Below are 43,599 nucleotides of genomic sequence, written 5' to 3' on the forward strand. Positions count from 1 at the left end.
CCCACCCCTTCCGTGGCCTTGTCGAAGGCAGCAAGGACGATGGCAACAACTGGAACTTTGACGTGCCGCTGCTGCGCGGCGACCATGTCACCGATGACGCGGGCACAGGGTTTGTCCATACCGCCCCCAGCCATGGCGATGACGACTATCAGATCGGGCTGAAACATGGCCTGCCCATGACCTATAACGTTCTGGAAGATGGCAGCTACCGCCCCACTTTACCGCTGTTCGGGGGCGAAGTCATCATCAAGCCCGATGGCAAGGAAGGCGGCGCGAATGTGGCCGTGATCAAGCAGCTTGCCTATGCGGGCGCGCTGTTCGCCAAGGGCAAGCTGCGCCATTCCTACCCGCATAGCTGGCGGTCGAAAGCGCCGCTGATCTATCGCAACACCGCGCAATGGTTCGCGGCCATCGACAAGCCGCTTGATGACGGGATGAACAGCCATGGCGACACCATCCGCGCCCGCGCGCTGGAATCCATCGACCGGCTGGTGCAATGGACGCCGCAAACCGGCCGCAACCGCCTGTATTCCATGATTGAAGCGCGGCCCGACTGGGTGCTGTCGCGTCAACGCGCATGGGGCGTGCCGCTGACCTGTTTTGTCAAAACCGGCGCGAAACCGGATGATGCGGATTTCCTGCTGCGCGATGCCACTGTCAACGCCCGTATCAAGGCCGCGTTTGAAGAACATGGCGCGGATATCTGGTATACCGACGGGTTCAAGGCGCGCATGCTGGACGGGTTGCACGACCCTGACGCCTATACACAAGTGTTCGATGTGCTGGATGTGTGGTTCGATTCCGGATCCACCCATGCGTTTGTTCTGCGCGACCGCGAGGATGGCGCGGCGGACGGGATTGCGGACCTGTATCTGGAAGGGACCGACCAGCACCGCGGCTGGTTCCATTCCTCCATGCTGCAAGCCTGCGCCACCAAGGGGCGCGCGCCCTATCACGGGGTGCTGACGCACGGGTTCACACTGGATGAGAAGGGCATGAAAATGTCCAAATCGCTGGGCAATACCGTGGCCCCGCAAGAAGTGATCGACGAATATGGCGCGGATATCCTGCGCCTGTGGGTCGCGCAAAGCGACTACACCGCCGATCTGCGCATCGGCCGCGAAATCCTGAAGGGCGTGGCCGACAGTTACCGCCGGTTGCGCAACACCATGCGCTTCATGCTGGGCAATCTGGACGGGTTCGATGATGCAGAGCGCGTGAACCCCGCAGATATGCCGGAACTGGAGCAATGGGTTCTGCACCGGTTGGCCGAACTGGATATCGAGGTGCGCAAGGGCTATGCCGCCTATGATTTTCAGGGCGTGTTCCAGAAGCTGTTTACCTTTGCGACCACGGACCTGTCGGCGTTCTACTTCGATATCCGCAAGGATACGCTGTATTGCGACGCGCCTGACAGCCCCCGCCGCCGTGCTGCGCGCAGCGTGCTGGATATCCTGTTCCACCGCCTGACCACATGGCTGGCCCCTGTGCTGGTGTTCACCATGGAAGATGTGTGGTTGTCGCGATTCCCCGCAGATGATGCATCGGTGCATTTGCAGGATTTCCCCGACACGCCCGCAGACTGGCGCAATGAACCGCTGGCGCAGAAATGGGCGGGCATTCGCGCCGCGCGTCGCGCAGTCACGGCGGCACTGGAAATCCAGCGCCGTGACAAGGTGATCGGCGCGTCACTGGAAGCGGCCCCTGTGGTGCATGTGCGCGATGAGGCGGTCATGGCGGCGCTGAAATCGGTGGATTTTGCCGATATCTGCATCACGTCAAATCTGTCACTGACGCCGGACCCCATTCCGGCCGAGGCATTCCGCATGCCCGAGGTTGAAGGGGTCGGTGTGGTGTTCGAGCGCGCGGACGGGCAGAAATGCCAGCGCTGCTGGAAGATCAGCCCTGACGTGGGCAGCCACAAACACCCCGGCACCTGTGCACGGTGTAACACCGCACTGGGCTGAAATGCACATGTGAGACTGCGCCCGCCCCTTGAAGTCAGACACATTCGCATACATGATTGTGTCTGGCATCAAGGAAAGGGATCACATGAAACTGCGTATCGTCACGGGCCTGCTGATGGGAACTATGATGTCCGTCATCATGTCGGGCTTCATCACCTTCGTGAATACCGGCCTTGACGCCGGTTTTGCGGCGCGGTGGTTCTATGCATGGGCGGTGGCATGGGTTATTGCCGTGCCGCTGGCGGTGCTGGTGGGGCCGGTTGCGCGCAAATGGGCCGAAACGCTGGTCAGGGCGTGACTTGACCGCGCGCCGCCCTATCTGCGACCCCGAAGGCAACACGGGACGCAGGCCATGAAACGGGCATTGGTTATCGGGGCATCGGGGGGGATTGGCGGCGCGCTGGTCCATGCGTTGCAGGCGCAGGGCTGGCGCGTCACTGCCCTGTCGCGCAGCCGCGACGGGCTGGACATCACGGATGAGGGGGCGGTGGCCCGCCATCTGGGCGCAGTGTCCGGCAGTTTCCAGCGCATTGTCATCGCAACCGGCGCGCTGGAAATAGACGGCCATCGCCCAGAAAAGGCGCTGAAACAGCTGGACCCTGCTGCCATGGCCGCGCAATTTGCCCTGAACGCAATCGGGCCTGCATTGGTGATGAAACACGCGCTGGCCCTGCTGCCGCGCGACGAACCTGCGGTCATGGCCGCGCTGTCGGCGCGTGTGGGGTCCATCGGGGACAATCGCGCGGGCGGCTGGCACAGTTACCGCGCCGCCAAATCCGCGCTGAACCAGATTATTCGCGGCGCCGCGATCGAATTGGCGCGCACCCATCCGCAGGCGGCCTGCGTGGCGCTGCATCCGGGCACTGTTGCCACGCCGTTCACGGAAAAATACCTTGGCCGTCATCCCGCTGTTGCCCCCGATCACGCCGCACAGCGTTTGCTTGACGTCATGGACAGCCTGACGCCCGCCGATACAGGCCAGTTCTTCGATTATGCACGAAAGCCAGTGCCATGGTGAAACTGGTTCTGGTGCTGGGCGACCAGTTATCCGACACGCTTTCGGCCTTGCAACAGGCCGACAAGACGCGCGATGTGGTGGTCATGGCCGAAGTGGGCACCGAGGCGGGCTATGTCCCCCATCACCCCAAGAAAATCGCCTTCATCTTCGCCGCGATGCGCAAATTCGCGCAGGCGTTGCGCAAGGAGGGTTGGACCGTCACCTATACGCGGCTGGATGACGGGGAAAACGCAGGGTCCACTCCGGCGGAACTGCTGCGCCGCGCGCAGGAGTTTGGTGCGGATCAGGTGCTGGCCACGCAGCCCGGTGAATGGCGGCTGATACAGGCGTTGCAGGACATGCCGCTGCATGTGACCCTGCTGCCCGATACCCGTTTTCTGTGCAGCAATGACGAATTTTCCAAATGGGCGCAGGGGCGCAAAGCGCTGCGCATGGAATATTTCTACCGCGAGATGCGCCGCAAGACGGGGCTGTTGATGGATGGTGACCAGCCGGAGGGGGGCAAGTGGAATTTCGACCATGACAACCGCAAACCTGCCAAGGGCGATGATCTGTTTCGCCAGTCCCCGCCCGCAGCACCGTCCGACCCGATTGTGGAGGAGGTGCTGGATCTGGTGGAAGCGCGCTTTGCGGATAATTTCGGGCAGTTGCGCCCGTTCACATTTCACACCGACAGGGCAGGGGCCTTGCGCGTGCTGGATCATTTCATCACCCATGCCTTGCCGGATTTCGGCACCTATCAGGATGCGATGCTGTCGGATGACCCGTATCTGTATCATGCCGTGATCGGGCTGTATCTGAATGCAGGGCTTTTGCACCCGCTGGAGGTGTGCCAGCGCGCCGAAGCGGCCTATAAGTGCGGCCATGCGCCGCTGAATTCGGTCGAAGGGTTCATTCGCCAGATCATCGGCTGGCGGGAATTTATCCGCGGTATCTATTTTCTTGAAGGGCCGGACTATACGCAGCGCAACGCGCTGGATCACACCCGCGATCTGCCCGCGCTGTATTGGGGCGGGGCCACGCGCATGAACTGCCTGTCCCATGCCGTGGGCCAGACGCGTGATCTGGCCTATGCGCATCATATCCAGCGGCTGATGGTGACGGGCAATTTTGCACTGCTGGCAGGTGTGGACCCCGCGCAGGTGCATGAATGGTATCTGGCCGTCTATGCCGATGCCTATGAATGGGTCGAGGCCCCCAATACCCTTGGCATGTCGCAATTTGCCGACGGGGGCGTGGTCGGGTCAAAACCCTATGTCAGTTCGGGCGCCTATATCGACAGAATGTCGGATTACTGCAGATCCTGCCATTACAAGGTCAAGGACAAGACCGGCGCGCTGGCCTGTCCGTTCAACCTGCTGTACTGGCATTTTCTGGACCGCCACCGCGACCGCTTTGCCAGGAACCCGCGTATGGCACAGATGTACCGCACATGGGACCGCATGGATGACGCGCATTGCCAGCAGGTGCTTGCCGATGCAGGCGCGTTTCTAAGCCGCATGAAGGAGGGGCAGATCATCTGATCTTGGCCCTTGCCGTAGGGCAGCCGCTCGCCTATCCCTAGTCCCATGAATGAACCACGCTATACCGAGTTGCTGAAATCGCTTCCCGCCACTGTCCCCTTTGTCGGGCCAGAGGCGCATATCCGCGCCGCAGGCCGCCCCTTTGCGGCGCGGCTGGGGGCCAATGAAAGCGGCTTTGGCCCGTCCCCGCACGCCGTGGCCGCAATGCAGGCCACCGCCGCCGATGTCTGGATGTATGGCGACAGCGAATGCCATGACCTGCGCCACGCGCTGGCCGCGTATCACGGTGTCGGGGCTGAAAACATTATCATTGGCGAAGGGATCGACGGGTTGTTGGGCCTGTTGGTGCGCATCATGGTGGACAAGGGCGATCCGGTTGTCACCTCGGACGGGGCCTATCCGACCTTCAACTACCATGTGGCGGGGTTCGGGGGCGTGCTGCACAAGGTGCCTTACCGCGATGACCATCAAGACCCCGCTGCCCTGCTGACCCGCGCCGAAGAGGTTGGCGCGAAACTTCTGTATTTCTGCAATCCCGACAACCCGATGGGCAGCTGGCATTCCGCGCGCATTGTCCAGCGCATGATTGACGCTGTGCCCGATGGCACGCTGATGGTGCTTGATGAGGCCTATGTTGACGCAGCCCCCGACGGAACCGCGCCCGCGCTGGACGCCGGTGACATGCGCGTTATCCGTATGCGCACCTTCTCCAAGCTGTATGGGCTGGCCGGTCTGCGGGTGGGCTATGCGATTGGCGCGGCCCCGCTGATCGCCATGTTCGACCGGATTCGCAACCATTTCGGCATGGGGCGCATTGCGCAGGCGGGGGCCCTGGCGGCGTTGCACGATCAGGACTGGCTGGCGCAGGTGCGCACACAGCTTGGCGTGGCGCGCGCGCGTCTGGGCCAGATCGCCGCCGATAACGGGTTGCATGCACTGCCATCGGCCACGAATTTCGTCACCATGGATTGCGGGCGCGACGGTGATTATGCGCGCGCGGTGTTGCGCGAATTGATGGCGCGCGATGTGTTTGTGCGTATGCCCTTCGTCGCACCCATGGACCGTTGCATCCGCGTCAGTGCCGCGCCAGAAGCCGATTTGCAGGTTTTTGCCCGCACCCTGCCGCTGGCGCTGAAGGCGTGCGGCTGAGGGATCATAACGACCAAAGCGCGCTGTCATCCATATCGCCGCGCCAGATAGCCACCAGTCCGGTGCCATAAGGCAAATCGGGCTGGGTTGCGGGCAGGGGCTGGGTGGCGTCGGCGGGGGCGTTGGCAAAATCCTCGGCCAGAAAAATCGTATCGGGTTGCGCGCGCAGGCCCATCGATATTCGAAGCGCGTCCAGCGCATCGCGAATCGTAATCCGGCCATCCCCGTTCACATCGGCCGCCACAAGATCGCCCATGCGCAGCGGGCTATCATTGGCAAATGCCGGTTCCAACCCGATGGCCATGCGCAAGATATCGGTCGCATCTGCCGCCGTGACCGGCCCCGCGTGTGGTGGCGGGGTGTGGTCGACTGCCAGCAGGGCGGGGGCTGCGGGCGGGGGCAGGGTGAAGCTGCCCTGCGCATCGGTTTCCAGTTCATGCAGTTGCGCGCCTGTGTCGGCGTCGCGCACCAGCAGGCGCAGGCCGCCAAGACCGTCCCCGCTGCGGTTTGTGATTGCAAAGGCGGGCGGCGGGTCCGGCGGCTGGCCGCCGCCATCCGACACGCCCGACATATGGTCCAGACTGGCCATCCTGTCGGGGGTCGCAAAACGCCCGCCGGGAAATATGTCCCATAACGTCAGCGGCTGTCCATCATGGGCAGTGATCTGCACCTGCGCATCGCGATAGGACAGCGTTGCCCCGTTAGCGGTTTGCATGAATTGCAACTGCGCAGGGTCGCGCAGCATGGGCCATGCCGACAGGTCCAGCCGGTCGGTGCCGCGCGCGAAATCGGTGATCTGCGCAAGGGTCTGGTGTGGGTGCATCACGAATGTATCGGCACCAGACCCGCCAGTCATGACCGTGACACCCAGGCCTGCCACCAGAATATCATGCCCCGCCCCACCTTGCAGGTGGTCGCCGGACCTTGCGGCAATCAGGATATCGTCCTGCGGCGTTCCCGACACTGTTTCAGCCTGCGCGCCGGACCCTGCCACCACGGCGCCCAACTGGGACAATGGCAGGTTGAAACTGGTGATCCCCGCATCCTTGGAACTGCCTGCAAGGATCAGCAACTGGTCGCCAATAACCACCGATTGCAGCGCCGAAATGCTGTCCAGCCCTGTAAGGGGTGTATCCTCCAGTGATTGCATCCAGACCAGCCTGCCGTCGGGCAGCAGGGTGAACAGGGTGATCCCGAAATCGCTGCCACCGGCCACAACCAGAACCCGATCACCCGCTTGCGCAACAGTGACCGCCTGAACATTGGCGAAACGGGTGTTTCCGGTGTCCATCACATGATCGGTGACCATAAGCCCGCCATCGGGGCCAAGCTGCAAGACTGTCAGGGAATGGGTGCCCGATGCAGATACCACGGCCCAAGTCTGGCCATAGGCGGAAAACACCTCCATGGCGGTGGGGGCATGAATCCACAGCCCGTCCTCTGGCCCGAATTCCACCGCGGGCACCAACCCGCCCCACGATGTGGACGTATAGCTGTAGACCACAGGCTCGTAGCGCCCCAATGCAAGAACACCCCCCTGATGCACCGCATAGCTCAGGGTGCCGGTCTGCCAGCCTGCCGCACCTGTGGCCGGCACGACCTGCCCGTCGCCCAATTCGGCCAGCGCAGTCTGCGCCACGGGATCCGTGAACATGGCCTCCAGCGCGTCAACCTCGGTCCAGCGGCGGTTGCCGAAACTGCCGTCCTCAAAAATACGGTAGCCGATCATATGGGTCGTGCTCAGGACGACACCGGCCTGCAAAAACCCGTCCAGCTGGTTGATGACAACCGCAGGCGCGGCCGTGCGGTTGATTCCTGAATGGAACAGGACCGAATCCTGAAGGCTTAGGCCGTCCGCACCCAGCGCATAGCTGACCAGCCCGCCAAAAGCGCGCGAATTGGTAATGGCAAAGACACCCTGCGATGTCTGCACGATCTCGATGGCATCAATGCCGATATCAAGCGCGGCTTGACCCGTCGCATTGCGCCCTTGCACCCGAAGCCACATGGACCACCCGTTATATTCACCCGCATCCAGTCTGCACGGGATGCGCGCGCCGACAGGGGTTCAAACGGGGCGGAAAAGTGGCTTTTGCGTTTGATTTTCGCCAATTCTTAACAAGGACAGGCGGCAAAGCGGCATTCAGCTTTTGTTCAGCCTGTTGCGATAGGGTCCGTGCATGCGGGTAACTGGCCACAATAGCATGACGGGGGATTGGGTGCGCGTGACCCATGCGCGCCATGGGGCATGGCATTGGCGCAACCCGCAGGGGTTTGCCTTCGCGCATGCCTTTCGTCAGGTTCCGGTGACGCTGGATGAAATCCATCCATGCGCGGCCAATATGCCCCTGATATTTGGCGAGGATGGCATGCCCGTGGCCGTGTTGCGATTGTCAGCGAACGCAATCTCGGCCTTTGTCGCACCGAACGGGGCGTGGCGTGGCAGCTATGTGCCGGAATTGCTGCGGGTGTATCCCTTCGCGCTTGGGGGGCCAGTGCAAGATGGGGAAACGGCCCCCTTGCTGGTGGATGAGGGTAGCGGATTGCTGGCCCCGCACGCAGCGGGGCAGGGCGGGCCGGTCTTTGCGCCCGATGGCAGGCCAAGCGCGGCTGTCGCCCGCCTGCGCGGGGTGCTGGACGCCCGCGTGACCGCAGAAGCGCGGACGCGCCGCGCCGCGTGCGATCTGCAAGACGCAGGCGTGTTGCATGCGTTTGCGGCAGGCACGCCGCTTGCAGGGGGCTGGGGGGTGGATCAGGGCGCATTGGCGCGGCTGGGCCGGACGCAGCTTGCGCGCATGCATCGCAGCGGCGCGCTGGATCTGGCCTATGCGCATCGTATCTCCTTGCATCATACAGGGGTTCTGATGCGCGCCGAAGCGGCAGCCATGCATGCGGCCACAGTGCCCGATTGCGGCGGCACCGGCGTACAGGCGTTCATGGCGGCGGTTTCACAGGATATGGCGCGGCGCGATCGGGCGTGACGGGCGGGCGCGGGCGCGGGCGCGTCAATACCATGTCCCCGTGGCCAGAAGTGCGACATCCACGCCATTTGCGCGCGCGCCTGTGGCGGTCCATGCATCGAACTGGCAGGCGGAACCTGTGGTCGAACCGACAGTCGCAGCATGAAAGCCCGCCCCTTGTGCTGTTGCGCCGACATGGTCCAGCACAGCGAAACTTGCGGGAAAGTCCCAGTTTGTGGGCGCGCTGTCGCTTTGGGTGCTGCGCAAGGCCCAGACGCGCAGAATGCCGTTTTCCAGCCGTTCAAACCGCCCTTGCGCCGTGCTGCCGGTTTCAGCGGCACGCGACAGAACCCACTGCCCGCCCTGATGACGGGCCTGCGTGTCGGTATCCGTGCGGATATACCCCGCAGGCAGGGCCGCGCCTGTCACGGTGACGCAGGGCAGCGTGCTGCCTGAATCCAGCGTCAATGTGGCGGCGGCTGTATTGCTGGCCGCGGCGCGAAACCGCACTTCCAGCCCGTCGGGCAGGGGCGCGGGAAAATCTGCGCCGCTGGTCAGGGTCAGGGCATTGGCACTGCCCCCCGCCGCCACGCGCAGCATTGGCGAGGCCGCAAGCAACCCCGCACTGTCGCCCACTTTCAGCAGCCGCCCCACAGTGCTGTCTTGCGCGGATTGTGTCGCAGCCGCGCCACTGGCCAGACCACTGCCCGCATCAATCCGCAGCGCGTCCAGCCATGTGGCACCATCGGCGCTGGTCTTGATGGTGAAATCATCATGGCCCGCCAACCCCATTTCGGCCCGCCCCGAGAAGGCGGACTGGAACAACAGGCTTGCCGTCTGCGCAACGCCGGCCTTGTTGATCTTCATCTGGTGGTCGCTGCCGTCATGGGTGAACAGGCTTGCATCGCCTGACACCGCCAGCCGGTTGGTGGCATCGGCACTGGTCTGAATGCCCAGCCGGTCGATAATGTCCGGCAATATGTCCGGCACGCGCCAGTCCGCGCCGTCAAAAAACAGCAGCCGGTCTTCGTCCAGCACCATGGCCAGCCAGCCCGTGCGCGGGGTCAGAAAATCCCATGCATCATTGTCGCGCAGGGCAATCCGGCCCGCCTGTCCCACCCAATCGCCCCCCGCAGCGGCAGGCACCAGATAGCAACTGCCATTCTGCGCAATCAGCGGGGGCGCATTCAGCGTGCGGCTGGCAAGCGACAATTGCACGACCACATCCAGCACGCGCAGGGCCTCGTTATGGGTGACATGCTTTTGCGCCTGCGCAGGCTGGATATAGGGCATGGCCAGTCTGGCCGAGGTTTCGGGAAGTGTTGGCATCTGCACAGACCTTTTTGACATGAATGTGGCCTGACCATAGCGCGGACAGCTTAACACCCGCCGAGCACTGCGTGCGGCGCCTTCTTGGATTGCAAATGTTTCACAGGTTCAATAAGCATGTTCACGTTTTGCACAAGAATCGGGCGCTGCGCATGAAAATTGGCCTTTTCTTTCTGGTGATCGGCTATTTGCTCAGCCAGTTCTACCGGTCCTTTCTGGCCGTGCTGGCAGGCATGTTGCAAAGCGATATCGGCGTGAATGCGGATGATCTGGCACTGTCTTCGGGGCTGTGGTTTCTGGCCTTCGCGCTGATGCAGCTGCCGGTCGGCTGGGCGCTGGACAGTTTCGGGCCGCGCCGCAGCACGGCGTTGATTCTGGGGATCGGCGGCACAGGCGGCGCGCTGGTCTTCGGGCTGGCGCAAAACGCGATGCATGTGCATGTTGCGATGGTGCTGCTGGGGGTGGGCTGTGCGCCTGTGCTGATGGCGTCCTATTACATTTTTGCGCGCATGTATCCGCCTGCAATCTTTGCCACACTGGCGGGGGCCGTGATCGGGTTTGGCAGTCTTGGCAATATTCTGGGCGCATTGCCGCTGGCCTGGGCCGCCGAGGCGTTCGGCTGGCGCGAAACCCTGCTGGCACTGGCGGCTGGCACGGCGCTGATCTCGGGCGTGTTGTGGCGGGTTATCCAGGACCCGCCTGCGGCCATGGCGCCCGAAGGCGCGAAGGGCAGTTTGCTGGATTTGCTGAAGATCCCCGCGCTTTGGGTGATCCTGCCACTGCTAGCGGTGAATTATGCGCCTGCGGCGGGATTGCGCGGGTTATGGGCAGGGCCGTATTTCACCGATGTTTACGGCGCAAGCGCCACACAGGTGGGACAGATCACGCTTCTGATGGCCTGCGCGATGATTGTGGGCAATTTCGCCTATGGGCCGCTGGACAGGCTGCTGGGCACGCGCAAATGGGTTATTCTGGCGGGCAATACGCTGGGCGGGCTGTGTCTGCTGGTCTTGTGGCTGGTGCCGGTGCCGGGGTTCTGGACCAGTGCGCTGATGCTGGCGGCAATCGGCCTGTTTGGCGCGTCATTCCCGTTGATGATGGCGCATGGGCGCAGTTTCTTTCCGCCGCATCTGATGGGGCGGGGCGTGACGTTGCTGAACCTGTTTTCCATTGGCGGGGTGGGGGTGCTGCAAATGCTGAGCGGGCGGATGCATTCGGCAGCGTCCCCTGTCCCCCCCGAGGCGGCCTATCAGGCGGTGTTTTTGTTCTTCGCGCTGTTCCTGCTGGCGGGCTGTGCGATTTTTGCCTTCGCCAAGGACCGCACGGATTGAGGTTTCTGCCCATAGGGTGGTTGCCTTGAGCGTGGCTTGGGGGGCGGCTGCCCCCCAAACCCCCTGCCTTAGGGGGGCACGCCCCCCTTAAGAAACCCCGGTGGATATTTGGGCCAGAATGAAAGGCGCAGTGTTGGGGATCAGCCCCAGTCGCGGCAGACATATTTGATTTCGGTAAACGCCTCCATTCCCCAGCGGGCGCCTTCGCGACCCAGACCGGATTGTTTCATGCCGCCGAAGGGAATCGGTGCGCCGGTGACCTTGGTGCGGTTGACCGCGACCATGCCGAATTGCAGCGCGCGCGTCATGCGGTAGATGCGGCGCGGGTCAAGCGTGTGGACATAGGCCACAAGCCCGAATTCGGTGGCATTGGCGCGGGTGATGGCGCAGGATTCCGTGTCAAAAGGGGCCACAGCCGCAACAGGGCCAAAGGTTTCTTCATGCATGATGCTGGCATCTGTGGGGACATCGACCAGAAGGGTGGGTTTGTAGTATAGCGGCCCTTGGGCATCGCGCGCGCCGCCCGCAAGGCAGCGTGCGCCGCGCGCCATCGCATCTGCGACATGGGATTCCTGTTTGGCGACCGCGCGTTCATGCATCAGGGGGCCGAGGTCGCAATCCTCCATGCCCGGGCCAAGTGTCAGTTTGCCGATGGCGGCGGCGAAGCGGGTGCAGAACTCGTCATAAACGGGGCGCTGCACCAGAAAGCGGTTGGCGCCCAGACAATCCTGTCCGGTGGTGGCGAATTTGGCCTTGACCGCTTCGGCCACGGCGCGGTCCAGATCGGCATCGGCGAAGACGATGAAGGGCGCATGTCCGCCCAGTTCCAGCACCAGCCGTTTGATGGTGTCGGCGGATTGACGATAGAGAAGCCGCCCCACTTCGGTGGAGCCGGTGAAGGACAGTGCGCGCACGCGGGTGTCCTGCGTCCATGTGCCCACGATTTCGGGCGCATCGCCCGGCACCACATTCAGCACGCCCGCAGGAATGCCCGCGCGTTCGGCGAGAACGGCCAGTGCCAGTGCGGATAGTGGCGTTTCCGCAGACGGATGCACCACGCAGGTGCAGCCCGCAGCCAGTGCGGCTGCGGCCTTGCGCGTGACCATGGCGCAGGGGAAATTCCACGGTGTGACAAGGGCTGCAACGCCAACCGGTTCGCGCCAGAGTTCGACTTCCGCGTCGGGCAGGTGCGAGGTGACGCCGCGAATGTCGGGGCGCTTGGCTTCTTCGGCGTAAAATTCCACGAAGCCCGCGCCATACTCGATTTCGCCGCGTGCCTCGGACAGGGGTTTTCCCTGCTCGGCGACCATGATCAGGGCCAGATCCTCGCGGTTGTCGTTGATCAGGTCGAACCAGCGGCGCAGGGCGGCGCTGCGCGTCTGGGGCAGGGCGGTGGACCAGTCCACAAAGGCCGCATGCGCGGCATCGACGGCGGCATGCGCATCGGGGGCGCGCATGCGCGCCACATGCGCGCAGGTCAGGCCGGTTGCGGGGTTGGTGACGGCAAATTCTGCTGCCGCGCCGCGCCATCCGGCGATATAGGCGTCGGTACGCAGCAAGGAGGGATCGGCCAGTTGTGACGACAGCGTGGGGGATTGTGGCGCGTCGGGGGTGCGTTTGGGGCGCGTCATGTTTGGTCCTTTGGTCAGATGAGGTGATGGCCCAGCGTAACGCGGCGCTGCCAGACGAATCGTTGCCGCTATCCGGCGCGCGGCAGGGGAATGTTCTGAATTCGGGCTGTTTCTGCGATGATCCGTCTGGTGGTTTGGGTGATCTGCGGGCGGGCGAATGGCCTGAAGCTGCCTTTCGCACTTGGATAAAGCCCGCGCCATCGGTGGGCCGGGGGCTGCCGATCCGACACTCAAGGAATGCACTTTATGCCGGCTGCATACGCCTGACTTAAAAGGCTTGGCCTGCCATCAGGGCAATCGGCAGGCCGCGGGACGGCCCGCCGATGGTGCGGCGGCCTGCGGCCTTGATTCCGCACCTTGGGGCAATACCCAATGGCCGCAACAGGCCAATTCAATCCGCCTTGCGGTGGCTGCCAATCCGCAAAACGCTACAGCAGAATATGCAAGGGCAACGGGGCGTCCTTGACGTTTTTGGTGACGATATAAGTGAAATACCGTTTCACACCTGCGCGCCGTTCCAGCAACCCGTCCATCAGCACCTGATAGGCGGCAATATCGGGGGTGGTCACTTTCAGCAGGTAATCAAACCCCCCGCCGAGTGACCAGCAATCGGTGATTTCATCCAATGTGGATACCGCGCGTTCAAAACGCTGGAAATCTTCGGATTTATGGCTGTCCAGTTCGATGGTCACGAAAATGACGACATGCGGTGCGATTCGGCCTAGCGCGATTTCGGCTCGGTAGCCACGGATAAGCCCCGCCTCTTGCAGGCGCTTCAGGCGTTCCCAGCACGGTGTCGGCGACAAGTTGACACGCCGCGCCAGTTCGGCCTTCGTGATCCGCCCTTCGCGTGAAAGGATGGACAAAATGGCGATATCACGGTCATCAAGGGCAGGGCTGCGCATGGCGCCATCATCGAGAGGGGGGGCGCCTTGTCAAGAGCGCGCAAGCAATGGCCGCAGGGTAGGCCCTGCTTGAGAACCGGCCGCGCGGCTGCCCATATTTTCAGCGTATTTTCGGGATCATCCGGCGCTATCGGTGCCGAAACTGAAAATTTCTGACCGATTTGCGTTGCGAAATTTGGCGCAAAATGTGAAACAACGCGCGCTGAAGCGGTTCGGACAGCGATGCGCCGGCCTGACCGCGATAGCTTTTTTGAATTCGAGTGCCAATCAGGAGTCGACCGAGCAGATGGCAGAGCCTTCCGACCCGAACGCGCCCTGGGTGACCCCGGCGGGCATGATCACAGTGGCATTGACTGCCGCACTTTTCCTGTTTTTCCTTCAGTATTTGCCTGTCGTGCCACGCGATGGCGCGGTGCAATGGGTGTGGGACTGGATCCCCAGCCTGCAAGTGCGCCTGTCCTTCTGGCTGGACGGGCTAAGCCTGATGTTTGCACTGCTGATCACGGGGATCGGCACGCTGGTGATGCTGTATGCCGCCCGTTATCTTGCAGGGCATCCGCAATATAACCGTTTCGCCCTGTATTTGTTCAGCTTCATGCTGTCGATGCTGGGTCTGGTGCTGGCCGACAACCTGATCGCATTGTTTGTGTTCTGGGAGTTGACGACCTTCACCTCCTATCTGTTGATCGGGTTTTCGCATACCGACCCCAAGTCGCGGCGCAATGCGTTGCAGGCGCTGCTGCTGACGGCGGCGGGGGGGCTGGCGCTGCTGGCGGGGTTCATCCTGATCGGGATCACGCAAGGCACGTTCGAGTTGTCGCAGTTGAACGCGGCGGGCAGCATGGCCGAACACCCCATCTACTTGGGTATTCTGGTTCTGGTCCTGCTGGGCGCGTTCACCAAATCGGCGCAGGTGCCGTTTCATTTCTGGTTGCCCAATGCCATGGCCGCGCCCACGCCGGTTTCGGCCTATCTGCATTCGGCCACGATGGTGAAGGCGGGTGTCTACCTGCTGGCGCGGATGCATCCCAGCCTGTCGGGCAGTGATGTCTGGGTCTATACGCTGACCATTTTCGGGGCGGTGACGGCGGTGTTTGCGTCCTTCATGGCGCTGCGCCAGACCGACCTGAAACAGACGCTGGCCTATACCACGCTGATGGCCCTTGGCACGCTGGTCATGTTTTTGGCCGGATCGTCGGGCTATGCGATTACGGCAGCGATGACATTCCTGCTGGTGCATTCGCTGTACAAGGCGGGGCTGTTTCTGGTTATCGGGATTATCGACCATGAAACCGGCACGCGGGACGCCAATGTTCTGGGCGGGCTGGCGCGGGCCATGCCGGTCACTGCCGTTGCGGCCGGGTTGTCGGGGCTGGCTATGGCGGGCATTCCGCCGTTTCTGGGCTTCATCGCCAAGGAAGTCGCCTATGCCGGTGCGCTGACCATGGCGATAAGCTGGTTTGTGGTGGTGATGGGCATGGCCGCATTCGCGTTGATGTTCGCAGTCGCGCTGATTGTGGCATGGAAGCCGTTTTTCGGCCCGCAAGGGGATTTGCCGCGCACCCCACATGAGGGGCCTTGGGCCATGGTTCTGGGGCCTGTTACGCTGGCGGTCATTGGCCTGCTGGCGGGTTTGTTGCCCGGTGTCACGGCGTATTATCTGGTGGAACCTGCGGTGGCTGCGGTTATGGGCGCGCCGGATGTGGGCGGGCGGCTGAAACTGTGGGCGGGGTTCAACCTGCCGCTGTTGCTGAGTGTGCTGACATTCGCGCTGGGGTTTGTGCTGTATAAGGTGCATGCCCGCCTGCGTGCCATGCTGGCCGATATGGAAGCGCGCGCTATTGATATGGACGCAAGCTGGGATGTGCTGCTGGACCGGTTCATGGCTGTTGCCAAGGGCCAGACCCGCCTTATCCAGACAGGTGTGTTGCGGCATTACATGTTCGTGACCTTCGCAGTCTTCGCGCTGACCGTTCTGGCGACCCTGATCCTGCGGCCTGCTGCCGCGCCGGTGCTGGATTTCGCAGGCATCGGTTTCGTGGAATGGGGGATTGCGGCGCTGATTATTGCGGGGACTGTCCTTGTGGTGCTGACATCATCACGGATTGCCGCGCTGGTGGGGCTTGGCGTTGTGGGGATTGGCGTTGCGCTGATCTTTATTGCCTATTCCGCGCCTGATGTGGCGATCACGCAAATTCTGGTGGAATTGCTGGTCGTGGTTCTGCTGGCGGTCGCCTTGTTGAAAATGCCGCATCTGGACCGCACCGGCACGCAAACGCACCGCCCGTTCGATCTGGGGCTTTCGGTGCTGGTGGGCGGGGTGACAACATGGGTTTTGCTGCGTGTCACAAACCTGCCCTTTGACCGGCGCCTGACGGATTTCTTCGAGGCGTCATCCTGGACCGAGGCATTCGGGCGCAACATCGTCAATGTTATTCTGGTGGATTTCCGCACGCTTGACACCTTCGGCGAGATTGCCGTTGTGATCGTTGCGGCGCTGGGGGCGTTTGCGTTGCTGAAAGGGGGCGCGAAGCGGTCCCAAGACGATACGCCTGCCGCCACAAAGGAGGATCGCGGATGAATTCCATCATCTTCAGCGCCGGCGCGCGTATTCTGGTTGCGCTGCTGTTCATCTTCTCGCTGTTCATGTTGTTGCGCGGCCACCACCTGCCCGGCGGCGGGTTTATTGGCGGGCTGTTGGGGGCGGTGGCCTTCATCGTCTATTCGCTGGCCTGCGGCCCCGCCGAGGCAAAAGCCGCCCTGCGCGCAAGCCCCGAAGGGATTGCCGCCGTGGGCCTTGGAATTGCGTTGGTTGCGGGGTTTGTGGCGTTTTTCTTTGGCCAGCCCTTCTTTACTGGCCAGTGGTACTGGGTGGGCGGCGACAGCTACGAGACGTCGATCTTTTCGCTGAATACGGTTCTGGTGTTCGATATTGGTGTGTATCTGGTGGTTCTGGGGTCCATCCTGTCCATCGCCTATGCTTTCGAGGAGGAGACCTGAACCATGGAAGCACTGACCGCCCTTATCGTCGGCGTGCTGGTCGCGGCATCGGTCTATCTGATGCTGGCACGCAATTTCATGAGGTTCCTGTTCGGGCTGATCCTGTTGTCCAATGCCGCCAATCTGGTGATTTTCGCATCAGGGCGCATGACCAAAGGTGCGCCCGCATTGGTGCCTTACGGGTCGGACACACCGGCGGGTGTGGTGGGCAACGCCCTGCCGCAGGCGCTGGTTCTGACCGCTATTGTTATTGGCTTCGGCCTGCTGGCCTTCACGCTTGCGCTGGCCTTTGAAACCTATCGCCGGTTGCGCACGATGGATACGGACAAAATGCGCATTGCCGAACCAAAAGATGCCGACGAGGACAAGAAATGACAAGCTGGCTTCTGGTCATGCCCATCGCCGTTCCCTTTGCAACGGCGGTTCTGGCCTATCTTATGCGCCGCGCCCCCAGCGGGCGGTGGATTTCGCTGACGGGGTCCGTTCTGTCGCTGGTCGCGTCCATCGCGCTGCTGGTTGCGGTGCTGGATGAAGGCGTGATTGCCGCGCAGATGTCCAACTGGGATGCCCCGTTCGGTATTACGCTGGTGGCCGATTATCTGGGCGTTGTGATGGTCGTCATCACGGCGATTACCGGCCTTGCAACCGCCATTTATGCCTTGGGTGAAATTCCCGAACGGCTGGAGCGGCTGGGTTATCACGCGCTGTTCCAGACCCTGATTGCGGGCGTGACAGGCGCGTTTCTGACGGGCGACCTGTTCAACCTGTATGTCTGGTTCGAGGTGATGCTGATTTCATCCTTCGGGCTGCTGGTTCTGGGTGGCACGCGCGAACAGCTGGATGCTGGTATCAAATATGTGGCGCTGAACCTTGTCTCGACACTGATTTTCCTGTCGGGCATCGGGTTGCTGTATGGTGTGACCGGCACGCTGAACATGGCCGATCTGCGCGACGCTGTGGCCAATGCCGAGGACCAGACGCTGATCACAGTGATTGCGATGATGTTCATGGTCGGCTTCGGGGTGAAGGCGGGCGTGTTCCCGTTGTTCTTCTGGCTGCCTGCTTCCTATCACACGCCATCCTTTGCCGTGTCTGCGGTATTTGCGGGCCTGCTGACCAAAGTGGGCGTCTATGCGATGATGCGCATGTTCACGCTGGTTTTTGTGGGCGATATCGGGTTCACGCATGAAATCCTGATCTGGGTGTCGCTGTTGACGATGTTGACAGGGGTGCTGGGCGCGGCCGCGCAGACCGATTTCCGCAAGATCCTGTCTTTTCACATCATCAGCCAGATCGGTTACATGACGCTGGGACTGGCGCTTTATACGCCGCTGGCGCTGATGGGGGGCGTGTTCTATCTGGTGCACCACATCATCGTGAAAGCGAACCTGTTTCTGGTATCGGGGGTCGCCTATAAGCTGACGGGGTCCACCGACCTGAACCGGATTGGCGGGCTTTACAAATCATCGCCGTTTCTGGCGGCGCTGTTCATTGTTCCCGCATTCTCGCTGGCAGGGTTTCCGCCCTTGTCCGGGTTCTGGGCGAAATACCTGATCGTCAAGGCCTCGATCGAGCTGGAGGCGTGGTTCATTGCCTTTATCGCGCTGTTCGTGGGTCTGTTGACGATTTTCTCGATGACGAAAATCTGGGGCATGGCCTTCTGGAAGCCGCATCCTGACGGGATTGAGCCTGTTCCTGCGCGTGTGCCTGCGCATATCCGCGTGCCCATGATGCTGCCCATCATCGGGCTTGCGACAATGACAGTGCTGATCGGGCTTTTCCCCGAACCCTTCGTGCAATTTGCCGAAACGGCTGCCACGCAGTTGCTGGACCCAAGCGATTATGTCACCACAGTTCTGGGGGCGCAAAGATGAACGGTTTTCTGATAAACCTGCTGCTGGCCTTTGCCTGGGCCGCGATGACGGGGTCATTCGGGTTGGGAACGCTGGCCACGGGGGCGGTGCTGGGCTTCTTTGCCCTGTGGCTGTCCGCGCCGCTGACGGGGATTGACCGGCTGTATTTCCTGCGCAGCTACCGTGTTGTGCGGCTGATGCTGTATTTTTTCTGGGAATTGCTGCTGTCCTCCGTGCGGGTGGCATGGGACGTCATCCGCCCCTTTCCCAAGAACAAGCCTGCCATCATTGAAATGCCGCTAAGCGTGAAATCCGATATCGAGATTTTGCTGGTCACCAATCTGATTTCACTGACGCCGGGCACGCTGAGTGTGGATGTCACTCAAGATCGCAGCACATTGATGGTGCATGCCATGTTTGCGGATGATCCTGACGCATTGGTGGCCGAGTTGAAGAACGGCATGGAACGCATGGTCGCGGAGGTATTTGAGAAATGAGCGCCGCTGAGTTTCTTGATCTGTCAATCCAGATCGGCCTTGGACTGATCCTGCTGGGGCTGGCCGTGGCCTTCATCCGGCTGGCGGTCGGGCCGACACTGGCCGACCGTGTGGTCGCGCTGGATATGATGAATATCACCATAATCGCATTCTGTGCCCTGTATGCCATTTCGATTGAGGACCCCTCGCTGCTGGATGTGGCGATTGTTGTGGCGCTGGTGGGGTTTCTGGCCACTGTGGCACTTGCCCGCTATGCCGAACGCTATTTCGACCGCGAGAAGAAGACACCTGATGCGGAACCCGGCCGGACGAAAGGGGGCAGTGATGATTGATATCCTGAAGGCGCTTCTTATTCTGGGCGGCGGGGCCTTTGTGCTGATTGCGGCAATTGGCATTGTGCGCCTGCCCGATTTGCTGACGCGGATGCATGCCTCGACCAAGGCGGGGACATTGGGCAGTTTGCTGATTCTGGCGGCGCTGGCGATCGAGATCGGCACGGTGGCAGGAACCAGCAAGGTTCTGGCTACCGTGTTCTTCTTGTTGCTGACCGCACCGATTGCGGCGCATATGATCGGCAGGGCCTATGCGCGCACCAGCGTCAAGCGCGACGGTGCGCAGGCGGCGAAGGAATAAGCCTTACACTTACGTCATACATTGCCCGAGGCTGCCGGAACAGACGGGCCGGATAGGCGTAAGGACACAAAAAAACCCGTGCAGCACATGCTGCACGGGTTTAATTTTGATACGCATCATGTCTGATGCGTATCTGTATCCGGCTTAGGCCAGATCGAAGCGGTCTGCATTCATGACCTTGGTCCATGCAGCGACGAAATCATGGACAAACTTTTCCTGATTGTCGTCTTGCGCATAGACTTCCGCATAGGAGCGCAGCACCGAGTTCGACCCGAAGACCAGATCAACACGCGTCGCGGTGAATTTTTCCGCGCCGGTCTTGCGGTCCACAATCGCATACAGATTGCTGCCTTTGGGGTCCCATTTGAACGCCATGTCGGTCAGGTTGACGAAGAAATCATTGGTCAATGCGCCTTCGCGGTCGGTGAATACACCGTGCTTGGTGCCGCCGTGATTGGTGCCGATTACGCGCATACCGCCCAGCAGGCAGGTCATTTCAGGCGCGGTCAGCCCCATCAGTTGCGCACGGTCCAGCAGCATTTCTTCGGGTGTGACAACATAGTCCTTCTTGACCCAGTTGCGGAACCCGTCGGCCAGCGGTTCCAGATACTTGAAGGAGTCTGCGTCCGTCATCTCGTCCGTGGCATCGCCACGACCGGGGGCAAACGGCACTTCAATGTCGAAGCCTGCGGCCTTGGCCGCCTGTTCAACACCGTAATTGCCCGCCAGAACGATCACATCGGCAATGCTTGCGCCGGTGTCTGCCGCAATCGGTTCCAGCGCCGCCAGAACACGTGCCAGACGGTCGGGTTCATTGCCTGCCCAATCTTTCTGCGGGGCCAGACGGATGCGTGCGCCATTTGCGCCCCCGCGCAGGTCCGACCCGCGGAAGGTGCGTGCGCTGTCCCATGCGGTGGCAACCATGTCGCTGATGCTTAGGCCGCTGGCGGCGATCTTCGCCTTGACGGCGGCCACATCATAGCTGGTGTTGCCAGCAGGAACCGGATCTTGCCAGATCAATTCCTCACTCGGGGCTTCCGGACCGATATAGCGTTCTTTTGGCCCCATGTCGCGGTGGGTCAGTTTGAACCATGCGCGCGCAAACGCGTCATCCAGCTGGTCGGGGTTGTTGTAGAAACGCTCTGCAATCTCGCGGTAGACGGGGTCCATCTTGATGCCCATATCCGCGTCCGTCATGATCGGGTTCAGACGGATCGAGGGGTCTTCCACATCGACAGGCTTGTCTTCTTCCTTGATGTCGATTGGTTCCCACTGCCATGCACCGGCAGGCGATTTCTTCAGTTCCCATTCATAGTTCAGCAGCAGGTGCAGATAGCCGTTGTCCCATTTGGTGGGGTGGGTGGTCCATGCACCTTCAATGCCCGATGTCACGGAATCACGACCAACGCCGCGGCCCTTGTGGTTGTTCCAGCCAAGGCCCTGCTCGAATACATCTGCCGCTTCGGGTTCCGGACCCAGATCTTCGGCGCGGCCATTGCCGTGGCATTTGCCGACAGTGTGGCCGCCCACGGTCAGGGCAACGGTCTCTTCGTCATTCATGGCCATACGGGCGAAGGTTTCGCGCACTTGTGCAGCGGTTTTCAGCGGATCGGGCTGGCCGTTCACGCCTTCGGGGTTCACATAGATCAGGCCCATCTGGACAGCGGCCAGCGGGTTTTCCATGGTGGCGGGGTTGGCAACATCGCCGTAGCGTTCATCACTGGGCGCCAGCCATTCGCGTTCCGCACCCCAGTAAATGTCTTTTTCCGGATGCCAGATATCTTCGCGGCCAAAGGCGAAGCCAAAGGTTTTCAGCCCCATGGATTCATAGGCCACAGTGCCCGCCAGAACCATCAGGTCGGCCCAGCTGAGTTTGTTTCCGTATTTCTTCTTGATGGGCCACAGCAGGCGGCGGGCCTTGTCCAGATTGGCATTGTCGGGCCAGCTGTTCAGCGGCGCAAAACGGTGGTTGCCGGTGCCTGCACCGCCGCGACCGTCCTGAATACGGTAGGTGCCTGCCGCGTGCCATGACATGCGGATCATCAGACCACCATAATGGCCCCAATCTGCGGGCCACCAGTCCTGACTGTCGGTCATCAGGGCGAACAGGTCTTTTTTCAGCGCGTCAAAATCCAGCGATTTGACTTCCTCGCGGTAGTTTACGCTGCCAATCGGGTTCGATTTGCTGTCATGCTGGTGCAGGATGTCCAGATTCAACGCTTTGGGCCACCAATCCATGACAGAACTGCCGGTTTCGGTGATCGCGCCGTGCATTACCGGGCATTTGCCGCTTTGGGGGGTGTCGTTTCCATCCATGTCATAACTCCTGAGATTGCTATTTGAATTGGCTGTCTGGAAGGGGGCGTTTGCTTGCGCGGGACACCGTGATTCCCATCCGTCTGATGCGGGTGATAGCATGGCAGTTCCATAAGTAGAACTTGCATTTTCTTATAAGTGCGATCAGATTTCCTGATTTTGATCCGGGGCGCAGTTGCCCCCTGCGAACGGGCGGGCATGTTTGGCCGCAAGGGTGATGCCAAACCGCCCTGTGGTCAATGCGGCTTTTGCGCCCATGGCGCGCAGTAGCCCCGCCATTCCCCATGTGTCAGGGGCGGAAGCGGGACCATTCTGCCCGTGCAATCGCTACTTTTCAGCAGACGGTTTTTCATGTATGGCCCGCATATCTGAGACGTGACGCTTTGACCCCGGCGTGATGCACAGGATCTGGGGTCGGCGGCAATGGGGCCGCTATGCAATCGGGGGGCCGGAGGGCCGGAATTTCCCCCATGAGGATACGCTGAATGTTCAATATCACCAAAAAATCCATCCAGTGGGGTCAGGAAACGCTGACACTGGAAACAGGCAAGGTTGCCCGTCAGGCCGATGGTTCGGTCATTGCCACGCTGGGCGAAACCAGCGTCATGGCAAACGTGACCTTCGCCAAAGCCGCGAAACCCGGTCAGGATTTCTTTCCGCTGACCGTCCATTATGTCGAGAAATATTACGCAGCCGGCAAGGTTCCCGGCGGTTTCCTGAAGCGCGAGGCACGCCCGTCCGACAAGGAAACGCTGACATCGCGCCTGATTGACCGACCCATTCGCCCGCTTTTTGTGGATGGTTTCAAGAATGAGGTTCTGGTCATCTGCACTGTGCTGTCCCATGATCTGGTCAACGAACCCGATGTTGTGGCGATGATCGCGGCCTCTGCGGCGCTGACGATTTCGGGTGTGCCGTTCATGGGGCCGATTGCGGCTGCCCGCGTCGGCTACGCGAATGGCGAATATGTCCTGAACCCCGAATGTCAGGATATGGAAAAGCTGCGCGACAACCCCGAACAGCGCCTTGACCTGATTGTTGCAGGCACCAAAGACGCCGTGATGATGGTCGAATCCGAAGCCTATGAACTGTCCGAGGCGGAAATGCTGGGCGCGGTGAAATTCGCGCATGAAAGCTATCAGCCGGTTCTGGACCTGATCATCGATCTGGCCGAAGACGCCGCAAAAGAACCGTTCGATTTCCAGGCCCCCGATTACGCGGACCTGTATGCAGCGGTCAAGGCAGCGGGCGAGACGCAGATGCGTGCCGCCTTCGCGTTGCGCGACAAGCAGGAACGTGTTGCCGCCATTTCTGCCGCGCGCGATGCCATCAAGGCCGCGCTAAGCGAAGAACAGCTTGAGGATGAGAACCTTGGTTCCGCGCTCAAGAAGCTGGAATCGTCCATCCTGCGCGGGGCCATCATCAATGGCGAACCGCGCGTTGACGGGCGCGATACCAAGACCGTGCGCCAGATCGTGTCTGAAACGGGCCTTCTGCCGCGCACGCACGGGTCTTCGCTGTTCACACGCGGCGAAACACAGGCGCTGTGTGTCACCACATTGGGCACCGGCGATGATGAGCAATTCATCGACGCGCTGACCGGCACCAGCAAATCGAACTTCCTGCTGCATTACAACTTCCCCCCCTATTCGGTGGGCGAGGTTGGTCGTTTCGGCCCTCCGGGGCGTCGTGAAGTGGGGCATGGCAAGCTGGCATGGCGCGCGTTGCAGGCTGTTCTGCCTGCGGCAACCGACTTCCCCTATACCATTCGCATCGTGTCCGAGATTACGGAATCGAACGGCTCCAGTTCGATGGCCACAGTGTGTGGCGGGTCGCTGTCCATGATGGATGCAGGCGTGCCGCTGAAAGCGCCGGTTGCCGGTGTCGCGATGGGTCTGATTCTGGAAGATGACGGTAAATTCGCCGTCCTGACAGATATTCTGGGCGACGAGGACCACCTTGGCGATATGGATTTCAAGGTTGCGGGCACTGATGCGGGCATTACCAGCCTGCAGATGGATATCAAGGTTGCCGGCATCACGTTTGAAATCATGGAACAGGCACTGGCACAGGCCAAAGACGGGCGTATGCATATCCTTGGTGAAATGTCCAAGGCCCTGACCGAAGCAAACAGCTTCAGCCAGTATGCGCCCAAGATTGAAACGATGCAGGTGCCGACCGACAAGATCCGTGAAGTGATCGGGTCCGGCGGCAAGGTCATCCGCGAGATTGTCGAAACATCTGGCGCGAAGGTCGACATCAATGATGACGGCACGATCAAGATCGCGTCCAACGATCAGGCGGCCATCAAGGCGGCGTATGACATGATCTATTCCATCGTGGCAGAACCCGAGGTCGGCAAGATCTATACCGGCAAGGTTGTCAAACTGGTGGATTTCGGCGCCTTCGTGAACTTCTTTGGCAAGCGCGATGGTCTGGTCCATGTCAGCCAGATCGAGAACCGCCGCCTGAACCACCCATCAGATGTGTTGAAGGAAGGTCAGGAAGTGAAAGTCAAGCTGCTGGGCTTTGATGATCGCGGCAAGGTGCGTCTGGCCATGAAAATGGTGGATCAGGCAACCGGCGAGGAGATCGCCGCAGAAAAATCCGAGGAGTAAGGGCGCAGCCTTTCTCGGTCTTGACGTGAAGACGGGGACGCATCGGCCACGCGCCGGTGCGTCCCTTTTTTGTGTCATGCAAGATGCTGCCAGCGCGGTGCGCATTGGGGGGGGCTGAAGGGATGTCGGGAACTTTACAAGGCGCGGAATCAAGGGCGCAGCCCGCCGCGCCATCGGTGGGCCGTCCCGCGGCCTGCCGATTAATTGAGGACAGTTCAAGCCTTGAAAGTCGGAGTATGCCGCCTGCATAAAGTGCATCCCTATAACGTCGGATCGGCAGTCCCCAGCCCACCGACGGCGCGGGCTTTATGGAAACGCAAATGATTGCATTGGGCCAAATAGCTGCCTTGTCTTTGCGTCCAACGCATGGGGGCTGGCCATCGCGCGGCGTTTTCCCAGGGGAAATACAAAAGGCCCCAGAAGCGGTCCGGGGCCTTTTACTTCTGATCTGTGGGGTGGTGCGAACTCGCGGTCCCCATCAGCGTCCCATCAGGGATACGCGTTCAATATCTGCGCGGGTCAGGCCGATATCCTGCAATTCGCGGTCGGTCAGCGCGTTCAGTTCGCGGCGCGTGATACGGGCTTCGTTCCAGTTGCGCAGGCCAGTGAAAAAGGCACTGAAGCTCAGGCTTTGAAAACCACTGAACACGCGATCTGCATGCGGGCGGCTTTGGGCGTAGAAGGACATTGTCATCTCCGGTGGTGTGTTCATAAACTGCCGCATTCTTGTGCGGACAGCCCTGAACTATGCCGTTTTCATGCGCAGAACAACTACGGGAAATCGCAATCCCCCTATGATCTGGGTGCATGACTGGGGGCATTTTCAGGGAATGCGCGTTGAACCCCTTGGCAGATGTTCGCGCTTCGTGCTAATGGGATGAGAAGTCAGGCCCTTAATTTACCGGAGTAGTCCAGCCATGCGCGTAATCGGCATTGACCCAGGCTTGCGCAACCTTGGCTGGGGCGTCATCGATGTGGACGGGGTGCGTTTGCGCCATGTCGCAAACGGCATTTGCCATTCCGACCCGAAGGCCACGCTTGCCGCACGTCTGCTGGACTTGCATACCGGCCTGAGTGACGTGATGGCCCGTTTTGCGCCCGATACTGCTGCGGTCGAACAGACATTCGTGAACAAGGATGCCGTTGCCACATTGAAACTGGGCAGCGCGCGCGGGATTGCGCTGCTGGTGCCCGCGCAGGCGGGGCTGGATGTCGGCGAATATGCCCCCAATGCGGTCAAGAAGGCCGTGGTCGGTGTTGGCAAGGCCGCGAAGGAACAGGTGGACCATATGGTGCGCATGCAACTGCCCGGTGTCACGATCGAGGGGCCGGACGCGGCCGATGCGCTGGCCATTGCGATATGTCATGCGTTTCACTGCCAGTCGGCGCGTCAACTTGCGATTGCAGGGGGACACGCGCGATGATTGGCAAGCTGACAGGCGTGGTGGACATGCGCGGGCCGGATCATGTGCTGCTGGATGTGCGCGGCGTGGGGTATGTCGTCTATGTCTCGGACCGGACATTGGCGGGGTTGCCCGGACGGGGCGAGGTGGCGGCCCTCTATACCGATTTGGTCGTGCGCGAGGATTTGTTGCAACTTTACGGTTTCCCCACATTGCTGGAGAAGGAATGGCACCGCGTGCTGACATCGGTGCAAGGGGTGGGCGCGAAGGCGTCGCTGGCCATATTGGGGGCGCTGGGTCCGGAAGGGGTGGCGCGCGCGATCGCGCTGGGGGACAGCAATGCGCTGCGCAAGGCGCCGGGCGTGGGGCCGAAACTGGCGCTGCGTATCGCCAATGAGTTGAAGGACAAGGCCCCCGCATTGATGAGTGTTGTGGAAACCGCGCAGGCACCCGCCACCGCCGCGCCAGCGGATGAGGACGTTGTGGTTTCCGCCGCAGTGCCCGCCGCCATACCCGCCGCGCCGCGCAGCAGCGCCACCGCTGATGCCATGTCCGCGCTGGCCAATCTGGGCTACGGGCCGTCGGACGCCGCCCGCGCCGTGGCCGAGGCGCAGGCCGCAACCCCCGATGCCGACCCCGCCGCCCTGATCCGCGCAGCGCTGCGCCTGCTGGCCCCGAAAGGCTGATGAATGACAACACCTGACCCGACATTGCGCGGCGCGGACATGGCCGGTGACCCGCCCGAACTGGACAAGGCGCTGCGCCCGCAGGGGCTTGACGAATTCATCGGCCAGCAAGAAGCGCGGTCCAACCTGCGCGTGTTCATCCAGTCCGCGCGTATGCGCGCGGAAGCCATGGACCATACGCTGTTTTACGGCCCGCCGGGCTTGGGCAAGACGACGCTTGCGCAGATCATGGCGCGTGAATTGGGGGTGGGGTTTCGCATGACGTCGGGGCCGGTTCTGGCCAAGGCGGGCGATCTGGCGGCCATTCTGACCAATCTTGAAGCGCGCGATGTCCTGTTCATTGACGAAATTCACCGCCTGAACCCTGCGGTGGAAGAAGTGCTTTACCCCGCGATGGAGGATTTCCAGCTTGATCTGGTCATCGGCGAAGGGCCTGCGGCACGCACGGTGCGCATTGAATTGCAGCCCTTCACGCTGGTGGGGGCAACCACGCGGCTGGGGCTGTTGACCACGCCCCTGCGCGACCGGTTCGGCATTCCCACGCGCTTACAGTTCTATACCGAGGCAGAGCTGTGCCAGATCGTGGCGCGCGGCGCGCGTTTGCTGGGCATTCCAGCGCAGGAAGATGGCGTGCGCGAAATTGCCCGCCGCGCGCGGGGCACTCCGCGCATTGCAGGGCGGTTGCTGCGCCGCGTGGTCGATTTCGCGCTGGTCGAAGGGGATGGCAAGCTGACACAGGCGCTGGCCGACAATGCGCTGACACGGCTGGGGGTGGACCATCTGGGCCTTGACGGGGCCGACCGGCGCTATCTGGTGCTGCTGGCCGAAAATTATGGCGGGGGGCCAGTGGGGGTGGAAACCATTGCTGCGGCACTCTCGGAATCGCGTGATGCGATTGAGGAAGTGATCGAGCCGTTCCTGCTGCAACAAGGTCTTATTGCGCGCACCCCGCGCGGGCGCATGCTGGCCGCAAAAGCATGGGCGCATCTGGGTCTGCCGGCGCCTGCACCCCCTGATCAAGGGCGGTTGTTCGAGGGGTAGCCTTGAACGTCCGCGTCAAACCGCCCCCGCCAGCGCGGCAAATCCCGCAACCAAGGCCATAATAACGCCGCCAATGGCCAGAATATTGCGTGTGCGCGCGCGGTCCTGCCGCGACCGTGCCCCTGCGGCGTAATCGAACCGTTCATAAATCACATTCGCCATGGGCATGCCCAGATCAAGCAGCGCATCCGACACGGCCACCACCATGGGACCGGGGCCGCAGATCAGGGCCTTGGTCTGCGCTGGGTCCAGCCCGTCCAGCATGTCGCGCAGCCGGTCCTGCGTCAGGCGACCGGCCAGAATATCGGGGGCTGCCGCGCCATCTTCGCAGGTCAGCCATAGTTGCAGATCCAGTGACGCTGTGGCGGCGCGCATTTCCTCCAGACAGGCGAAATTGGCATGTGACCCGACCGCATAGGCCAGCCGCACAGGCCGCGTGTCGCCGCGTGCAACCATATCGCGCAAAATGCCCAACACCGGCGCAATGCCCACACCGCCGCCAATCAGCAACACGGATTTGGGGTCATGCGCCTGCAGGCTGAATTCGCCATAAGGTCCGTCAATCCCGATGCTTGCGCCTTCGGGCAATGCGCCGATCTGGTTGGTGAAATCGCCCGCTTCCTTGATCAGCAGGCTTAATCCGGGGCGGGCAGGGCTGTCGGCAATCGAAAACGGGTGGTCAAACAACGGGAAACGGCGCGTCCTTTCGGTCATCCAGACGAATTGCCCCGCGTGATAGGGCAGGGCGGGCGTGTCGCCCACAGGCTGGATGTCCAGTTCCCACATGCGGTCCGCGCGTTTGGTCACGGCGGCCAGCCGCCACGGCTGGCGGTGCAGCCGCGCCCACCGCCAGCCATACAGAACGGCCATGACCGCCAGCACCGCCGCACCTACCCCCCACCACAGCAGCGCGACCGGCCCTTGTGCGCTGAACCGTCCGACCGTCACGGCATGGTGCAGTCCGCCAAACACGGCCACCAGCCCCAACACAACATGAACCCCGCGCCACGCCTCGTATCGCCATGGCAGGCGGTCGCGCAGGATGGAGCTGGCAATCAGCACCACCAACGCGCCCAAGGCCACCACGCCGGTCAGATAGGCCGGATCACTCAGGTAGAAACGCAGCCGCAGCCAGCCCAGTTCGGGGTTCTGCGCCCATGTCGGCCAGACATAGGCCAGCGGGTGCAGCACCACGGCCAGCGCCAGCCATGACGCGGCCAACTTGTGAAACCCCATTATCTTGTCAATGCCCAGCTTGCCCGACACCCCCTCGAACCGGCCGGATGTGACGAATTGCACGCTCATGCCCAGCAGCGCGATCATGCCCATGGCCGCGGCGGCATATTCCCAAATGGCCGCAGGTGCGACCCGTTGGGTCAGCGCCAGCGCCAGCGGCGCCGCGGCGAGTAGACTATAGGCCAGCGCAAGGCCGGGGCCTGACGGGCGAAGGGCGGAAAGGGTGTTTGCGTGCGACATGACTTGAAATCTGATCCTGTTTCGGGCCAACCTGACGCGTGAAAGATCACATTTGCCATGATGCAGATCAAGCCTGAGGGGCAGCGGGAATGTTACCCTTGGGCCGGAGAACGCAAAAAAAGGGGGGGGGCAGATGCGCCTTGTTTCGGTTTTGATGCTGATGATCGCGGTGTGTGCGCCCGCGCAATCGCGTGCCAGTGATCTGGTCGGGCTGGAGCGGCTGATTGCAGCATGGCTGAATTCCCCGCATGGCGACTACCATTCGCCGTCCTTCACCTATTGGAACGAACAGGGGCAGGTGCCTGAAAACTGTGCCATGTGCCATTCCGAAACGGGATTTCTTGACTTTCTGGGCGCGGATGGCAGCGCGGCAGGGGCGGTGCACAGCCCCGGTGTCATCAATTCGCCCATTGGCTGCGTGGCCTGCCACACGGCAGAGGCGCATGCGCTGGATGCGGTGACGTTCCCGTCGGGCGTGGAGGTTCAGGATCTGGGCGCATCGGCCACCTGCATGGTCTGCCATCAGGGCCGCCAGTCGGGTGACCAGATTGATGCGCGTGTGGACGGGCTGGACCTTGACACTGTGTCAGCGGATCTGGCGTTCGTGAATATCCATTATGCCGCGTCCGCCGCCACCATGCTGGGCGCGCAGGCGGGGCCGGGCTATCAATATGCGGGCCGCAACTATGCGGGGCGGTTCATGCATGTGCCCGGTGCCGATACTTGTGTGGCGTGCCATGAGCCGCACAGCACGGCGGTCGAAACCGATGGGTGCCTGACCTGTCATCAGGGTGTGACGGATATACGCGACATTCGCACCCAGCACCGCGATTTTGCCGGAACGGGCGACAGGTCTGGTGGTATTCACAGCGAAATCATGGCGTTACAGGGTGAACTTCTTGCTGCTATCCGCGAATATGCAGCGCAGGTTGCGGGCACGCCCATCGCCTATGTGTCGCGCCATCCGTATTTCTTTGTTGATCCCGATGGCGCGGGGGCGTTGCCCTTTGATCAGGCGACGCGCGACAACCGTTACCAGTCCTGGACGCCGCGTTTGCTGAAGGCGGCCTATAATTATCAGGTGGCCGCAAAAGACCCCGGCGGATATGTGCATAACCCGCGCTATATGCTGCAAATTCTGTATGACAGCCTGCAAGACCTGTCGCAGCAGGTAGAGGTTGACATGTCGCGCATGTCACGGCCTTAAGCGGTTAGTCCAGTGCCGCAAGGATGGCGCGCGCCTGTGCGCTGTCTCGGTCCATCTGGGCAATCAAGGCGTCAAGGCTGTCGAACTTCACCTCGTCGCGCAAATGCTCGATCAGGGCGACGGACAGATGCGCGTCATACAGATCGCCTGTGAAATCGAACAGGAAACTTTCCAGATTGGGGCGGTTTTCACCGAACATCGGGCGCACCCCCATGGATGCAACGCCCCCGTAGCGCCCCTTATGGGGACCGGTCAGCACATCGACCTGAACCGCATAAACCCCGAATCGTGGCGGGTGCAGGCCGGTGATGGACATATTGGCCGTCGGGTAGCCCAGCCCGCGGCCGCGCTTCTCGCCATGCAGGACGACGCCGTCAATACGGTGCCAATGGCCCAGCATGCGGGCCGCGTCACGCGCCCGACCATCGCTAAGTGCCGCGCGGATGGCGGTTGATGAATAAACAGCGTCACTGTCGCGCAGCAGCGGCGCGATGGTCACATCAAAGCCCAACGCGCGCCCGTAGCGCGCCAGATCGTCAGCGGTGCCAGTGCGGCCCTTGCCGAAACAGAAATCCGCGCCAATCACGACATGCGACACGCCCAGCCCCTGATGCAGCACCACTTGCGCAAAATCCTGTGGCGAAAACCCTGACAATTCCGCCCCGAAGGGCAGTTCATACAGGCAAGACACCCCCATGCGGGCCAGCCGGTTGGCGCGCGCTTCGGCATTCATAAGCCGGAAGGGGGGGGCTGCGGGGGCGAAATATTCGCGGGGATGGGGTTCAAAAGTGACAATGCCTAGTGGCGCATCATCGCGCCGCGCAAGGTCAATAACCGTCTGGTGGCCCAGATGCACCCCGTCGAAATTGCCCATTGCGACCGATGCGCCCTTGCAGGCTGTGTCCAGCGATGTCCAGTGATTTACTATACGCATCTGTCCCCTGCGGGACGCGATGGCGCGCATGCATCCCGACTTAGTCGAATTTCCGGCTGGGTGCCAGCACAGTGGCTTCACCCTTAAGAACAGTCGTATTGCCTACACTGCACCGACAATCAAGAGTGACGCGGCGCTTGGCGTAATCAATGGTCAGAACCGTGACTTCGGCCAGCACCACATCACCGGGGCGGACAGGGGCCATGAATTTCAGGCTTTGGCCCATATAGATCGTGCCATGTCCGGGCAGTTGTTCGCCGATCACAGCGGAAATCAGACCAGCGGTCAGCATGCCATGGGCAATACGCCCTTCAAATATGGTGTCCTGCGCGTAGGACTCGTCCAGATGCACGGGGTTGCGGTCGGTGGACACTTCGGCAAACAATTCGATATCGCGGTCGGTGACTTCCTTGCGCAGATGGCGCGTCATGCCGATTTCCAGATCTTCGATACAGATCGTGCCGCGTGGGAAATTGTCATTCATGCTATGGTCCAACATCGCTGCATATCCTTCGTCGTGCCGAATCTGACGTTTTGTTGCAGTGCAGCATTAGCCCATATCGCGTTTATGCGCAACATGCTTTGGAATTTTAAGTCTAATTAATGCCGTTTGTGGTAATTTTATTGCGACCCCATTTTGGGCGTTCCCCTGAAAACAGAACAGGCCGGGCATGGCAGCCCGGCCTGTTGTCTGGCGGTAAAGGGGTGTCAGCCCAGATAGGGGATTGCGAAACTCGGGTGCAGCCCCTTGTCGTCCAGCCACGCTTGCAGGCGCTTGGGGTCGGGCGCGGCAGGGTCGGGGCCGAATTCGGCGGCGGCCAGACCGCTGGTCACGAAGATCGTGTCGATCCCTTCGGAAATACCGCCCTGAATATCGGTATGAATGCCATCCCCGATGGCAATCACGCGGTCAGGGGTGAATTTCAGCCCCAGCCGCGCCGCATATCTGCGCGCAAGGTCATAGGCGGGGGGGTGCGGTTTGCCGAAATACAGCACCTCGCCGCCCATTTCCGCATAAAGCTGCGCGATGGAGCCTGCACAATAGATCCGCTTGTCGCCGTAATCGACCACCAGATCGGGATTGGCGCAGAGCATTTTCAGCCCGCGCACCTTGGCTGACAGCAACCGCCCGCGATAATCTTCGGGGGTGTCGGTCATATCCTCGAACGGGCCGGTGCAGACGATCCCTTCGGCATCGTCAAAACCCACGCGCGTGATGGGGGCGTGGTCGGACGCCCAATCGGGCAGGTCCAGAAACAGGTCGTCATCCTTGGGCGGGCCAAGATGCCAGACCTTGCGCCCCACAGCGCCTGTCAGCATGGCTTCCTGCGTGGCGTCGCCTGATGTGACGATCCCGTCATAGGCGTCGCGCGACAGGCCCATTTCATCCAGTCGCGCCTGCACTGATGCGGCAGTGCGCGGCGCATTGGTCAGCAGCAGCACCCGCCCGCCATTGGCGCGAAAGGCGCATAATGCGGCTTGTGCGCTGCCATGAATGGAGCGCCCGTTATGGACGCAGCCCCACAGATCCACCAGCGCCAGTTCATATTGCGCCGCGATCTGGTCAAACCCTGTCAGCAGGCGGGTCACAGCGCCAGCACCGGAATGATCTGTTTCTTGCGGCTCATGACGCCGGGCAGAACCACGCTGTCGCCTGTGGCGTCCACCCCGAAGGATTTTTGCGCAACCCTGCGCGTCAGCTCATTGGGCAGCAGAAGCGTGGCTTCTTCATTCAGAATGTCCACGATGAACAGCAGCACCTGATCCGCGCCATCCTCGCGCGCGACGGTTTCCATGCTGGCCATCAGGCTGTCCTTGCGCGCCAGAACCTGCGCGGGGGCCGTGGTTTCCAGAACCGAGACGCGGAATTTCTTGCCATCCACGTCGAAATTCTTCGAATCCATGCGCAGCAATTCGGCATCGCTGAAGCCCGACACATCGGATTTCGCGGCAAACATGGCGCTGGCCAACTCGGCCATGTCAACGCCCAGATCATCAGCCAGCGCATGGGCAATGGCACGGTCCGTCTGGGTGGTGGTGGGGGACCGGAATTCCAGCGTGTCCGACAGGATGCATGACAGCATCAGCCCCTTGATGGCGCGCGGCGCCTGCGCCATGTGCTTGCCGATCAATTCATACATGATGGTGGCCGTGCAGGCCAGCGGGCGCATGGTAATGTCGATTGGGCCTTTGGTTTCCAGCCCGCCGACAAGTTTGTGATGGTCGATGATGGCGCGGATATCGGCGTCATTGATGGTGGCGGGCAGTTCGGCGGGGTTGTTGGTGTCGACGATCACCACGGGGGTGCCTGCGGGCAGGTCTGTCATAATCTCGGGCTGGTCAACGCCCCAATGGTCCAGCACGAATTTCGCTTCGGAATTGGGTTGCCCCAGCAGCACCGCCTGCGCGGGTGTGTCCTGCACCTGCGACAGATACCACGCCCAGATCAGGGGCGAGCCGGTCGAATCAGTATCGGGGGAAAAATGGCCAAAGACTTTGATCATGTTGAAAGGTCCGCATGTTGGGCTGTGAAGGTTTCGCGCGGCTTATAACGCCGCAGCGCCGCATTGTCACGTGGGGGGTGACAAAAGGGACATGCTGCCCCCGCGTGGTGGCGCTGGTCTTAACCCACTGTTTAAGGTTATATGGCATCCATATTTAGAAAGCCCGGTTCAGGATATTATGGACAGCGTTATTGATATTTGGGTTGTGGTCGTGATCGCAGCGCTTGTCGTGATTACATCGCTGGCGCTGACCAGTTTCGCAGGTGCGCGCAACTATGCGCGTCGCGACAGCGTGGCGTTCGTGTGGCATGGCGGGGTCGGTGTTGCGTTCCTTATCGGTGCCACCGGAATGGTGCTTTGGACAGTGCTGCCGTTGTGGCTAGGTGCGTCAATGGTAACTATGGGCATGCTGTTCGCTCTGATCTGCGGAAACATGGCGATTTCTTTTGGTATCGGGGACAACCCTGATCCGTGGCCATATCTGGCCATTGGCATCTTTGCGGGGGTATTTCAGGCGGGCCTCGCCTATTTTGTAAATGATATCAGCGCGCTCGTGGTCAGCAGTTCAATAATTAACGGTGTGCTGGGGTGCGCGTTTGCCAGGCGGATCTGGCGACGCGCGTTGCTGCATGGAAGGCAACTTGCCATGTTGGCCGCCTTACCTTTCGCGTCCATTGGACTGGCCTATCTGGTACGTCTGGTGCTGGTGCTGCTGGACTATGACGGGTATGTGCGGGCAATTGCCACGCTGGTGATCTTGTTTCTTATGGCATTTTCCGCCCTGCAATGGAGTTTTGCGCTGATCGCCTTTCGTGCGGCGCGCCTGAACCGGCATTTGCAAAATGCCCGCGACAGGGCCGAGCAGGCAAGCGCGCTGAAATCGCGGTTTCTTGCGAATATGAGCCATGAACTCCGCACGCCCCTGAATGGTATTCTGGGCATGGCGCAGGGGCTGGAGGGCATGGTTGCGGATGCCGAGCAGTCCCGGATGCTGGCGGAAATACGCGACAGTGGTGACGGGTTGCTGATGCGGCTGACAGATATTCTGGACATTTCCGAACTGGAATCAGGGGGGCTTGACCTTGTTTGCGCGGAGTTTGATCTGCACCGCGCCATTGCGCAAACCGTGGCCCCCTTCGCCGTGCAAGCCGCAGCCAAGGGCGTCGCGCTTGAAACTGTGCTTGATCCTTCCCTGGCGGCGTTGCGCCAGGGGGACGGGCCGCGTGTTTGCCGGATCTTGGGCAATGTGCTGCGCAATAGTGTGAATTTCACCACAGCAGGGCGTATTTCCCTTGCGGCGCGCGGCTGTGATCGCGCCGTGCAGATTGTCATATCAGACACCGGATGCGGCATGACCGAAGGGCAGTTGACCGCCATTTTCGACCCGTTCGGGCAGGCGGATGACACCATCACGCGCCGTGTTGACGGCATGGGCCTTGGCATGCCTGTCGTGCGTGCGCTTGTGCAGGCCATGGGCGGGGCGGTTACGGTCACATCGCGCGCGGGGCAGGGGACATGCGTGACGCTGGACCTGCCGCTGGCCGCTGTGCCGCAATCCATACCTATTGCGGACCCTGCGCCGGTTTATGTGGCGCAGCCGGACGTGGGGGCGCAAGGGCGCATCGCGCTGGTGGCCGAGGACAACAAGGTGAACCAGCTTGTTCTGACAGCGCTGCTGAAGGAAAGCGGGTTACAATTGGTGATGGTGGAAAACGGGCTGCAAGCGCTGGAAATGTCGCGGCAGCGCAGGTTCGATTTGTTCCTGTTTGACGTGATGATGCCGGAAATGGACGGTGTGACCGCGCTGCGCCGCATTCAGGCGGAGTATGGCGCGCGCGCACAGCCCGTGCCGCCCGCCATTGTTGTCACGGCCAATGTCGGATCGGCGCAGGTGGCGGCGTATCGTGACGCGGGCTTTTGTGACGTGATTGCAAAACCCCTGCGCAAGGCGCGCCTGCTGGAATGCCTGATCGCGCAGAATGTGCTGCCTTATGGCGGCGCATCCGTTCACGAACCCGCTGTCGGGCCGTGAAATCCGCATGCTGCGGTGCGGCAGAAAATCGGTTGTGCGGAAGTCATTTTTTCCGTGTCGGGGGTGTTGACAGCGCCAGATCCTGTGCCTACCTATGCGTCCGTTAGCACTCGTGATGCATGAGTGCCAACAGATTTCAACCTGGAACCAAAGGAGCGTTCTCAGATGGCATTCAAACCGCTGCATGACCGTGTTCTCGTCCGTCGCGTCGAAAGTGACGAAAAAACCAAGGGCGGTCTGATCATTCCCGATAGCGCCAAGGAAAAGCCCGCTGAAGGCGAAATCATCGCAACCGGCGAAGGTGCGCGCAAGGATTCGGGCGAATTGATCGAGATGGCTGTAAAAGCCGGCGATCGCGTTCTGTTCGGGAAATGGTCCGGCACCGAAGTCACCGTTGATGGTGAAGAGCTGCTGATCATGAAAGAAAGCGATATTCTGGGCATTCTGGCCTGATCGCTTCCGTTTTTCCAAGACATTAACGACAACCAGGAGGCACCCAATGGCTGCTAAGGACGTCAAATTCAACACCAACGCCCGTGACCGTATGCTGCGCGGCGTTAACATTCTGGCCGATGCGGTAAAGGTTACCCTTGGCCCCAAAGGCCGCAATGTCGTCATCGACAAATCCTTCGGCGCACCGCGCATCACCAAAGACGGTGTATCGGTTGCCAAGGAAATCGAACTGGAAGACAAGTTCGAAAACATGGGCGCGCAGATGGTCAAGGAAGTGGCTTCGCGCACCAATGACGAAGCAGGCGACGGCACCACAACCGCAACTGTTCTGGCACAGGCCATCGTGCGCGAAGGTCTGAAATCGGTTGCTGCGGGCATGAACCCGATGGACCTGAAGCGCGGTATCGATCTGGCAACCACCAAAGTTGTGGAAGCGATCAAGGCAGCGGCACGCCCTGTCAATGACAGTGCAGAAGTTGCGCAGGTCGGCACCATTTCCGCCAATGGCGAGGCTGAAATCGGCCGCCAGATCGCGGATGCGATGCAGAAAGTCGGCAATGAAGGCGTGATCACCGTCGAGGAAAACAAGGGTCTGGAAACAGAAACCGATGTTGTCGAAGGCATGCAGTTCGACCGCGGCTATCTGTCCCCATACTTCGTGACCAACCCCGACAAGATGATCGCGGAACTGGATGATGCGCTTATCCTGATCCACGAAAAGAAACTGTCGTCGCTGCAGCCCATGGTTCCGCTGCTGGAGCAGGTGATCCAGTCGCAAAAACCGCTGCTGATCATCGCGGAAGATGTCGAAGGCGAAGCGCTGGCAACTCTGGTTGTCAACAAACTGCGCGGCGGTCTGAAAATCGCGGCCGTCAAGGCACCGGGCTTCGGCGACCGCCGCAAGGCCATGCTGCAGGATATCGCCATTCTGACCGGTGGTCAGGTCATCAGCGAAGATCTGGGCATGAAGCTGGAAAGCGTGACGATGGACATGCTTGGCACCGCCAAGACCATCAAGATCACCAAGGACGAGACCACCATCGTTGATGGCGCTGGCGAGAAAGCTGAAATCGAAGCACGCGTGGCCCAGATCCGTCAGCAGATCGAAGAAACCACCAGCGATTACGACAAGGAAAAACTGCAGGAACGTCTGGCCAAACTGGCTGGCGGTGTTGCGGTCATCCGCGTGGGTGGCATGTCCGAAATCGAGGTCAAGGAACGCAAGGACCGCGTTGATGATGCCCTGAACGCGACCCGTGCGGCCGTGCAGGAAGGTATCGTTGTGGGTGGCGGTGTTGCCCTGATCCAGGCAGGCAAGACACTTGAAGGCCTGAGCGGCGATAACAGCGACCAGACCGTCGGTATTTCCATCGTGCGCAAGGCACTGGAAGCACCGCTGCGCCAGATCGCGGAAAATGCCGGTGTGGACGGGTCTGTCGTTGCGGGCAAAATCCGCGAGAGCAGTGACAAGGCGTTCGGCTTCAACGCGCAAACCGAAGAATATGGCGACATGTTCAAGTTTGGCGTGATCGACCCTGCGAAAGTTGTGCGCACAGCACTTCAGGATGCAGCATCGGTTGCCGGTCTGCTGATCACCACCGAAGCCATGATCGCCGACAAGCCAGAGCCGAAAGGCCAGGGCGCAGGCGGCGGCATGCCCGACATGGGTGGCATGGGCGGCATGGGCGGCATGATGTAAGACGCCCTGCCTGTTCTTGGCAGAAGTATGAAGGGCCGCGCTTGTAGCGGCCCTTTTTCATATGTGGCTGCGCCCCGTGTCTTGCAGGCTTGACTGGCAGGCAGGGGGGCGGGGGGACTGAACAGGGGCCTGCGCGTCAGCGTGCGACAGCGAATAGCCTGTCGATATCCAGATGCCCCTCCAGATGGTCGGCAAGCGCGTCAAGCGTCGCATCGACAAGTGCGCCATGATTCAGGTTGGAGGGGGGCGCCCCGAGAGCCGCCAGATACTGCGACCGGAACCTGTCGGAAGAAAACAGCCCGTGCAGATATGTGCCCATGATACGGCCTGACGGATCGATCGCCCCGTCATCATATGCCCCCAGATGCGCGAAGGGGCGGGCGCAATCAGGGCCTGTGGTGCGCCCGATGTGTATTTCATAGCCGTCCACATCAAGCCCGCTGGCGGCATGACGGGCCCGCACCCGTTCCAGCCGTTTGTCAGGGGACATGATCGTGGTGACATTCAATACCCCAAGCCCTTCGGTATCGCCTGCCGGTCCTTCGACACCTTCGGGGTCGCAAACCTGCCGTCCCAACATTTGATACCCCCCGCAGATACCAAGAACATGCCCGCCGCGCCGGATATGGGCCGCCAGATCGATATCCCACCCTTGCGCGCGCAGGAATGTCAGATCGGCGCGTGTGGATTTCGAGCCGGGCAGGATAACCAGTGCCACATCGCCCGGAATTGCCTGACCGGGCCTGACCATGACCAGATCAACCGCCGGTTCGGCCTGTAGCGGGTCCAGATCATCAAAATTCGCAATCCGCGAAAACACCAGACAGGCGATGCGGATGTTCCCCTGACCCTGCCTTGTGCCCAGATCCAGCGCATCCTCGGCGGGAAGATGTGTTGCCTGGGAAAACCACGGCAAGACCCCGAATCCCGGCCAGTTGCAGCGTGCCTCGATCTGGCGGTAGCCGTCATCGAACAGGCTTGGATCGCCGCGGAACTTGTTGATGATGAACCCCGCGACCATGGCCGCATCCTGCGGGTCAAGGACGGCCTGCGTGCCAATGATCTGGGCAATCACGCCGCCGCGGTCGATATCGCCCACAAGCACGACCGGCACACCGGCGGCGCGCGCAAAGCCCATATTGGCAATGTCGCCCGCGCGCAGATTGATCTCCGCCGGACTGCCCGCCCCTTCGACAATCACCAGATCATGGGCCGCCCGCAGACGCTGGAAGCTGTCAAGCACGGCGCCCATCAGTTCGGGTTTCATCGCGGCGTAATCGCGGGCTTTTACAGTCGCAAGGCGTTTGCCCTGAACCACAACCTGCGCGCCTGTTTCATGTTCCGGTTTCAGCAATACGGGGTTCATATCGGTCACAGGGTCCAGCCCGCAGGCCAATGCCTGCAGCGCCTGCGCGCGGCCAATCTCGCCGCCGTCGCAAGTGACCGCGGCGTTATTGGACATATTCTGGGGCTTGAACGGGGCCACGCGCATGCCACGCCTGCGGGCAACGCGGCACAGGCCGGCAACAAGCACGGATTTGCCAACATTCGATCCGCACCCTTGTACCATGATGGCTTTACTCATCCGTTGTCCTTTGTGCCTGATTATGTGGTCTTGGGGGCGCTGCCCCCGGCCCTTCGGGCCACCCCCGGGATATTTTTACCAGAATGAAGGTTCCCTTGCTGGATTTACAGCTGTTTCACGCAGCAATCAGCTGAAATATGCAGGCGCGGTGCGGTGCAGGTGGATGTCACTGTCGCGGGCGCGTCACGACTGGTCTGCCATGGCTTAGGTCACTTCCGGTGTCATCAGGATCTGGAGCTTGATATCAGCAGGTCGCCCTTCGGCCGCGCGCTTGAACGCCTCTATGGACTGGTCGAACCCGTAGCTTCGGGTGATCAACGGTTTAAGGTTGACCCGTCCCGAGGCGATCAGTGCAAGCGCGCGATCAAATACATTGGCATAGCGAAAGACGGTCTCGATCCGCACTTCGCGTGCGATTGCTGCATTCACATCCAGTTCTACGGCCTTAGGGGGCAGGCCCACCAGAACCACTGCGCCGCCTGGGCGAACCGTTTTGAAGATGGTTTCAAATACCTGCGGTGCCCCGCTGGCCTCGAAGGCAACATCCGCGCCCCAATTGCCGGTTTCACGGTTTACCGCGCTGACAAGATCATCAGTTTTCGGGTTTACCGGAATTATCCCGTCATACTGCGCCGCGATCTTCAGTTTTGCATCGCTGATATCCGAGATGATCACACGGCTGCACCCGCCTGCCAACGCGGCCAGCGCAACCATAATTCCGATTGTCCCCGCGCCGATCACCACAGCGACATCGCCGGGTGTGATGCGCGCGCGTGCCGCCGCATGCATGCCCACAGCGAAGGGTTCCACCATCGCCCCTTCGGCAAAGCTGACAGAACGGGGGAGTTTATAGGTAAAGGCGGCCGGATGGATGACATGGCTGGTCAATATCCCGTGCACCGGTGGTGTTGCCCAGAAGCTGACTGCGGGGTCCACGTTGTAAATGCCCAGCTTCGAGGCGCGTGACGACAGATCGGGAATGCCAGGTTCCATGCAGACGCGGTCACCGACAGCCAGCCCCTGCACATTTTGTCCGACCGCTTCAATGATGCCGGAGCCTTCATGCCCGAGCACCATTGGCGCGCGGACAACATAATCGCCAATCGCGCCATGTGTGTAGTAATGCACGTCGCTGCCGCAAATGCCCACAGTGTGAACCTTGATCCGCACATCATCGGGGCCGGGATCTTGTGGCAGATCGATATCCCGCAAGCGCAATTCGCCCTTCCTCTCCAGCACGAGTGCACGCATTAAGCCCTCCCTTATTTATTCTTCCTACGGCGCCGTTTCAGCCGGATGATGCGAATTGCGCCAGATCGACTTCATCAACATCGTATATATTGGTCCGCCCGATCCGCAACGCATTGGCCTTCCCCTAGAGCTGGCTATCATCTTCGTTCGTATCATCGATCTGGAAAAAGACGCACGGAATTTCCTGAAACCGGCAGGTTGCGCGGAACTGTAGTTGCCCCGCTTGAACCTTCTGTGGTCACGCGTGTTTTGTGCAAATCCTGTAAGCATTCTTGTGCAACGCGCTCAAGTCAGCATATCGCTTCCAGTAATGCAAGGCCACTGTATGGTTGCGCCAGAATAAGGACCGAGGACGGCGGGACTAACCTGCCTGATCTGCGCCTGCACCCGGGGCAGGATCGATATGCCGGTGATCCGGCCCCGTATCGTGCATAGGTCGTCCCCCGAAAGCCTGCTGGTTGGAACGAAGTGCGTCGTGAGGCCATAAGGGAGGGATAGTGGTTTTCGCGATTGGTAAATGGCGGATGGGAGAGGTCTGAAATCGGACGTTCTCTACCCTCTTAGCGATTGTTTTGAATCATCCCACTGATAGTTGAACCACCAAGTGGGTGGTTCACGGAGCGCTCGAAAACTCTGCTCGGCGAGAGTCGTGACAACCAGGTGCGCACCGCGCGAAAGGCCGGGGAAAGGCCTCAAAACTCACCCGTTCGCTGCGTTCAGTCGTCCGAGGTTCCGCCGGGAAGCCGTTCGGAGAGCTCACGAAGCACCTCCAGCGCCTCTACAACCGCTCGTTCAGCGGCAAAGATGCTCGATGCAAGCTTCAGGTTCTCGCGGCCGGCCATTGCAAGGAATGCGATCAGAACCTCGTCCGAGTGCCGCACCAAGGCAACAAGATGCTCACCGCTCGGACCATACTTGCCCGCAAACCAGTTCTTGATCGTCTTTTCATTGGCTCCCGTCCACCCCTCCACGGTTTTGACACCCGCCCGGCTTTCACCGAGCTCACGGCGAAGCGTCGCTGCGATTACCTGCGCGAAGGAATCAGACGCTTCCCCATCATACCCGGTTTGTTTCGGAAAGAACTTGCCCTTTTTCGGAAACGACATTCCGGCCTCCCTTGTTTTACATAACGGGAGGGATTCGGCCCTGGATTCAGGTGGTTCCGATGGTTTTGTGTGGCGCAAAAAGGAGAAATGTGTGTGAGCAGTCGAAAACTGACCCATGGACGGGACGGAAATGGGCAGTCGGAGACGGATGTGCCGGCGGTCGCCTATGTGCGTATGTCGACCGACCACCAAAAATATTCGACCGAAAATCAGCTGGACGTCATTCGCAAGTATGCCGAAGCCCGTGGCCTGACGATCCTCCGGACTTTCGAGGACTCCGGGCGATCCGGCCTACGGCTTGACGGCCGCGAGGCGCTGCAGAACCTGATGGCCCAAGTCCAGTCCGGCGGTGCCGACTTCAAAGCGATCCTCGTCTACGATGTCAGCCGTTGGGGCCGTTTTCAGGATGCTGACGAGGGCGCGTATCACGAGCATGTCTGCTCCCGCGCTGGGATCCGGGTGCACTATTGCGGCGAGCAGTTCGAGAATGACGGCAGCATCGGCTCGAACCTTCTAAAAACTGTCAAGCGGGTCATGGCAGGCGAGTACAGTCGCGAACTGTCGGTGAAGGTCTTCGCCGGGCAATGCCGCCTCGTGGAGCTTGGCTATCGCCAGGGAGGCGCCGCCGGATACGGACTGCGACGAGTGCTGATCGACGAGCACGGGAACTCCAAGGGCGAGCTGTCCCGCGGTGAGCAGAAAAGCCTGCAGACCGACCGAGTGATCCTGGTCCCTGGCCCTGAAGAGGAGCAGCGGGTCGTCCAGCGCATGTACGAGATGTTCGTCATCGATGGGCGGCCGGAACGCGAGATTGCGGAGGTTCTGAACGCCGAAGGACACCGGACCGATCTCGATCGCCCTTGGACACGGGCGACAGTTCATCAGATTCTTACCAACGAAAAGTACATTGGGAACAACGTCTTCAATAAGGTGTCGTTCAAACTGAAGCAGCGCCGCGTCGTGAACCCGCGGGACATGTGGATCCGGGCGGAAGGCGCATTCCCGGCTATCATCGAAAAGGCCCTTTTCCTGCGCGCCCGGGAAATCATCGATATCCGCAGCCGCCATTTTTCCGATGACGAATTGCTGGATGCCCTGCGCGCCATCCTCAAGCGGCAAGGCATGCTGTCGGGGCTAATCATCGACGAGCAAGACGATCTCCCGCCCTCCAGCGCCTATCGCAGCCGCTTCGGCAGCCTGCTGCGTCCTTTACTGGAATTTTTCGAACACGTTCTGAAGGAGCGTTTCGATGTGTGCTGCCGACTTGTTTGCACCAACCTTCAAAGAATTAGGGTGGCCGCAGCCATTTCTGAGGTCGAGGGCCTTCTTGAGTTCGGCCTTGGCATTCTTCCCGACAATCGACAAAGCCTCGATCCGATCAAGAAAGTCTGATTCCTTCATTTTGCCAAGGTCATCAGCCGACTTGGCTGACTTCCAGTTCTTGCCTAGGATACGGCTTGCCTCAGCATTGAACGCCGAGAGGTGGTGCCCC

At 60.9% G+C, this 43,599-nt stretch carries 38 protein-coding genes; 24 read left to right on the forward strand and 14 right to left on the reverse strand.

The window, feature by feature from the left end; translation table 11 throughout:
* The 5 genes from ACTIE1_RS14145 to ACTIE1_RS14165 all read left to right on the forward strand — a co-directional run.
* A partial coding sequence (locus ACTIE1_RS14145; protein ID WP_439563454.1) for an isoleucine--tRNA ligase occupies window positions 1–1,967 on the forward strand: 1,967 nt, incomplete at its 5' end.
* A gap of 85 nt (window positions 1,968–2,052) precedes the next feature.
* Window positions 2,053–2,265, forward strand: coding sequence for a DUF2798 domain-containing protein (locus ACTIE1_RS14150; protein WP_439560750.1), 213 nt, complete (start codon window positions 2,053–2,055; stop codon window positions 2,263–2,265).
* A 54-nt stretch (window positions 2,266–2,319) separates the two neighbouring features.
* Window positions 2,320–2,985: an SDR family NAD(P)-dependent oxidoreductase gene (locus ACTIE1_RS14155; RefSeq protein WP_439560749.1), complete on the forward strand. Its 666-nt coding sequence runs from the start codon at window positions 2,320–2,322 to the stop codon at window positions 2,983–2,985.
* A complete protein-coding gene (locus ACTIE1_RS14160; protein WP_439563455.1) occupies window positions 2,979–4,508 on the forward strand; it encodes a cryptochrome/photolyase family protein in 1,530 nt (509 codons plus the stop codon). The genes ACTIE1_RS14155 and ACTIE1_RS14160 overlap by 7 nt, the downstream gene beginning before the upstream one ends.
* Window positions 4,509–4,553: 45 nt before the next feature.
* Entirely contained in the window at window positions 4,554–5,657 is a 1,104-nt protein-coding gene (locus ACTIE1_RS14165) for a pyridoxal phosphate-dependent aminotransferase (RefSeq protein ID WP_439560747.1), read from the forward strand.
* A 4-nt stretch (window positions 5,658–5,661) separates the two neighbouring features.
* Here ACTIE1_RS14165 and ACTIE1_RS14170 read toward each other — a convergent pair whose 3' ends face one another.
* A complete protein-coding gene (locus ACTIE1_RS14170) occupies window positions 5,662–7,665 on the reverse strand; it encodes a M10 family metallopeptidase C-terminal domain-containing protein (protein WP_439560746.1) in 2,004 nt (667 codons plus the stop codon).
* Between the two features lie 196 nt (window positions 7,666–7,861).
* Here ACTIE1_RS14170 and ACTIE1_RS14175 point away from each other — a divergent pair, with 196 nt between their 5' ends.
* The gene (locus tag ACTIE1_RS14175) at window positions 7,862–8,638 is read left to right on the forward strand and encodes a SapC family protein (protein WP_439560745.1); all 777 of its coding nucleotides are present in this window, start codon (window positions 7,862–7,864) and stop codon (window positions 8,636–8,638) included.
* A 24-nt stretch (window positions 8,639–8,662) separates the two neighbouring features.
* Here ACTIE1_RS14175 and ACTIE1_RS14180 read toward each other — a convergent pair whose 3' ends face one another.
* Window positions 8,663–9,946, reverse strand: coding sequence for a DUF2793 domain-containing protein (locus ACTIE1_RS14180; protein ID WP_439560744.1), 1,284 nt, complete (start codon window positions 9,944–9,946; stop codon window positions 8,663–8,665).
* Between the two features lie 152 nt (window positions 9,947–10,098).
* Here ACTIE1_RS14180 and ACTIE1_RS14185 point away from each other — a divergent pair, with 152 nt between their 5' ends.
* Window positions 10,099–11,277 carry an MFS transporter gene (locus ACTIE1_RS14185; protein ID WP_439560743.1) on the forward strand — a complete coding sequence of 393 codons (1,179 nt, stop codon included), beginning with the start codon at window positions 10,099–10,101 and terminating at the stop codon, window positions 11,275–11,277.
* 140 nt (window positions 11,278–11,417) lie between these two features.
* Here ACTIE1_RS14185 and ACTIE1_RS14190 read toward each other — a convergent pair whose 3' ends face one another.
* Together ACTIE1_RS14190 and ACTIE1_RS14195 are read right to left on the reverse strand one after the other, a co-directional pair.
* Window positions 11,418–12,908 carry an NAD-dependent succinate-semialdehyde dehydrogenase gene (locus tag ACTIE1_RS14190; protein ID WP_439560742.1) on the reverse strand — a complete coding sequence of 497 codons (1,491 nt, stop codon included), beginning with the start codon at window positions 12,906–12,908 and terminating at the stop codon, window positions 11,418–11,420.
* Window positions 12,909–13,336: 428 nt separating this feature from the next.
* Window positions 13,337–13,813: an Lrp/AsnC family transcriptional regulator gene (locus ACTIE1_RS14195; protein WP_439560741.1), complete on the reverse strand. Its 477-nt coding sequence runs from the start codon at window positions 13,811–13,813 to the stop codon at window positions 13,337–13,339.
* 286 nt (window positions 13,814–14,099) lie between these two features.
* Between ACTIE1_RS14195 and mbhE the strand changes: the two genes are divergently transcribed.
* From mbhE to mnhG, 7 genes are read left to right on the forward strand one after another with little or no spacing between them, the layout of a single operon-like run.
* Window positions 14,100–16,394 (forward strand): hydrogen gas-evolving membrane-bound hydrogenase subunit E, encoded by a 2,295-nt coding sequence (gene mbhE, locus ACTIE1_RS14200; RefSeq protein ID WP_439560740.1) that lies wholly within the window; start codon window positions 14,100–14,102, stop codon window positions 16,392–16,394.
* Window positions 16,391–16,813, forward strand: coding sequence for an MnhB domain-containing protein (locus tag ACTIE1_RS14205; RefSeq protein WP_439560739.1), 423 nt, complete (start codon window positions 16,391–16,393; stop codon window positions 16,811–16,813). The genes mbhE and ACTIE1_RS14205 overlap by 4 nt, the downstream gene beginning before the upstream one ends.
* A 3-nt stretch (window positions 16,814–16,816) precedes the next feature.
* The gene (locus tag ACTIE1_RS14210) at window positions 16,817–17,188 is read left to right on the forward strand and encodes a Na+/H+ antiporter subunit C (protein WP_439560738.1); all 372 of its coding nucleotides are present in this window, start codon (window positions 16,817–16,819) and stop codon (window positions 17,186–17,188) included.
* Complete coding sequence (locus tag ACTIE1_RS14215) at window positions 17,185–18,687, forward strand: Na+/H+ antiporter subunit D (RefSeq protein ID WP_439560737.1); 1,503 nt, start codon at window positions 17,185–17,187, stop codon at window positions 18,685–18,687. Before ACTIE1_RS14210 ends, ACTIE1_RS14215 begins: the two co-directional genes overlap by 4 nt.
* Window positions 18,684–19,163: a Na+/H+ antiporter subunit E gene (locus ACTIE1_RS14220; RefSeq protein WP_439560736.1), complete on the forward strand. Its 480-nt coding sequence runs from the start codon at window positions 18,684–18,686 to the stop codon at window positions 19,161–19,163. Before ACTIE1_RS14215 ends, ACTIE1_RS14220 begins: the two co-directional genes overlap by 4 nt.
* Complete coding sequence (locus tag ACTIE1_RS14225; RefSeq protein ID WP_439560735.1) at window positions 19,160–19,495, forward strand: monovalent cation/H+ antiporter complex subunit F; 336 nt, start codon at window positions 19,160–19,162, stop codon at window positions 19,493–19,495. The genes ACTIE1_RS14220 and ACTIE1_RS14225 overlap by 4 nt, the downstream gene beginning before the upstream one ends.
* Window positions 19,488–19,796 (forward strand): monovalent cation/H(+) antiporter subunit G, encoded by a 309-nt coding sequence (gene mnhG, locus ACTIE1_RS14230; RefSeq protein ID WP_439560734.1) that lies wholly within the window; start codon window positions 19,488–19,490, stop codon window positions 19,794–19,796. Before ACTIE1_RS14225 ends, mnhG begins: the two co-directional genes overlap by 8 nt.
* A gap of 144 nt (window positions 19,797–19,940) precedes the next feature.
* Here the strand turns inward: mnhG and katG are convergent, their stop codons facing one another.
* On the reverse strand, window positions 19,941–22,112 hold the full coding sequence (katG, locus tag ACTIE1_RS14235) for a catalase/peroxidase HPI (protein ID WP_439560733.1): 2,172 nt from the start codon (window positions 22,110–22,112) through the stop codon (window positions 19,941–19,943).
* A gap of 485 nt (window positions 22,113–22,597) precedes the next feature.
* On the opposite strand from katG, the gene pnp reads away from it, so the two are divergent.
* The gene (gene pnp / locus ACTIE1_RS14240) at window positions 22,598–24,730 is read left to right on the forward strand and encodes a polyribonucleotide nucleotidyltransferase (protein ID WP_439560732.1); all 2,133 of its coding nucleotides are present in this window, start codon (window positions 22,598–22,600) and stop codon (window positions 24,728–24,730) included.
* 478 nt (window positions 24,731–25,208) lie between these two features.
* Here pnp and ACTIE1_RS14245 read toward each other — a convergent pair whose 3' ends face one another.
* A complete protein-coding gene (locus tag ACTIE1_RS14245; RefSeq protein ID WP_439560731.1) occupies window positions 25,209–25,442 on the reverse strand; it encodes a DUF1127 domain-containing protein in 234 nt (77 codons plus the stop codon).
* Between the two features lie 205 nt (window positions 25,443–25,647).
* Between ACTIE1_RS14245 and ruvC the strand changes: the two genes are divergently transcribed.
* From ruvC to ruvB, 3 genes are read left to right on the forward strand one after another with little or no spacing between them, the layout of a single operon-like run.
* Window positions 25,648–26,154 carry a crossover junction endodeoxyribonuclease RuvC gene (gene ruvC, locus ACTIE1_RS14250; RefSeq protein WP_439560730.1) on the forward strand — a complete coding sequence of 169 codons (507 nt, stop codon included), beginning with the start codon at window positions 25,648–25,650 and terminating at the stop codon, window positions 26,152–26,154.
* A complete protein-coding gene (gene ruvA / locus ACTIE1_RS14255) occupies window positions 26,151–26,819 on the forward strand; it encodes a Holliday junction branch migration protein RuvA (RefSeq protein WP_439560729.1) in 669 nt (222 codons plus the stop codon). Before ruvC ends, ruvA begins: the two co-directional genes overlap by 4 nt.
* A gap of 3 nt (window positions 26,820–26,822) precedes the next feature.
* Window positions 26,823–27,860: a Holliday junction branch migration DNA helicase RuvB gene (ruvB, locus tag ACTIE1_RS14260; protein ID WP_439560728.1), complete on the forward strand. Its 1,038-nt coding sequence runs from the start codon at window positions 26,823–26,825 to the stop codon at window positions 27,858–27,860.
* 15 nt (window positions 27,861–27,875) lie between these two features.
* Here ruvB and ACTIE1_RS14265 read toward each other — a convergent pair whose 3' ends face one another.
* Entirely contained in the window at window positions 27,876–29,336 is a 1,461-nt protein-coding gene (locus ACTIE1_RS14265; RefSeq protein ID WP_439560727.1) for a ferredoxin reductase family protein, read from the reverse strand.
* Between the two features lie 133 nt (window positions 29,337–29,469).
* Here ACTIE1_RS14265 and ACTIE1_RS14270 point away from each other — a divergent pair, with 133 nt between their 5' ends.
* Window positions 29,470–30,543 (forward strand): polyheme membrane-associated cytochrome C, encoded by a 1,074-nt coding sequence (locus tag ACTIE1_RS14270; RefSeq protein ID WP_439560726.1) that lies wholly within the window; start codon window positions 29,470–29,472, stop codon window positions 30,541–30,543.
* Between the two features lie 4 nt (window positions 30,544–30,547).
* Here the strand turns inward: ACTIE1_RS14270 and ACTIE1_RS14275 are convergent, their stop codons facing one another.
* The 4 genes from ACTIE1_RS14275 to ACTIE1_RS14290 form a co-directional block, all read right to left on the reverse strand.
* The gene (locus tag ACTIE1_RS14275) at window positions 30,548–31,477 is read right to left on the reverse strand and encodes a bifunctional riboflavin kinase/FAD synthetase (protein ID WP_439560725.1); all 930 of its coding nucleotides are present in this window, start codon (window positions 31,475–31,477) and stop codon (window positions 30,548–30,550) included.
* A gap of 40 nt (window positions 31,478–31,517) precedes the next feature.
* Window positions 31,518–31,961 (reverse strand): MaoC family dehydratase, encoded by a 444-nt coding sequence (locus tag ACTIE1_RS14280; RefSeq protein ID WP_439561180.1) that lies wholly within the window; start codon window positions 31,959–31,961, stop codon window positions 31,518–31,520.
* A gap of 224 nt (window positions 31,962–32,185) precedes the next feature.
* Window positions 32,186–33,067, reverse strand: a complete 882-nt coding sequence (locus ACTIE1_RS14285; RefSeq protein ID WP_439560724.1) for a TIGR01459 family HAD-type hydrolase — start codon at window positions 33,065–33,067, stop codon at window positions 32,186–32,188.
* Window positions 33,064–33,981 carry a manganese-dependent inorganic pyrophosphatase gene (locus tag ACTIE1_RS14290; protein ID WP_439560723.1) on the reverse strand — a complete coding sequence of 306 codons (918 nt, stop codon included), beginning with the start codon at window positions 33,979–33,981 and terminating at the stop codon, window positions 33,064–33,066. Before ACTIE1_RS14290 ends, ACTIE1_RS14285 begins: the two co-directional genes overlap by 4 nt.
* Before the next feature lie 178 nt (window positions 33,982–34,159).
* On the opposite strand from ACTIE1_RS14290, the gene ACTIE1_RS14295 reads away from it, so the two are divergent.
* The 3 genes from ACTIE1_RS14295 to groL all read left to right on the forward strand — a co-directional run bounded on the left by ACTIE1_RS14295 (window position 34,160) and on the right by groL (window position 38,165).
* Window positions 34,160–36,013 (forward strand): ATP-binding protein, encoded by a 1,854-nt coding sequence (locus ACTIE1_RS14295; RefSeq protein WP_439563456.1) that lies wholly within the window; start codon window positions 34,160–34,162, stop codon window positions 36,011–36,013.
* Window positions 36,014–36,178: 165 nt separating this feature from the next.
* Window positions 36,179–36,466 carry a co-chaperone GroES gene (locus tag ACTIE1_RS14300; RefSeq protein WP_439560721.1) on the forward strand — a complete coding sequence of 96 codons (288 nt, stop codon included), beginning with the start codon at window positions 36,179–36,181 and terminating at the stop codon, window positions 36,464–36,466.
* Between the two features lie 46 nt (window positions 36,467–36,512).
* Window positions 36,513–38,165, forward strand: a complete 1,653-nt coding sequence (gene groL, locus ACTIE1_RS14305; RefSeq protein ID WP_439560720.1) for a chaperonin GroEL — start codon at window positions 36,513–36,515, stop codon at window positions 38,163–38,165.
* Window positions 38,166–38,301: 136 nt separating this feature from the next.
* On the opposite strand, the gene ACTIE1_RS14310 is transcribed toward groL, so the two are convergent.
* Window positions 38,302–39,750, reverse strand: a complete 1,449-nt coding sequence (locus ACTIE1_RS14310; RefSeq protein WP_439560719.1) for a cobyric acid synthase — start codon at window positions 39,748–39,750, stop codon at window positions 38,302–38,304.
* Window positions 39,751–39,954: 204 nt separating this feature from the next.
* On the reverse strand, window positions 39,955–41,001 hold the full coding sequence (locus ACTIE1_RS14315; protein WP_439560718.1) for an NAD(P)-dependent alcohol dehydrogenase: 1,047 nt from the start codon (window positions 40,999–41,001) through the stop codon (window positions 39,955–39,957).
* A 55-nt stretch (window positions 41,002–41,056) separates the two neighbouring features.
* Here ACTIE1_RS14315 and ACTIE1_RS14320 point away from each other — a divergent pair, with 55 nt between their 5' ends.
* Window positions 41,057–41,215: a hypothetical protein gene (locus ACTIE1_RS14320; RefSeq protein WP_439560717.1), complete on the forward strand. Its 159-nt coding sequence runs from the start codon at window positions 41,057–41,059 to the stop codon at window positions 41,213–41,215.
* Between the two features lie 502 nt (window positions 41,216–41,717).
* Here the strand turns inward: ACTIE1_RS14320 and ACTIE1_RS14325 are convergent.
* Window positions 41,718–42,107: a hypothetical protein gene (locus tag ACTIE1_RS14325; RefSeq protein ID WP_439560716.1), complete on the reverse strand. Its 390-nt coding sequence runs from the start codon at window positions 42,105–42,107 to the stop codon at window positions 41,718–41,720.
* Between the two features lie 150 nt (window positions 42,108–42,257).
* On the opposite strand from ACTIE1_RS14325, the gene ACTIE1_RS14330 reads away from it, so the two are divergent.
* On the forward strand, window positions 42,258–43,499 hold the full coding sequence (locus tag ACTIE1_RS14330; RefSeq protein WP_439561179.1) for a recombinase family protein: 1,242 nt from the start codon (window positions 42,258–42,260) through the stop codon (window positions 43,497–43,499).
* The last annotated feature ends 100 nt before the right edge of the window (window positions 43,500–43,599 follow it).

It is taken from the genome of Roseinatronobacter sp. (genome assembly GCF_051859525.1).
GTDB lineage: Bacteria > Pseudomonadota > Alphaproteobacteria > Rhodobacterales > Rhodobacteraceae > Roseinatronobacter.

What these genes read in the sequence shown, in the direction of transcription:
- ruvB (WP_439560728.1), top strand. Translation starts at nt 26,823, where the DNA reads ATGACAACACCTGACCCGACATTGCGCGGCGCGGACATGGCCGGTGAC.
- ACTIE1_RS14310 (WP_439560719.1), bottom strand. Translation starts at nt 39,750, where the DNA reads ATGAGTAAAGCCATCATGGTACAAGGGTGCGGATCGAATGTTGGCAAA.
- ACTIE1_RS14165 (WP_439560747.1), top strand. Translation starts at nt 4,554, where the DNA reads ATGAATGAACCACGCTATACCGAGTTGCTGAAATCGCTTCCCGCCACT.
- mnhG (WP_439560734.1), top strand. Translation starts at nt 19,488, where the DNA reads ATGATTGATATCCTGAAGGCGCTTCTTATTCTGGGCGGCGGGGCCTTT.
- ACTIE1_RS14325 (WP_439560716.1), bottom strand. Translation starts at nt 42,107, where the DNA reads ATGTCGTTTCCGAAAAAGGGCAAGTTCTTTCCGAAACAAACCGGGTAT.
- katG (WP_439560733.1), bottom strand. Translation starts at nt 22,112, where the DNA reads ATGGATGGAAACGACACCCCCCAAAGCGGCAAATGCCCGGTAATGCAC.
- ACTIE1_RS14185 (WP_439560743.1), top strand. Translation starts at nt 10,099, where the DNA reads ATGAAAATTGGCCTTTTCTTTCTGGTGATCGGCTATTTGCTCAGCCAG.
- ACTIE1_RS14170 (WP_439560746.1), bottom strand. Translation starts at nt 7,665, where the DNA reads ATGTGGCTTCGGGTGCAAGGGCGCAATGCGACGGGTCAAGCCGCGCTT.
- groL (WP_439560720.1), top strand. Translation starts at nt 36,513, where the DNA reads ATGGCTGCTAAGGACGTCAAATTCAACACCAACGCCCGTGACCGTATG.
- ACTIE1_RS14225 (WP_439560735.1), top strand. Translation starts at nt 19,160, where the DNA reads ATGAGCGCCGCTGAGTTTCTTGATCTGTCAATCCAGATCGGCCTTGGA.
- ACTIE1_RS14290 (WP_439560723.1), bottom strand. Translation starts at nt 33,981, where the DNA reads ATGATCAAAGTCTTTGGCCATTTTTCCCCCGATACTGATTCGACCGGC.
- ACTIE1_RS14205 (WP_439560739.1), top strand. Translation starts at nt 16,391, where the DNA reads ATGAATTCCATCATCTTCAGCGCCGGCGCGCGTATTCTGGTTGCGCTG.
- ACTIE1_RS14150 (WP_439560750.1), top strand. Translation starts at nt 2,053, where the DNA reads ATGAAACTGCGTATCGTCACGGGCCTGCTGATGGGAACTATGATGTCC.
- ACTIE1_RS14270 (WP_439560726.1), top strand. Translation starts at nt 29,470, where the DNA reads ATGCGCCTTGTTTCGGTTTTGATGCTGATGATCGCGGTGTGTGCGCCC.
- ACTIE1_RS14215 (WP_439560737.1), top strand. Translation starts at nt 17,185, where the DNA reads ATGACAAGCTGGCTTCTGGTCATGCCCATCGCCGTTCCCTTTGCAACG.
- ACTIE1_RS14245 (WP_439560731.1), bottom strand. Translation starts at nt 25,442, where the DNA reads ATGAACACACCACCGGAGATGACAATGTCCTTCTACGCCCAAAGCCGC.
- ACTIE1_RS14220 (WP_439560736.1), top strand. Translation starts at nt 18,684, where the DNA reads ATGAACGGTTTTCTGATAAACCTGCTGCTGGCCTTTGCCTGGGCCGCG.
- ACTIE1_RS14210 (WP_439560738.1), top strand. Translation starts at nt 16,817, where the DNA reads ATGGAAGCACTGACCGCCCTTATCGTCGGCGTGCTGGTCGCGGCATCG.
- ACTIE1_RS14280 (WP_439561180.1), bottom strand. Translation starts at nt 31,961, where the DNA reads ATGAATGACAATTTCCCACGCGGCACGATCTGTATCGAAGATCTGGAA.
- ACTIE1_RS14160 (WP_439563455.1), top strand. Translation starts at nt 2,979, where the DNA reads ATGGTGAAACTGGTTCTGGTGCTGGGCGACCAGTTATCCGACACGCTT.
- ACTIE1_RS14155 (WP_439560749.1), top strand. Translation starts at nt 2,320, where the DNA reads ATGAAACGGGCATTGGTTATCGGGGCATCGGGGGGGATTGGCGGCGCG.
- ACTIE1_RS14195 (WP_439560741.1), bottom strand. Translation starts at nt 13,813, where the DNA reads ATGCGCAGCCCTGCCCTTGATGACCGTGATATCGCCATTTTGTCCATC.
- ACTIE1_RS14275 (WP_439560725.1), bottom strand. Translation starts at nt 31,477, where the DNA reads ATGCGTATAGTAAATCACTGGACATCGCTGGACACAGCCTGCAAGGGC.
- ACTIE1_RS14190 (WP_439560742.1), bottom strand. Translation starts at nt 12,908, where the DNA reads ATGACGCGCCCCAAACGCACCCCCGACGCGCCACAATCCCCCACGCTG.
- ACTIE1_RS14175 (WP_439560745.1), top strand. Translation starts at nt 7,862, where the DNA reads ATGACGGGGGATTGGGTGCGCGTGACCCATGCGCGCCATGGGGCATGG.
- ruvC (WP_439560730.1), top strand. Translation starts at nt 25,648, where the DNA reads ATGCGCGTAATCGGCATTGACCCAGGCTTGCGCAACCTTGGCTGGGGC.
- ruvA (WP_439560729.1), top strand. Translation starts at nt 26,151, where the DNA reads ATGATTGGCAAGCTGACAGGCGTGGTGGACATGCGCGGGCCGGATCAT.
- ACTIE1_RS14300 (WP_439560721.1), top strand. Translation starts at nt 36,179, where the DNA reads ATGGCATTCAAACCGCTGCATGACCGTGTTCTCGTCCGTCGCGTCGAA.
- mbhE (WP_439560740.1), top strand. Translation starts at nt 14,100, where the DNA reads ATGGCAGAGCCTTCCGACCCGAACGCGCCCTGGGTGACCCCGGCGGGC.
- ACTIE1_RS14265 (WP_439560727.1), bottom strand. Translation starts at nt 29,336, where the DNA reads ATGTCGCACGCAAACACCCTTTCCGCCCTTCGCCCGTCAGGCCCCGGC.
- ACTIE1_RS14315 (WP_439560718.1), bottom strand. Translation starts at nt 41,001, where the DNA reads ATGCGTGCACTCGTGCTGGAGAGGAAGGGCGAATTGCGCTTGCGGGAT.
- ACTIE1_RS14180 (WP_439560744.1), bottom strand. Translation starts at nt 9,946, where the DNA reads ATGCCAACACTTCCCGAAACCTCGGCCAGACTGGCCATGCCCTATATC.
- ACTIE1_RS14295 (WP_439563456.1), top strand. Translation starts at nt 34,160, where the DNA reads ATGGACAGCGTTATTGATATTTGGGTTGTGGTCGTGATCGCAGCGCTT.
- pnp (WP_439560732.1), top strand. Translation starts at nt 22,598, where the DNA reads ATGTTCAATATCACCAAAAAATCCATCCAGTGGGGTCAGGAAACGCTG.